The organism is Streptococcus sp. 2020WUSS084 (genome assembly GCF_044427445.1).
Lineage (GTDB): Bacteria > Bacillota > Bacilli > Lactobacillales > Streptococcaceae > Streptococcus > Streptococcus suis.
In genome coordinates, this window is the sequence record NZ_JAOTGC010000009.1 from 1 (window position 1) to 57,671 (window position 57,671).

Annotated in this window: 49 protein-coding genes and 1 pseudogene; 45 read left to right on the plus strand and 5 right to left on the minus strand. The window is 40.5% G+C overall.

The window, feature by feature from the left end; all coding sequences use genetic code 11:
- Positions 1 to 164 precede the first annotated feature (164 nt).
- The 33 genes and pseudogenes from ODU50_RS06295 (at position 165) to ODU50_RS06455 (ending at position 32,897) form a co-directional block, all read left to right on the plus strand.
- A complete protein-coding gene (locus ODU50_RS06295; protein WP_398581364.1) occupies positions 165 to 2,405 on the plus strand; it encodes an ATP/GTP-binding protein in 2,241 nt (746 codons plus the stop codon).
- Between the two features lie 75 nt (positions 2,406 to 2,480).
- The gene (locus ODU50_RS06300; protein ID WP_153052535.1) at positions 2,481 to 3,650 is read left to right on the plus strand and encodes a hypothetical protein; all 1,170 of its coding nucleotides are present in this window, start codon (positions 2,481 to 2,483) and stop codon (positions 3,648 to 3,650) included.
- A 4-nt stretch (positions 3,651 to 3,654) separates the two neighbouring features.
- Positions 3,655 to 3,765 (plus strand): annotated as a pseudogene (locus ODU50_RS06305) (hypothetical protein); the annotation flags it as partial.
- Positions 3,766 to 3,828: 63 nt separating this feature from the next.
- Complete coding sequence (locus ODU50_RS06310; RefSeq protein ID WP_105153179.1) at positions 3,829 to 4,770, plus strand: competence protein CoiA; 942 nt, start codon at positions 3,829 to 3,831, stop codon at positions 4,768 to 4,770.
- A 229-nt stretch (positions 4,771 to 4,999) separates the two neighbouring features.
- On the plus strand, positions 5,000 to 6,802 hold the full coding sequence (gene pepF, locus ODU50_RS06315) for an oligoendopeptidase F (RefSeq protein ID WP_044671287.1): 1,803 nt from the start codon (positions 5,000 to 5,002) through the stop codon (positions 6,800 to 6,802).
- A gap of 1 nt (position 6,803) precedes the next feature.
- Complete coding sequence (locus tag ODU50_RS06320; RefSeq protein ID WP_105153178.1) at positions 6,804 to 7,244, plus strand: hypothetical protein; 441 nt, start codon at positions 6,804 to 6,806, stop codon at positions 7,242 to 7,244.
- A gap of 15 nt (positions 7,245 to 7,259) precedes the next feature.
- Positions 7,260 to 7,808, plus strand: coding sequence for a DUF6630 family protein (locus ODU50_RS06325; RefSeq protein ID WP_029751865.1), 549 nt, complete (start codon positions 7,260 to 7,262; stop codon positions 7,806 to 7,808).
- A gap of 74 nt (positions 7,809 to 7,882) precedes the next feature.
- Complete coding sequence (locus tag ODU50_RS06330; protein WP_105153199.1) at positions 7,883 to 8,602, plus strand: O-methyltransferase; 720 nt, start codon at positions 7,883 to 7,885, stop codon at positions 8,600 to 8,602.
- 60 nt (positions 8,603 to 8,662) lie between these two features.
- Positions 8,663 to 9,661 (plus strand): peptidylprolyl isomerase PrsA, encoded by a 999-nt coding sequence (prsA, locus tag ODU50_RS06335; protein WP_105153177.1) that lies wholly within the window; start codon positions 8,663 to 8,665, stop codon positions 9,659 to 9,661.
- Between the two features lie 264 nt (positions 9,662 to 9,925).
- On the plus strand, positions 9,926 to 10,411 hold the full coding sequence (locus tag ODU50_RS06340; RefSeq protein ID WP_105153176.1) for an LURP-one-related/scramblase family protein: 486 nt from the start codon (positions 9,926 to 9,928) through the stop codon (positions 10,409 to 10,411).
- A gap of 208 nt (positions 10,412 to 10,619) precedes the next feature.
- On the plus strand, positions 10,620 to 13,238 hold the full coding sequence (alaS, locus tag ODU50_RS06345; protein ID WP_203181138.1) for an alanine--tRNA ligase: 2,619 nt from the start codon (positions 10,620 to 10,622) through the stop codon (positions 13,236 to 13,238).
- 209 nt (positions 13,239 to 13,447) lie between these two features.
- Complete coding sequence (locus ODU50_RS06350) at positions 13,448 to 13,651, plus strand: hypothetical protein (protein ID WP_044754557.1); 204 nt, start codon at positions 13,448 to 13,450, stop codon at positions 13,649 to 13,651.
- 244 nt (positions 13,652 to 13,895) lie between these two features.
- Complete coding sequence (locus tag ODU50_RS06355; RefSeq protein WP_203181139.1) at positions 13,896 to 14,108, plus strand: hypothetical protein; 213 nt, start codon at positions 13,896 to 13,898, stop codon at positions 14,106 to 14,108.
- Positions 14,109 to 14,250: 142 nt separating this feature from the next.
- Positions 14,251 to 14,817, plus strand: a complete 567-nt coding sequence (locus tag ODU50_RS06360) for a DUF3267 domain-containing protein (RefSeq protein WP_105178641.1) — start codon at positions 14,251 to 14,253, stop codon at positions 14,815 to 14,817.
- Positions 14,818 to 14,829: 12 nt separating this feature from the next.
- Positions 14,830 to 15,045 carry a helix-turn-helix transcriptional regulator gene (locus ODU50_RS06365; RefSeq protein WP_024418001.1) on the plus strand — a complete coding sequence of 72 codons (216 nt, stop codon included), beginning with the start codon at positions 14,830 to 14,832 and terminating at the stop codon, positions 15,043 to 15,045.
- Complete coding sequence (locus tag ODU50_RS06370; protein ID WP_024418002.1) at positions 15,042 to 15,800, plus strand: DUF3169 family protein; 759 nt, start codon at positions 15,042 to 15,044, stop codon at positions 15,798 to 15,800. The genes ODU50_RS06365 and ODU50_RS06370 overlap by 4 nt, the downstream gene beginning before the upstream one ends.
- Positions 15,801 to 15,821: 21 nt before the next feature.
- Positions 15,822 to 16,028 (plus strand): hypothetical protein, encoded by a 207-nt coding sequence (locus ODU50_RS06375; RefSeq protein WP_203181140.1) that lies wholly within the window; start codon positions 15,822 to 15,824, stop codon positions 16,026 to 16,028.
- 25 nt (positions 16,029 to 16,053) lie between these two features.
- Positions 16,054 to 16,743, plus strand: coding sequence for a CPBP family intramembrane glutamic endopeptidase (locus tag ODU50_RS06380; RefSeq protein WP_203181141.1), 690 nt, complete (start codon positions 16,054 to 16,056; stop codon positions 16,741 to 16,743).
- A 135-nt stretch (positions 16,744 to 16,878) separates the two neighbouring features.
- The gene (locus ODU50_RS06385; protein ID WP_398581365.1) at positions 16,879 to 17,070 is read left to right on the plus strand and encodes a hypothetical protein; all 192 of its coding nucleotides are present in this window, start codon (positions 16,879 to 16,881) and stop codon (positions 17,068 to 17,070) included.
- Positions 17,071 to 17,079: 9 nt separating this feature from the next.
- The gene (locus ODU50_RS06390) at positions 17,080 to 17,754 is read left to right on the plus strand and encodes a CPBP family intramembrane glutamic endopeptidase (protein ID WP_203181143.1); all 675 of its coding nucleotides are present in this window, start codon (positions 17,080 to 17,082) and stop codon (positions 17,752 to 17,754) included.
- A gap of 700 nt (positions 17,755 to 18,454) precedes the next feature.
- The gene (locus ODU50_RS06395) at positions 18,455 to 19,270 is read left to right on the plus strand and encodes a gluconate 5-dehydrogenase (RefSeq protein ID WP_105135053.1); all 816 of its coding nucleotides are present in this window, start codon (positions 18,455 to 18,457) and stop codon (positions 19,268 to 19,270) included.
- 41 nt (positions 19,271 to 19,311) lie between these two features.
- Positions 19,312 to 19,953 carry an RpiB/LacA/LacB family sugar-phosphate isomerase gene (locus ODU50_RS06400; protein ID WP_002936092.1) on the plus strand — a complete coding sequence of 214 codons (642 nt, stop codon included), beginning with the start codon at positions 19,312 to 19,314 and terminating at the stop codon, positions 19,951 to 19,953.
- Positions 19,954 to 19,969: 16 nt separating this feature from the next.
- Positions 19,970 to 20,971, plus strand: a complete 1,002-nt coding sequence (locus ODU50_RS06405; protein ID WP_203181144.1) for a sugar kinase — start codon at positions 19,970 to 19,972, stop codon at positions 20,969 to 20,971.
- A gap of 10 nt (positions 20,972 to 20,981) precedes the next feature.
- Positions 20,982 to 21,638: a bifunctional 4-hydroxy-2-oxoglutarate aldolase/2-dehydro-3-deoxy-phosphogluconate aldolase gene (locus ODU50_RS06410; protein WP_318820536.1), complete on the plus strand. Its 657-nt coding sequence runs from the start codon at positions 20,982 to 20,984 to the stop codon at positions 21,636 to 21,638.
- Positions 21,639 to 21,907: 269 nt separating this feature from the next.
- A complete protein-coding gene (locus tag ODU50_RS06415; RefSeq protein WP_248030865.1) occupies positions 21,908 to 22,342 on the plus strand; it encodes a PTS N-acetylgalactosamine transporter subunit IIA in 435 nt (144 codons plus the stop codon).
- A gap of 11 nt (positions 22,343 to 22,353) precedes the next feature.
- The gene (locus ODU50_RS06420; RefSeq protein ID WP_024413068.1) at positions 22,354 to 23,544 is read left to right on the plus strand and encodes a glycoside hydrolase family 88 protein; all 1,191 of its coding nucleotides are present in this window, start codon (positions 22,354 to 22,356) and stop codon (positions 23,542 to 23,544) included.
- Between the two features lie 9 nt (positions 23,545 to 23,553).
- Complete coding sequence (locus ODU50_RS06425) at positions 23,554 to 24,045, plus strand: PTS system mannose/fructose/N-acetylgalactosamine-transporter subunit IIB (RefSeq protein ID WP_024412368.1); 492 nt, start codon at positions 23,554 to 23,556, stop codon at positions 24,043 to 24,045.
- An 18-nt stretch (positions 24,046 to 24,063) separates the two neighbouring features.
- Entirely contained in the window at positions 24,064 to 24,840 is a 777-nt protein-coding gene (locus tag ODU50_RS06430; protein ID WP_002936077.1) for a PTS mannose/fructose/sorbose/N-acetylgalactosamine transporter subunit IIC, read from the plus strand.
- Complete coding sequence (locus ODU50_RS06435) at positions 24,827 to 25,642, plus strand: PTS system mannose/fructose/sorbose family transporter subunit IID (protein ID WP_002936073.1); 816 nt, start codon at positions 24,827 to 24,829, stop codon at positions 25,640 to 25,642. The genes ODU50_RS06430 and ODU50_RS06435 overlap by 14 nt, the downstream gene beginning before the upstream one ends.
- A 6-nt stretch (positions 25,643 to 25,648) precedes the next feature.
- Positions 25,649 to 25,957, plus strand: coding sequence for a preprotein translocase subunit YajC (gene yajC, locus ODU50_RS06440; RefSeq protein WP_024399466.1), 309 nt, complete (start codon positions 25,649 to 25,651; stop codon positions 25,955 to 25,957).
- Positions 25,958 to 26,049: 92 nt separating this feature from the next.
- Positions 26,050 to 29,565 carry a hyaluronate lyase gene (gene hylA / locus ODU50_RS06445; protein WP_398581366.1) on the plus strand — a complete coding sequence of 1,172 codons (3,516 nt, stop codon included), beginning with the start codon at positions 26,050 to 26,052 and terminating at the stop codon, positions 29,563 to 29,565.
- A gap of 259 nt (positions 29,566 to 29,824) precedes the next feature.
- Entirely contained in the window at positions 29,825 to 31,801 is a 1,977-nt protein-coding gene (locus ODU50_RS06450) for a heparinase II/III family protein (RefSeq protein ID WP_398581367.1), read from the plus strand.
- Positions 31,802 to 31,895: 94 nt separating this feature from the next.
- Positions 31,896 to 32,897: a LacI family DNA-binding transcriptional regulator gene (locus ODU50_RS06455; RefSeq protein WP_029188556.1), complete on the plus strand. Its 1,002-nt coding sequence runs from the start codon at positions 31,896 to 31,898 to the stop codon at positions 32,895 to 32,897.
- A gap of 437 nt (positions 32,898 to 33,334) precedes the next feature.
- Here the strand turns inward: ODU50_RS06455 and nrdF are convergent, their stop codons facing one another.
- The 3 genes from nrdF to nrdH all read right to left on the minus strand — a co-directional run bounded on the left by nrdF (position 33,335) and on the right by nrdH (position 37,432).
- Positions 33,335 to 34,294: a class 1b ribonucleoside-diphosphate reductase subunit beta gene (gene nrdF / locus ODU50_RS06460; RefSeq protein ID WP_105106101.1), complete on the minus strand. Its 960-nt coding sequence runs from the start codon at positions 34,292 to 34,294 to the stop codon at positions 33,335 to 33,337.
- A gap of 727 nt (positions 34,295 to 35,021) precedes the next feature.
- The gene (nrdE, locus tag ODU50_RS06465) at positions 35,022 to 37,181 is read right to left on the minus strand and encodes a class 1b ribonucleoside-diphosphate reductase subunit alpha (RefSeq protein ID WP_044673789.1); all 2,160 of its coding nucleotides are present in this window, start codon (positions 37,179 to 37,181) and stop codon (positions 35,022 to 35,024) included.
- 32 nt (positions 37,182 to 37,213) lie between these two features.
- Positions 37,214 to 37,432, minus strand: coding sequence for a glutaredoxin-like protein NrdH (gene nrdH / locus ODU50_RS06470; protein ID WP_004299071.1), 219 nt, complete (start codon positions 37,430 to 37,432; stop codon positions 37,214 to 37,216).
- Positions 37,433 to 37,818: 386 nt separating this feature from the next.
- Between nrdH and acnA the strand changes: the two genes are divergently transcribed.
- From acnA to ptsP, 5 genes are all read left to right on the plus strand, one after another.
- Positions 37,819 to 40,488: an aconitate hydratase AcnA gene (acnA, locus tag ODU50_RS06475; RefSeq protein ID WP_105153167.1), complete on the plus strand. Its 2,670-nt coding sequence runs from the start codon at positions 37,819 to 37,821 to the stop codon at positions 40,486 to 40,488.
- Positions 40,485 to 41,603: a citrate synthase gene (locus tag ODU50_RS06480; protein ID WP_105153166.1), complete on the plus strand. Its 1,119-nt coding sequence runs from the start codon at positions 40,485 to 40,487 to the stop codon at positions 41,601 to 41,603. Before acnA ends, ODU50_RS06480 begins: the two co-directional genes overlap by 4 nt.
- Before the next feature lie 2 nt (positions 41,604 to 41,605).
- Positions 41,606 to 42,787 (plus strand): NADP-dependent isocitrate dehydrogenase, encoded by a 1,182-nt coding sequence (gene icd / locus ODU50_RS06485; RefSeq protein ID WP_105153165.1) that lies wholly within the window; start codon positions 41,606 to 41,608, stop codon positions 42,785 to 42,787.
- A 155-nt stretch (positions 42,788 to 42,942) separates the two neighbouring features.
- On the plus strand, positions 42,943 to 43,206 hold the full coding sequence (locus tag ODU50_RS06490; RefSeq protein WP_002936050.1) for a phosphocarrier protein HPr: 264 nt from the start codon (positions 42,943 to 42,945) through the stop codon (positions 43,204 to 43,206).
- A 4-nt stretch (positions 43,207 to 43,210) separates the two neighbouring features.
- Positions 43,211 to 44,944, plus strand: a complete 1,734-nt coding sequence (ptsP, locus tag ODU50_RS06495; RefSeq protein ID WP_044668726.1) for a phosphoenolpyruvate--protein phosphotransferase — start codon at positions 43,211 to 43,213, stop codon at positions 44,942 to 44,944.
- A gap of 81 nt (positions 44,945 to 45,025) precedes the next feature.
- Here the strand turns inward: ptsP and ODU50_RS06500 are convergent, their stop codons facing one another.
- Positions 45,026 to 46,513, minus strand: a complete 1,488-nt coding sequence (locus ODU50_RS06500) for a DUF1846 domain-containing protein (protein WP_105153164.1) — start codon at positions 46,511 to 46,513, stop codon at positions 45,026 to 45,028.
- Between the two features lie 271 nt (positions 46,514 to 46,784).
- Here ODU50_RS06500 and ODU50_RS06505 point away from each other — a divergent pair, with 271 nt between their 5' ends.
- Entirely contained in the window at positions 46,785 to 48,056 is a 1,272-nt protein-coding gene (locus ODU50_RS06505) for an MFS transporter (RefSeq protein WP_105153163.1), read from the plus strand.
- Positions 48,057 to 48,067: 11 nt separating this feature from the next.
- Positions 48,068 to 49,108 carry a helix-turn-helix transcriptional regulator gene (locus ODU50_RS06510; RefSeq protein WP_105153162.1) on the plus strand — a complete coding sequence of 347 codons (1,041 nt, stop codon included), beginning with the start codon at positions 48,068 to 48,070 and terminating at the stop codon, positions 49,106 to 49,108.
- Positions 49,109 to 49,352: 244 nt separating this feature from the next.
- On the opposite strand, the gene ODU50_RS06515 is transcribed toward ODU50_RS06510, so the two are convergent.
- Positions 49,353 to 50,342, minus strand: coding sequence for an acyltransferase family protein (locus ODU50_RS06515; protein ID WP_105153161.1), 990 nt, complete (start codon positions 50,340 to 50,342; stop codon positions 49,353 to 49,355).
- Positions 50,343 to 50,530: 188 nt separating this feature from the next.
- Here ODU50_RS06515 and rnc point away from each other — a divergent pair, with 188 nt between their 5' ends.
- From rnc to ftsY, 5 genes are read left to right on the plus strand one after another with little or no spacing between them, the layout of a single operon-like run.
- Positions 50,531 to 51,217 (plus strand): ribonuclease III, encoded by a 687-nt coding sequence (gene rnc / locus ODU50_RS06520; protein ID WP_012028264.1) that lies wholly within the window; start codon positions 50,531 to 50,533, stop codon positions 51,215 to 51,217.
- Between the two features lie 2 nt (positions 51,218 to 51,219).
- Positions 51,220 to 54,753: a chromosome segregation protein SMC gene (gene smc, locus ODU50_RS06525; protein WP_203181148.1), complete on the plus strand. Its 3,534-nt coding sequence runs from the start codon at positions 51,220 to 51,222 to the stop codon at positions 54,751 to 54,753.
- Positions 54,750 to 55,559 (plus strand): Cof-type HAD-IIB family hydrolase, encoded by an 810-nt coding sequence (locus tag ODU50_RS06530; protein WP_105120963.1) that lies wholly within the window; start codon positions 54,750 to 54,752, stop codon positions 55,557 to 55,559. Before smc ends, ODU50_RS06530 begins: the two co-directional genes overlap by 4 nt.
- Positions 55,549 to 56,361: a Cof-type HAD-IIB family hydrolase gene (locus tag ODU50_RS06535; RefSeq protein ID WP_105120964.1), complete on the plus strand. Its 813-nt coding sequence runs from the start codon at positions 55,549 to 55,551 to the stop codon at positions 56,359 to 56,361. Before ODU50_RS06530 ends, ODU50_RS06535 begins: the two co-directional genes overlap by 11 nt.
- Before the next feature lies 1 nt (position 56,362).
- Positions 56,363 to 57,637 carry a signal recognition particle-docking protein FtsY gene (gene ftsY, locus ODU50_RS06540; protein WP_105153159.1) on the plus strand — a complete coding sequence of 425 codons (1,275 nt, stop codon included), beginning with the start codon at positions 56,363 to 56,365 and terminating at the stop codon, positions 57,635 to 57,637.
- Positions 57,638 to 57,671 lie beyond the last annotated feature (34 nt).

Below are 57,671 nucleotides of genomic sequence, written 5' to 3' on the forward strand. Positions count from 1 at the left end.
ACATCTATTTTTATAATCATCAACGATTTCAAGAACGCAACAACGGCCTTGCCCCTCTTGAAATGAGGAACAAGGCCGTCGCCTAATCTTTTATTATTTCATTGTCCACTTGACAGGGAGCAGTTCAAACGGTTTGGGTGTTTTTTGTTAGAAAGAAGGCATTTATGGAATCAATACATGAAGTAATTCTAAATATTAATAAGGAATTTCCAGAAATTGGCTGGGGAGTTGCTGGAAGTATATCAGGAAAAAGTGTAGAGGTAGGTCGTGAAATAACTTTACAGAGATGGAGGAAAGGGGATGCAAAATACTTTTGGATAACCTATTTTTCTGATAGCTCTGAAGTTGTAGAAAAATGTAAGAAAGCAAAGAATTATTTAGTGATCATTGATGTTGATATAAAAGAAATAGAAGAGTCTCCAGCACAAACTTTGAGTATTGCGGTTGGAAAAAAAGGGAAACTTTCTGAAATTATTACTCGAATAGATAATGGAGAGCTGGCGTTTTCTATAAAACAAGATTTCTTTACTTGTTACTTTATAAAGTTTGATGAAAAGGATTATCTGGAAAAGGTCAATAATATTCTTAGGTTTAAAAATTTAAAGGAATTTAGAGATAGTCTTTCCATTACATTTAGTGACTGGAATGACTATGGCTACTATACTGTATTGTATGTTAATATTTGTAAGGAGAAATTCTGGCTACGAGTAAATCCGAGAAGCCAAGAGATGATAGATTATTTGAAAGGCACCGGAAAAAAAACTATGCTGGATGATGGAACCGATTTGTGTTCGCTTGGAGGTGTAGAATACTACGAATTTTTAAAAAAATATCTTCCATATAGTGTACGCCAGCAATGGTTTTCGATTACTAAAGACCTAGCATTTAATAGGAAAAATCTGGACAAAGCTTCTCGAAAGTATGAAGATTTTGCAGATCCGCATGCCGCGGATTTTAAGATGGAACCACCTTATAGTAAATCTCATAATTTTTTCAATAATTCATTTATGAGAACTACGTCAGTAAAGGAAATCAAAGATATTTTTCGTCCTTTGGCAGTTGCTGGGTATGGTGAAGAAAGTGTTGCTGAGGATAAAGAGATGCAAGAAGGACCCAAAAAATCAGTTGATGAAAATATTGTATCAATCGATTATGATTTTGGAGATGAGAAAGTGGGCTTGTCGTTTGTAAAAAACAGGAGTTCAGATCTCTCTACAGAGGTTTATGCTATTATAGGTGGCAACGGAAGTGGTAAGTCCTTTAGGATAAATGAAATAATAAAAAGGCATATGGAAGGGGATAATAATTTTTCAAGTATAATCCACTTTTCTTTAAGTCCGTTTGATAGTGTTATAGAATATCAAAAAAATGATAAAAAATATGAAGTGAGATCAATAGAAGAAGATGATGAAGGTGTACTTTATGAAAAAATAGGATTTGTATCGGTTGAAACACCTAGAATTAATCAGGTTATAAATAAATTACAAGGTCAACAATTGAAAAATATTATAGATTGGCTAAAAGATAAGTATAGCATAGACGATTCTACGGAAAAGCCGGTTAAAAAATTAACAATGAAGGACAGTTTTACGTTCTACATTCAAGATGTTTTATTGGATTTTATTGCTACCTCAGATAAGAAGTTTGAACTATGGCTTAATTGTTTAGAATTGTTTGCATTTGAACAGTGGGCAAGAGATATTATAGACGCTTTCAGAGATAAAGAGTTTCAATTAAATGATTTTAAAAAACTTAGTGAGCTTAGTTCAGGACAGGCAACTATACTTTTGTACTTAACAAAGTTGGTGAGTAGTATAAATAGAGGATGTTTAGTAATTTTTGATGAACCCGAAACATTTATGCACCCACCGATGATAAAGGCATTCATCAGGGCGGTAGCAAAAATCTGCAAAGAAGAGAAGGCGTTTTGTTTAACTGCTACACATTCTCCAATTGTTCTCCAAGAAATCCCTCATAAGTGTATATATACATTGAATGCTGAACATGAACTACGGAATGTATCTTATAAGACGTTTGGTGAAAACCTTGATTCTTTATATAAAAATGTATATGGAGTTGAGTTGCAAATGACGGGATATAATAATATTTTAACAGAACGTCGAAATTTTCTAATTGATTCAATTAATAAAGTTGCTGATAAAGAAGTTGAAGAGAATAAGCTGAGCCAAGAAAGTGATTCTTTATTAAATACCCAAGCCTCTTCAATAAGCGATAGAGAGAAGAACGAAGAACTTAGTATTGAACGTTTTCCTATCTTTTCAAATGCTTCAGACAAAAATTTACTGGGAGATGAGGCGTATTTAAAATATCTAATCATAGAGGAAGAGATAAAAACATACATAAACTCAAAGAATAATGATATACATCCTAAACAAGGAGAGTGATGACTTATCAAATTTGTAGATAAAGATGGATTGCCTAGTGTTCGAGAGATACTAGATACAATAGTTACTGAAAATGTGACAAAAGACTGGAAAAAGCAAATACGAGATGGACGAGAAAGTTGGATTAGCTACTTAGAGAAGTTGGATGAGGAGTACAGACAAAAGTCAACTCAATTACACTTGATTCAGACATACAATGAGCGATTACCTGTATGTGCTAATGAATCCAATTTAGAAGTGCTATATGGAACACTGCGAGAAAAATGCTTTGCAAAATTTCCAACTACTAATAATGTACATAGTAATTCAATATGTCCTATATGTGAAGGAACTTTTACAACTAAAGTAACATTAGAACATATTATCCCTAAAGGAAGTAAAGGGAAGTATCAGTTTGCAATACTGCCGATAAATTTAGTAAAATGCTGTGCAGAGTGTAATACAAATAAGCATAACAAAGCTTCAAAATCAGCAAGAGACAGAGAGGTCAATCCATATTTTGAAGAGGAGTTTAAGGGAAAGGTCGATATAGAGAATTACTTATTATTACGTTTTATGTATAATTCTGAGATGGAAACTTGGGAAATGAAATTAGTCCCACCTAGTGAGGATGAGAATGACTCTGATGATGTGGCGATGGTAAAAAATTTTATTAATATTTATAATATTATTCAGACTTATCAAAACAGAGTAAATATAGAATATAATAGAATGATTTCAGTTCTTTCTAAACAACTTATTTTGCCCTTGTCAAGAAATGTATTGGTTCAATATATCGAAAAGATGCGAAATGATTATTCTGAAAAATATAGTCTTGAAGAAGGGTGGACTGATCAAAATTATTTTGGAAAGCTAATTTGTGAAACATTAACTGATGCTTTTGAAAAGGATCGGATGTATATTGATCGATTTTATGATGTAATTAAACAAAGGCAGCTTAATATCAATTCTTTAGTTTTTGAGAAAAATAATTTTCTTGATCAATTGAAGCTTGGTCAAAATCAGTCAAGTCTTGAGGATTATCTTGAATGGATAGAAAAATTAATGCATGAATATTATGATGATTTTATACTGTATTTTAATCATTTGAAGAGAAATTTTGTAAATTATAAACTTCAAAAGCCAAATAATGAAGTAGTGTCAGATAAAATGTATGAAACTATTTTATCAATTTTTGATTTGTACTTTAGTGAAGCTCGGAGTTTTGATGGATTCAAGGAAAAGTGCCTAAGTATTTTAGTGTAAAAATAAGATGATGGGCTTGCTCAGCCAGGGCATGATCCTCTCAGCCGAACACGACGGCAATTTAACACTCTTAACAGTCGATCCATCAGTACCAAACGGCAGTCAGATTGGGTAAGAAAGTTCAAACACTCAGCACAGCTGGGTGTTTTTTTGCGAACTAATATAGAAAGGAGGTTTTATGTTAGTTGCACTTGATGAAGATGGACAAGTTTTTAATGTCTTGGAAAATCCTGCGCCGCAAGGTCGCTTTTGCTGTCCAGGTTGTGGAGGACTGGTCCGATACAAATCCGGAAAAGTTCTGCGTTCGCACTTTGCCCACGTAACCCTGCGGGATTGCACATACTTTTCCGAGAATGAGTCGGCCCAGCACCTGTCCCTTAAGTCTTGTCTGTACAGTTGGTTAATCAATGCCGAACAAGTTGAACTTGAAAAATGCCTGCCTAGTATAGGGCAGGTCGCTGATTTATTTGTCAATGATCGTTTAGCCTTGGAAGTCCAATGTTCCAGTCTGCCAATTTCTCGTTTGCAGGTGAGGACGCAAGCCTATTATGAAGCTGGTCTTCAGGTTCTCTGGCTGTTGGGAAAAGACCTATGGTTAAAAGAAAGATTAAGTAAATTACACAAGCAATTTCTCTCTTTTAGTATGAACATGGGGTTTCACCTCTGGGAATTGGATGACGAGAAAAAAGAATTGCGTCTTCGTTACCTTATTCATGAAGACTTACGAGGTAAGGTCCACTGTCTTACTAAAGTCTTTCCGTTTGGCGAGGGAAATTTATTGGAAATCTTGCGTCTGCCATTTGCCAAGCAAGCTTTATCGCATCTTACTTGCCCGTTAGATAGGGATTTGCCTCGCTACATTGCTCAACAGCTTTATTACAAATCCCCCAATTGGTTAGCCCTGCAGGCAGAGTCTTATAGCCGAGGGGAGAATTTGCTGACAAAGACGGCAGAAGAATGGTATCCCCACCTCCGTCTGCCCCGCTCTGCCATTGGCTTTGCCCAAATACAAACAGATTTAACCCTAGTTTATCAGGATTTTGACCAGTATTACGACAGTATTGAAGACAAGCAGAAACAGGTTCTATATCCACCAATAATTTATAGAAAACCAATGTAAATAGAGATAGCTGATGGAGGTGTATATATTGCTTTTGAAAATATGCTCAACATTTTATGTTAGGCATGCTACTGTTGGTGAAGGTTGTAGACTTTGTTATCCTAGTGGCGACTTGCGATAGCGAATACCAAAAACTATTTTCCAGTTGAAATAGTAACCTATAAGCCCTCACTTTCCGTTGGAAAGAGGGGATTTTTTATGTTAGAATAAAGAATACGGAGGATTAATTATGTCTAAACAACGTTACGAAATTGAAGAAAAATACCAGTGGGATTTGACCACTATTTTCCCAACCGATGATGCCTGGGAGGCAGAACTTGCAGATTTACAAGCTGAAACTGAAAAAACAAAAGAATTTGCAGGTCACTTGCTCGACTCAGCGAAGAGCCTTTTGACAATCAGTGAAACGCAACTCGGTCTCATGCGTCGCATTGAAAAACTCTATGTCTATGCGTCTATGAAGAATGACCAAGATACTCGCGAAGGAAAATATCAGGAATTTCAAGCTAAAGCCATGGGCTTGTATGCTGCCTTTTCACAGGCTTTTGCCTTCTATGAGCCTGAATTTATGGCCATTACTGAAGAGCAGCTGGAGGCCTTTAAGGCAGAAGAGCCTACTCTTGTTCAGTACAGCCACCAATTTGAAAAACTTCTGGCAGCCAAGGACCATGTCCTGTCACAAGAGGTGGAAGAAGTCCTTGCGGCAACCAGCGAGATTTTTGAATCACCTGCTGAAACCTTCTCAGTCTTGGACAATGCTAGCCTGCGTTTCCCAGAAATCGTAGATGAAGACGGTCACTTGGTGCCACTTTCACACGGGAACTACATCCACTTTATGGAGTCTAAAAACCGTGATGTCCGCCAAGAAGCCTATGAAGCTATGTACGGTACCTATGAGCAGTTCCAGCATACCTACGCTAAGACTCTGCAATCTAATGTCAAAGTCAATAATCTGAAAGCTCGTTTACGGAAGTACGACTCAGCTCGCCACGCATCACTTGCAGCTAATTTCATTCCAGAATCTGTTTACGATACATTAGTGGCGGCAGTCAACAAGCACCTTCCGCTCTTGCACCGTTATATCAATTTGCGTAAGAAGCTCCTGGGGATTGATGACTTGAAGATGTACGATATGTACACACCATTGTCAGATTTCAGCACCAAGATTTCTTATGAAGATGCTCTTAAAAAATGTCAAGAAACCTTGGAAATCTTCGGCGAGGATTATTCGGCTATTGTGAAGGAAGCCTTCGAAAACCGCTGGATTGATGTCCATGTTAATGAAGGAAAACGCTCAGGAGCATACTCAGGAGGTGCCTACGACACCAACGCCTTCATGCTTCTCAACTGGCAGGATAACTTGGATAACATGTACACCCTTATCCATGAAACAGGACATTCTCTTCATTCCATGTTGACTCGTAAGACTCAACCCTATGTCTATGGCCATTATTCACTTTTCTTGGCTGAAATTGCTTCAACTACCAACGAAAACCTTCTGACTGAAAAACTCTTGGCAGAAGTAGAAGATGACAAGGAACGCTTTGCTATTCTAAATCATTACCTAGATGGTTTCCGTGGTACAGTCTTCCGCCAGACCCAATTTGCCGAGTTTGAACAAGCTATCTATAAGGCAGACCAGGAAGGTCAGGTCTTGACAGCTGATTTCCTCAATGAATTGTACGGTCAGACAAACGAGAAATACTACGGACTTTCTGCCGAAGAAAATCCAGAAATTCAGTTTGAGTGGGCTCGTATTCCACACTTCTATTACAATTTCTATGTCTATCAATATGCGACAGGTTTTGCAGCAGCATCAGCTCTAGCAAACAAGATTGTCAATGGTAGTCCAGAAGACAAAGAAAACTATCTCAACTACTTGAAGGCTGGTAGCTCAGATTATTCCCTCAATGTCATCGCTAAGGCTGGCGTAGACATGACCAAGGAAGATTACCTCAATGATGCCTTCAAGGTATTTGAAGCTCGTTTGGAAGAATTAGAAGCTCTCGTTGAGAAAGGTGTGCACCTCTAATATGATTTCCTATAAACGTTCGATTGTGATTCCCAGTGTGATTAGTCTTGTTTTCATCTTGCTCGGTCTTGGTGGTTTGACTAGACCTGAGCCATCTATGGGAAGTGTTGTCTATTTGATATTTTTACAAGCTTTGCTAGTTTATTTATATATATTGAGAAAGCAAAAGGCAGTTTTTATCTTGACAAAACAGTACCTAGAATTTCAAGAACACTTTTGGAGTGAACGTCAACGCCATTCGTTAGAAGAGATTGCAGAGATTCGATACATCGTTTCTCCTGTCTATCGTGGCTATCAGTCGAAACGTTTGCGAATTGTAGGAAATAAGGGGGTACTACTTGCAGTCGTCAGCTTGAATAGGCTTGATGGTGCAGATTTTAATGATATTTACCATTTTGTAGAGCAAGTAGCACCGCATATAAGATGGGATTTTTCAAATTAATAAAGAGAGGGGACTATGTTAACAGAAGAACAACTACAAGATATTTTTGAATTAGCAGATTTAATGTCAAATGGTGATAGGGAACTATTTCTCCAACTTAGAGAAGTAGTCTTCGCTAGTGATCCACACCAGATTCTCAATTTTATGGAACGTATTTTAGATTCAGAGTCATTCGATGATTTCTTGGATCGTGTTGGAGAGTCTGAAAAGGAAAATCTTTGGTTAATCTTGATAAAATTACTAGAGCATTTGAACTATATTTGTGTGCGTGATTATAAGGACAATCTTGAAGATTTTATCTACTTTTTTGATTGCCTTCAGCAGGTCCGCAATGCGGGAATTTCTCTTAAATTGGATTCAGGTGGATTAAGTCCAATTGCATCTATTTCAGAATGGGCAAGAGTTATTGATAACAAATATCTTGATGAAAACTTTTGTCTAGGGGCAGTAGATATGGACACGGATAGTTACTATCTCTTTTTCAGTAAGCAGGCGACTTTTATTCGACTTCAAGAACTAGCTGGAAATTTAGGGTATCGAATTGATTACGCCAAAAATATGTAAAGAAAAGGTGGGGAAACCTACCTTTTAGTGTATTGAGGAAGAAAATCTTGTCGGCTTATGATATAATGGATTCTATGGTCGAATCATATAGTAAAAACGCAAATCACAATATGCGCCGTCCGGTTGTCAAGGAAGAAATTGTGGATTTTATGCGAACACGTCAGGCGCAAAATACAGGGTTTTTGAAAGAACTGGAAGAGTTTGCTCATCAAGAAAACATTCCAGTTATCCCTCATGAAACGGTAGCTTATTTCCGCTTGCTGATGCAGACACTCCAACCTAAACGTATTTTAGAAATTGGAACTGCTATTGGCTTCTCTGCGTTACTGATGGCTGACAATAGTCCGCATTCGAAGATTACAACGATTGATCGAAATGAAGAAATGATTGGCTTTGCAAAGGAAAACTTTGCCAAATATGATCAGCGCCAGCAGATTGAATTGCTGGAAGGGGAAGCCATGGATATTCTTCCGACTTTACCAGATAACACATATGATTTTGTTTTCATGGATTCTGCTAAATCAAAATATATTGTATTTTTACCAGAAGTCTTGAAAAAGGTCAAAGTAGGTGGTTTAATCATTTTGGATGACATCTTCCAAGGAGGAGATGTTGCCAAAGACATCAAGGATGTCAGAAGAGGGCAGCGAACGATTTATAAGGGATTGCAACGTTTATTCGATGCGACATTGGATAATCCAGATGTGACTGCTAGTCTTGTGTCCATGAGTGACGGTCTTCTTATGTTGAGGAAAAATGTAGAGAATGTTGACTTAAAACATATAGAAATTTAAGAAGTTTTTAAGCTTTTGTGTTATAATAAAGGGGTTAATGAAAAAAGGAGAGAGTCTTTAATGAAACAAACTAAAAAAATTCTCGCAGGTGCAGTAACACTCTTTGCTGCAGTAACACTCGCTGCTTGTTCCAATGCAGCTGATAAAGATATCATTACGATGAAAGGTAACACGATTACTGTGTCTGAGTTTTATGAGAAAGTGAAAACAAACTCACAAGCTCAACAAGTTTTGCTGTCAATGGTTATCAGTAATGTATTTGAAAATCAGTATGGTGACAAAGTCTCTGCAGAAGAAGTAAATAAGGAATATGATAAGAAGGCAGAACAACTTGGTGCTTCTTTTAATGCGGCACTTTCTTCGGCAGGATTGACAGAAGAATCCTATAAGGAACAAATTCGTACCAATAAATTGGTTGAGTATGCTGTAAAACAAGCTGCTGAGAAAGAATTGACAGATGAAAACTACAAGGCAGCTTATGACGCCTATACACCTGAAGTAACAGCACGTGTCATTAAGTTGGCAGACGAAGCTAAAGCAAAAGAAGTTTTAGCTGCTGCACAAGCTGAAGGTGCAGATTTTGCTCAATTGGCGAAAGACAATTCCACGGATACTACTACAAAAGACAATGGAGGCGAAGTTAAATTCGATTCAACTTCAACAACTGTTCCAGCAGAGGTACAGAAAGCAGTATTTGCCTTGGATGCAGGTCAAGTCGGAGCGTCGGTGATTTCTTCGGTAGATATGAAGACGTATACAACGAGCTATTATGTTGTAAAATTGGATGCTAAATCAGAAAAATCTGCTAAATGGGAAGATTATAAAGATAAGCTGAAAGAAATTATTTTGGCACAAAAGCAAAGTGATTCATCATTTGTTGCTACTGTGCTGAAAGAAGCACTCCAAAAAGCAAACGTTAAGGTTAAAGACAGTGCTTTCCAAAATCTTCTTTCACAATATGTGACAACAGAAGAAAGCAGTTCTTCTTCAACGAAGAGCAGCTCTTCATCGACTGAAAGTTCTTCTACAACAGAATCTTCTAGTTCATCAGGTCAGTAATTGACGATTTACTTATTAAGAATCGGTACTTGACACCTTAGTTCAGAAAATTGGCGGTTGCTGCGAGCCATCTAAGCCAAGTATCTTGCTACTTAATATTACAATTGAATAGTAGAGCCTGTATTCACAGTTTTCGGCTTATATATAAAAGTTTTTTGCTTGTGGATACAGTTTCTTAAATGAGAATGACAAGTCATTGAATGAAGGTGGTACCGCGGTTTTTCGCCCTTCGTTTGATTTCTTGTTATTTTTTTGGAGGTCATGATGAGGCAATTTCAAGTCAAACAGCGCTTTACCTTTGGTGGTGAAAAATTTGATATTTGTGATAGTTTTGGGAATCTTGCTTATCAAGTGGAGGGCTCTTTCCTCGAAATTCCAAAACGATTTATCGTGACCAATTCCAGAGGTGGGGAAGTTTGTCAGATTACTAAGAAGTTTTTGACCTTCCTGCCCCAGTTTACCATTGATATGGCAGATGGTTATTCTTTCTACTTGCAAAAGGAATTTACTTTTTTCAAGGATCGCTATACTGTGGAAAATCTAGGTTTAATCCTAGATGGAAATATCTGGGATTTGGATTTTCGCTTGAAAAGGCCAGATGGTATGCTCGTAGCCGAAATCTGCAAAGAACTCTTTCATTTAACTTCTCATTACTCCGTTACTGTAATGGAGGACTCCTATGCAGATTTGGTCATTTCCTTGGTGGTCGCAATTGACTACGTCGAAATGATGGAAGATGCATCGAATTAATCGTGAAATAATCATTCAGTTTAACTGTTTCGTTAAATTGAACCCGCCTAACTATCACTTATGAAAGGAAAGGTTCAATTTAGATAATTTTCTGAATTGAACCCGAGCTAAAAGCGTCGAGAAAAAGATAGACCGCCTAGTGCGCTGGCGCACGGCGTTGGTCTCCTATTTTCTTCTCGCTTTCTTAATGCTCTTGGTATCTTAGTTTATGAAAAATTTATCTTCTGCTCAAATTCGTCAAATGTGGTTGGATTTCTGGAAATCAAAGGGTCACTCTGTTGAACCTTCAGCAAATCTTGTCCCAGTAAACGATCCAACTCTTTTGTGGATAAACTCTGGTGTGGCAACACTTAAAAAATATTTCGATGGCTCTGTCATTCCTGACAACCCACGGATTACAAATGCCCAAAAATCCATCCGTACCAACGACATCGAGAACGTTGGTAAGACAGCTCGTCACCACACCATGTTTGAAATGCTTGGTAACTTCTCTATTGGTGATTATTTCCGTGATGAAGCGATTGAGTGGGGTTTTGAGCTCTTGACAAGCCCTGAATGGTTTGCTTTTCCAAAAGACAAGCTCTACATGACTTACTATCCAGATGATGTGGATTCTTACAACCGCTGGATTGCTCTTGGTGTTGAGCCAAGCCACTTGATTCCGCTTGAAGATAACTTCTGGGAAATTGGTGCAGGTCCTTCTGGTCCAGATACGGAGATTTTCTTCGACCGTGGTACTGACTTTGACCCTGAAAACATCGGTATCCGTCTCTTGGAAGAAGATATTGAAAATGACCGTTACATCGAGATTTGGAATATCGTATTGTCCCAGTTCAACGCAGACCCAGCTGTTCCGCGCTCTGAGTACAAGGAATTGCCAAACAAAAACATCGATACGGGCGCAGGTTTGGAGCGTTTGGCAGCTATTTTCCAAGGGGCTAAGACCAACTTTGAAACGGACCTCTTCTTGCCAATCATTCGTGAAGTAGAAAAAATTTCTGGTAAGACCTATGACCAAGATGGCGACAACATGAGCTTCAAGGTTATTGCAGACCATATCCGTGCCCTTTCTTTTGCTATTGGTGACGGTGCCCTTCCTGGAAATGAAGGTCGTGGTTATGTCCTTCGTCGTCTTCTCCGTCGTGCTTCTATGCATGGCCAACGTTTAGGCATTACAGAGCCATTCTTGTACAAATTGGTGGAGACAGTTGGAAATATCATGGAAAGTTACTATCCAGAAGTACTTGAAAAACGTGCCTTCATTGAGAAGATTGTTAAGAGTGAAGAAGAGTCATTTGCTCGTACTATCCATACAGGTTCACAATTTGCTGAGCAATTGATGGACAAATTGGCAGCAGAAGGTAAGTCTGAGATTGATGGTCGTGACATTTTCAAACTCTATGATACCTATGGTTTCCAAGTAGAATTGACAGAAGAATTGGCTGAGCACCGTGGTATGACCCTTGACATTGCTGGCTTTGAAGCGGCTATGAAAGAGCAACAAGACCGTGCACGTGCCTCAGTTGTCAAAGGTGGTTCAATGGGTATGCAAAATGAAACCCTGGCTGCTATCACAGAAGAGTCGACCTTTGTTTACGGCCAAACAGCTCTTGAAGCAAGCTTATCTGTCATTGTGGCTGATAATGCGCGTACAGAAGCAGTCTCAGAAGGTCAAGCTCTCCTAGTATTTGACCAAACACCATTCTATGCAGAAATGGGTGGTCAGGTTGCAGACCATGGTTTTGTGAAAAATGCTGCTGGAGACATTGTTGCGACTGTCATCGATGTGCAGAAAGCGCCGAATGGTCAACCATTGCACACAGTTGAACTGTCCGCAAGTATTTCAGTTGGTCAAACCTACACACTTGAAATCGAAACAAAACGCCGTAAGGGTGTTGAGAAGAACCACACAGCAACTCACTTGCTTCATGCAGCTCTTCACAATATTATCGGCGAGCATGCGACACAGGCTGGTTCCTTGAACGAGCAAGACTTCCTCCGCTTTGACTTTACGCACTTTGAGGCAGTTACTGCGGAAGAACTTCGTCGTATTGAAGAAGAAGTCAATGAGCAAATTTGGAATGCCATTCCAGTTGTGACGGTTGAAACCGATATTGACACAGCTAAGGAAATGGGTGCCATGGCCCTCTTCGGTGAAAAATATGGTAAAAATGTCCGTGTGGTAACCATCGGTGACTATTCTGTGGAACTCTGTGGTGGTACCCACGTTGGCAACACCGCTGAAATCGGTATCTTTAAGATTTTGAAAGAAGAAGGTATCGGTTCAGGTACTCGCCGTATCATTGCGGTAACAGGCCGTGAAGCCTTCCTTGCCTATCGTGACCAAGAAGATGCCCTCAAAGAAGTAGCGGCAACCATCAAGTCACCACAGATCAAGGAAGTACCAAACAAGGTTGAAAGTCTTGCTCAGCAAGTTCGTGACCTGCAAAAAGAAAATGCGGCTCTGAAAGAAAAAGCAGCGGCAGCCGCTGCTGGTGATGTCTTCAAAGATGTCAAAGATGCTAACGGCATTCGCTACATTGCCAGCCAAGTCCAAGTATCAGATGCAGGTGCCCTCCGTACCTTCGCTGACAACTGGAAACAAAAAGACTACTCAGATGTTTTGGTGCTAGTTGCTGCAATCGGTGACAAGGTCAATGTCCTTGTAGCCAGCAAATCAAGCGATGTTCATGCAGGGAACCTCATCAAAGTCCTTGCTCCAATCGTAGCAGGTCGTGGTGGTGGTAAGCCAGATATGGCTATGGCAGGTGGTAGCGATGCCTCTGCTATCCAAACCCTCTTGAACAGCGTAGCTGATAACTTGTAATTTGTCGTTGAAAACTCTTTTATCCTCTGGATGAAGGAGTTTTTTTGTACGCTACTCTAGTCATTTTGACAAATTTCATAAACTTTTTGACAAAAATTATTATTTTTTTGACAAAGATAGTTGTCAAAAAGAAAAAGAAGTGTTACAATGATATTGAGATAGAGATGAAAACGAATTCATCAATCAAAAAAATAAAGAAGGAAAATATTATGAAAAAGATCAATACAATTCCCATGGCTCAATTTGTACATGTATCAGCAGTTGCCTTTTTAGTTTTTGTCCTACTATCAGATATTTTTAAGTGGCAACAGTTGGACGATACTCAAGTGACTCTTGCCATTTGTCTTATTGTAATGACAACTGATATTTTTGAAAAAAAGCAAAAGAAAAAGAAGTGTAGCAGAAAAGAGTAAAAGGAAAAATTAGTCGAAAGTAAGTGGTGGAAAGTTATGAAAAACAATAGCAATAAAAAAGGAATTTTAATTACAGGAACAAGCGTTTTGCGAGGAGTGCAGGTTCTAGTTGCACTATACTTGATTTATAGTTTCGTTCAACTCTTTGTATTTGGTCAGGAGATAGATACAATGCCACTCTTGATGATGTCGAGTTCTCTCCTTATTTTAGATTCCACTCTCAGCAGATAAAAGGAGAAGAAAAATGAACAAGACAGTTAAAAATGGAATGAAAGTAGTCCTACTGTTTTTCGCACTCTTCTTGATAACTATTTTGGTATTTAAAGTTCTAGCCTTGCTAGGATTTGACCTTAGTTTGAATGAAGAGAGTTATTTAATTCCACCATTGATGGCGACACTGGTGTTAGTTCTGCAATTTAACAAAAAGAAAAATAGTGAAAAAGCTAAGGAAAGATAGGAGAAACCTTATGAAACGACACATTTCAGCAGATATGGCAGCAATTATTATTGCAGGCGCAAGTATTATTGGTTTACTGATTGGAGTTGCTCTAGGACTATATAGTTTAGTCTAGCTTGTAGGAAAATGAAGGAGAAGAAAGATGGAAGCGAAGAAGAAATTATTCGAAGTTAATATCATGGAAAATAAGAAATTTGTCTGGGGATTGAACATTCTTGCTGTGGCACTCATCTTTCCATTTGCCTTGGTATTTGGAATGATAGGCAGTTGGTTGATAGCTAACGGTTCGCAATACTTGGAACTGAACGTGTCGGAGGTATGGTTGCTTTTCCCTCTCTATATTCTTTTAATAGTTGTGCACGAGGCTATCCACGGCATCTTCTTCAAGGTTTTTTGTCCTGAAAATCCTGTCAAATACGGGTTTAAATGGAAATCGGGGATGGCCTATGCGACCAGTCCAGGTTCACTCTACAATCGGATGCAAATGCTAGTAATCAGCTTGGCTCCCTTTGTTGTGATTAGTTTGGGCTTGACCATGTTAGCAGGTTTGGGGATGATGAATACCACTCTTTACTTCATGGTAGCAACCATGCATGCGGCCTCTTGTGCAGGCGATTTCTACTATACTTATCTTTTATTGGTCAAGTTTGCCAAGGAAAATATAGCTGTCGAAGACACAGAAACAGGCCTGATTATCTACCAAGCCTAGAAAGGAAAACTCATGGAATATGTCTTAAAAAATCGGCTCAAGGAATTGCGAGCCAGAGATGGTCTCAATCAGACAGAGCTAGCAAAATTAGCAGAGGTATCACGGCAGACTATTAGCTTGATTGAACGGGGCGAATACACGCCCTCGGTGGTCATTGCTATGCGGATTGCACAAATTTTTAATGAAAATGTGGAGAATGTCTTTCAATTAGTGGAGGTAGAAAAATGAAACAGGGAAAACAAATTTCAACGAAACAAAGATGGATGAGATATTCAGCCTATATGCTGATTTCAGCAATTTTGGGTGGCTTTATCGGTTTCTTTGGAGTATTAATCTTTAAATTCAACCTGCCTTCTTATCTCAATTTAGATAACTTTCTAATTTGTTTGAGGATTATTACATTTGTAATTTTCGCTGGAACCGTATATTTTGGTGTTAAAGCTAATCAAAATTATAAACTTTATCATTCCATTTCAGATGAGGATGAAGAACGCGTTGATGAACTATATAAGAAAATGTATCGTAACCTAGAATATGCGACCATTTCATTCAATGTTGCTGTATCATTGACATTGTTAAATTTGGTTTTAGGATTCGGGGTTACTTTCTTAGAAGAGAGTGCAGTTATGTATGGTTCCATTCTTGACGTAGTTTTCTATGTTATCCTTCTCATCTCTCAGGTTTTTATTGTGAAACTAACTCAGAAAATTCGTGACTATAAGTTGTCCGCTTTTGCTACGGTGAAAGAAATGAAGGACTTTGCTGAGGCGATGGATGAAGGTGAGAAGCAAGCCAACTACGAAATGAGTTTCCAGATTGTTTTTACTCTTAATCAAATTGTGTTACCAGGTTTGTATCTATTCCTGTTTGTACTTAGTATGTTACTGCAGGAGCGACAAATTACAGCCTTTCTAGTTGTGGCGTTTTTGCACATTTATATCAATGTGATGCAGGTTCGCATGATCCGTCGTTATTTTAAATAATGAAAGGTTTTGGTAGTGATTATGAAAGAGAATAAAAAGTTTACATCGATTCTAAAAATTGTTTATTTCGTGGGGTTAATCGGCCTTGGTATGTACGCAGTTGGCTATATTTTCGGAGAGTGGCTGGCTACTGGGCAGATTGATTTGTCAAATCTGAATATTCTATTACCGGTGCTTTTAGGCTTGCCAGCTCTGCTATTGATCGAAAAAGAAAGTAATGAAAACTGACTTAGTGTATGTGAAGGAGATTGCTATGAATAGACTTGGAAATGTCAAAGATTGGAATGTGGTTAAAAATTGGAAGTTTCTCTTAGTGGGACTAGCTGTCGTTGCCCTTAATGTATTGACCCAGATGGCTATGTTTACTCTACCAAATTTTGATGGGAAAAACCTTCTGATTGCTGCTGCCTTCTTGTTGGTTGCTGTAGTGCTTGGTCTTATCTTGACTGGTAAATTAGGTCTGTGGAAAGGTGAGCAGAAGTGGGGGATGGGTGCGAATGTTGGTTTTGTAGCCCTTGCCTTTATCGTTATGTTTGGTTTGAAAATAATTGGTGGGCAATTGATTATGTTGGAAGAGGGATACGGTCAGACGACTGCCAATCAGGAAATTATCAACAATTCAGGCTTGCCAACCTTAATTTTGTTTCTCTTTGCAGTTTTCTTTGCTCCAGTTTTGGAGGAACTGCTTTTCAGAGGGATTCTTATGGGGAAAGTCTTTGGTAAGGATTCGATTGTGGGATTATTGCTATCGAGTTTTCTGTTTGGACTTATTCACAATCCGACCAATATCGGATCTTGGGTTGTCTACGGAGGTATGGGCCTAGTCCTAGGACTCGCCTATCGTATTTCTGGCAAATATACCAATGCACTTATTCTACACAGTCTGAATAATCTTCTTGGATTTTTGTTGATGCTTCTGATGCAAAGTCTGGGCTTGATATAGGAGGATAGGATGGAACTATTTTTATGGATTCTAGTAGGATTTCTATTTTTCAATTCTCTATCAGATAGGAAAAAAGTGAAGCAGTTGCAAGCTAGGGTAAAAAAGTTGCAGAAAACTACAAAAGGAGAAAATCAGATGTCAGTTTTATTGAAAGAATTGGTCGGAAGTAAGGCTAAAATCCGCTTTGATGAGGAATTTATGACCATTTACGAATACAGCATTTTAGCTGTGGATGAGGAATGGGTTAAAATTTCTCGTGAATTAGCGGAAGGAGAGATTGAAACCAAGTTGATACGAATTGATAATATTGTTGATTTGAGTTTTTAGGGAGGGAGTATGTTAAAATTTATCAAACACATTGCATTATTGTTTTTATTTTTTGTTGCTTATCAAATTATTTCTGGGTTTTTGATGGTAGGACCGTCATTACAAGCTATTCCAGAATTTCCAGCTCAATTGATTGTGAATATGATTTTGATTTGTGCGATTATTGGCATTGTTCTCGGAATTGCATTTACAATTGTATTATGGAAATTTGTGTATTCTCGGCATACCATTGACTATAGTGTATCTTCATCATGGTTCCATAAGTTTCAATGGCCTATTTTGCTCTATATTGCATTTTTCATCTTCCAACTTTTGGTACCTATATCTGAAAGTCAAAATCAAACCTTGGTCATCCAATTTGTGTCTGCCTACCCCTTGGTTTCATTTTTATCAGTCGTAATCTTTGCTCCGATTTTAGAGGAGTTGATTTTTAGAGGTTTGTTGGCGACCTATTTCTTCCCTAAAATGGCAGATATGAAGGCTGTTGGAATCTATCTTGCTGTAACGGGTTCTTTGTTTAGTTTGGTCCATATACCAACAACCATTCCGCAGTTTCTAATTTATTTCACTATGGGTCTCAATCTTGGTTGGCTCTATTTAATTAGACGAGATATTCGCTATCCGATTGCGCTACATATGTTAAATAATGGAATTTCCTATTTGATGATTCTATTTTTGGTATAGTCATTTAGTTTGCTTTTAGTACTCGCTTCAAAGGTTCGGGGAACCTTTGAAGGCTGGAGATAGGGCGAAGCAAGTTCGCCTCAATAGCTACAGGTTGCTAGAACAGCCTAAAAGCTGTTCTAGGTTGGAAATAAGGAAACGACGTTTCCTCGCTCGTCGAAGTAATCAAAGATAAACTGATATGACTATATAAAATGAATTACAGAATATATGATTGAGATAGATGGTACCTTGTTGCACGTTGCAATAGGGTATTTTTTATTTAGAGTAGTAAACACAGGGTAAAAATGTTAGTGTTTGAGTTCCTGTTAACATCTCGGTGGAGTGGTTGAGTTTCGAATATTCTGGAGATTGTTTGAGGTGGGAAATTGGTAGTGAGGGAGTTTGTCGTATCACTTCCCGCTCCCATTTTGTATGGTTTACTTTCGTGAATGTAGTATAGCCCATTTTGGATAGTATATGAATAATGACATGTAAAATGTTTACTAATGATTGATAAAATCGAAGAAGAAAATCATATTTGTGCGAAGTATATTTTATTGCTTGGGGAATGAAGATACTCGAATTTTATAAGATTATATCAAGATTCGTTTTGAAAGTATTTAAAATAAATGATAAAAATCGTTGACAAAACCGGTTTACTATATTACAATACAATTTGTAAACGCTTTACAAAATAAAATACAAGGGAGTTACGAATATGAATCAGCAATTTTCATTGGATCAATTTTCTCTGAGAGGAAAAATTGCATTGGTAACAGGAGCATCGTATGGGATTGGCTTTGCGATTGCATCGGCCTATGCAAAAGCAGGGGCGACAATTGTTTTTAATGATATTAATCAAGAGTTGGTTGATAGGGGAATGGCAGCCTATAGGGCAGCAGGTATTAATGCGCATGGCTATGTTTGCGATGTAACTGATGAGGATGGAATACAGGCTATGGTTGCTCAAATTGAATCAGAAGTTGGAGTTATTGATATTCTAGTGAATAATGCTGGTATTATTCGTAGGGTTCCAATGATTGAAATGACAGCAGCTCAATTTCGTCAAGTTATTGATATTGACCTAAATGCTCCGTTTATTGTTTCTAAAGCGGTTATTCCATCTATGATTAAAAAGGGGCATGGGAAAATTATCAATATTTGTTCCATGATGAGTGAGTTAGGACGAGAAACAGTGTCTGCTTATGCAGCGGCTAAAGGTGGGCTTAAGATGTTGACGAAGAATATTGCTTCGGAATACGGTGAAGCCAATATACAATGTAACGGCATTGGTCCTGGGTATATTGCAACTCCACAAACAGCTCCGTTACGTGAACTCCAGAAGGATGGTTCTCGTCATCCATTTGATCAATTTATTATCGCGAAGACCCCTGCAGCTCGTTGGGGTGAAGCTGAGGATTTGATGGGTCCAGCAGTCTTTTTAGCAAGTGATGCTAGTAATTTTGTGAATGGGCACATTCTTTATGTTGATGGAGGAATTCTAGCTTACATTGGTAAACAGCCGGAAGCGTAATAAACGAATTAACAAATTTTGATATAAGAAGGGAAAAAACGATGAAAATTGCACTTATTAATGAAAATAGTCAGGCGGCTAAAAATAGTCTTATTTTTGAAACATTGAAGTCAGTAACAGATGCTAAAGGGTATCATGTTTTTAACTATGGAATGTATGGTAAAGAGGGAGAAAGTCAGTTGACTTATGTACAAAATGGTCTGCTGGCTTCAATCCTTCTAGTTAGTAAGGCAGCGGATTTTGTTATTACAGGTTGTGGCACGGGGGTAGGTGCCATGTTGGCGGCTAATAGTTTTCCAGGGGTAGTTTGTGGCTTCGCGGTAGATCCGACGGATGCATACCTCTTTTCACAGATAAATGGAGGAAATGCTTTGTCTCTGCCATTTGCAAAGGGATTCGGTTGGGGAGCTGAATTAAATCTCAAATTACTTTTTGAGCGACTGTTTGCAGAGGAAATGGGGGGCGGTTATCCCCGTGAACGCGTTATTCCAGAACAACGAAATGCCCGTATTTTGAATGAAATGAAAGCAGTCACCTATAAAGACTTACTGACAGTACTTCAAGAAATTGATCAAGATTTTTTGAAAGAAACTATTTCAGGTGAACATTTCCAAGAATATTTCTTTGCCAACTGTCAGGACGAGTCAATTGCAGCATATTTAAAAACAGTATTAGAAAGTTAAAGAGTGAGGGGCGGGTATGAAGAAGGTATTACTGATTGGTGAACCTTTAATTCGCATTACACCAACAAACTATCAAGAATTGACAGATGGTGTAGAAAGTCGTGTGTTTTTTGGAGGTTCAGAAATCAATGTCGCTTGTAATCTTCAAGGATTTGGATGTGAAACCAAGCTTTTGACCGCACTACCACAAGGCTCTCTAGGTGATAGATTTTTAGATTTCTTAGATGGGAAAGGGATTGATACTTCCAGTGTTCAACGTAAGGGGGAACGTGTGGGAGTATACTACATGGAAGCAGGATTTGGTTGCCGTTCTAGTCAAGTCTACTATGATCGGGGTCAGTCTAGTTTGGAAGCTATTCAAGTCGATCATTTTGATATGGATCAATTGTTTTTAGAGGTTGGGTTGGTTCACTTTAGTGGTATCACCGTGGCCATTGGTTCAGCTGTTAGGGCATGGCTTGTTCAAGTATTAAAAGAAGCAAAGCGTCGTAAAATTCCGATTTCGATGGATCTTAATTGGCGTTCTAAGATGATTGGATTAAGAGATGCAAAAAAAGTGTTCTCGCAATTTGCGACCTATGCAGACTATTGTTTTGGTCTGGAACCTATTATGGCTAATGAAAAAGATTGGGAATTATTTGAAAGAGATACGGCTACTGTCCATACAATAAGAGAACGGATGCAAACTTTAAAGGAAGCCTATAAGTTTCAAGCAATCTTCCATACGATTAGGCAGACAGATGAACTAGGCAGAAATTTGTATAAGGCTTACGGATTGGCTGATGAATTTTGTTGCTCTCAAGAATTGAAAACTCAGGTGTTACAACGTGTTGGCAGTGGTGATGCGTTTGTTGCTGGGGCATTATATAAATTGTTAGAGGGGACGTCGTTAAAGGTTATTTTAGATTTTGCAGTTGCTAGCGGAACTTATAAATGCAGCATAGAAGGGGATCACATGCGGCAATCTCTTAGAAAAGTTGAGTCTTTATTAGAGGGGAAAAATGACATTATACGATAAAGGAGAAAAAATGAGTCCATCACAAATTATTTCAAAATTGAAGGAGCAAGGGCTTGTTGTAGTCGTTAGAGGAGATGACAAAGAAGTCGGATTTAAGACGGCACAGGCCTGTATTGCAGGAGGCATTACAGCTATAGAGGTTGCTTATACAAATCCTGACGCGAATATGATTATTACAGAACTTAGTCGATGCCATAAAGATGATGTTTCTGTTTTAATTGGGGCTGGAACGGTTCTAGATTCTGTAACGGCACGGCAAGCCATTATGGCAGGAGCAAGTTATATTGTTTCACCATCTTTTAATATAGAAGTTGCAAAAATCTGTCATCTTTATGCAGTGCCATATCTTCCGGGCTGTATGACTTTAACGGAGATTACAAATGCTTTGGAAGCAGGCTGTGAAATGGTTAAACTGTTTCCTGGTAGTGTTTTGGGGACAAACTATATTACTGCAATCAAAGGACCATTACCGCATGTTTCAATCATGGTAACCGGTGGAGTAAAGCTTAATAATGTTTCAGAATGGTTTAACGCTGGTGCAACTGTTCTTGGTATTGGTGGGGAATTTAATCAATTAGCTACTAAAGGAGAGTTCGGTACAATTCAAGAATTAGCGTCCTCTTATACAAGTGTTAGAGATAAGATGAAGTGGTTTATTTCAAAATAAGGACTGAATTTTAACGTTTTCACTTTCTCCTGCCTCCAACGGGGTTGAATGTGGGAGAAAGTGAGATGTTACAGGGGAAATTTTGAACGGAAACATGGAGAGATTTGGTGCTCCTGTTTATGAAAAGAGGGAGCTGGAGAATATTTTTTAAATAAAAGTCCAACAAATATAAAACGCTTACATTTTTTTATCAAATCTATTGACAAGTGGTTGTCAATAGTCTACAATACAAAGTGTAGGTAAACCGGTAAAGTTAAAAGGAGAGAATTATGATTAAAGTGATTGTCGTTGCTCATGGACAGTTTGCTAGTGGGATTCTTACTTCATTAAAGTTAATTGCAGGAGAGGTGGAGAATATTGAGGCAATTGATTTTAGTGAAGGAATGTCGGCGCAAGAACTAAAAGCACGCATCAAAGCAGCTATATTAGACGAAAGAGAAGTTTTGATTTTAACTGATTTACTAGGAGGTACGCCTTTTAAAGTTAGTGTAGAATTAGCAGCAGAACAGAAAGAGCAGAATGTTATCGTTCTTTCAGGTTTAAATCTTGCGATGATTTTGGAAGCGAATTTTTCACGGTTAACAGATGATTTAGAACAATTGGTTGGTAAATTGATTACCACTTCTAAAGATGGAATCGTTGATTCTGTCAGTCTGTTAGCAGAGGATAACCATGATGAAGAGTTATTTGAAGATGGTATATGAGGGAGAGATGTATGATTAAGGACGTTTTGATTGAGTCGATTGCTAAAAAAAGAGAGTTTGAAAATTCCACTCTATTGAGTAAGAAAGAAGTTGAGGCTGCAATAGAATTGGCGATTCAACAACTTGTTATCAATTGTGAATATTTTGGTGAGTCGTTCCCAACTCCGGCCACATTTGATAACCATTATCCAAAGATGGATAATACAGAGTGGACAAATGGTTTTTGGACGGGTGCGCTTTGGTTAGGACATGAGTATTCTTTGAACAACAAAATGAAAGCGCTAGCAAAAAAGAATACGACATCTTTCTTGGAACGTGTCAAACAAAGAATTGAATTGGATCATCATGATTTGGGATTCCTGTATTCACCATCAACGGTAGCTGATTATAAATTGACAGGTAGTAAAGAGGCTTTAGAAGCTTCGCTCTTGGCTGCTGATAAATTAATGGAGCGCTATCAAGAAAAGGGAGGTTTTATTCAGGCCTGGGGGCAACTTGGTAAAGCAGAAGATTATCGACTGATTATTGATTGTTTGCTGAATTTACAATTACTTTTCTTTGCTTATGAGGAGACAGGTGAGCAGAAATATTATGATGTAGCTCTTAGTCATTTCTACGCTTCTGTTAATACAGTTATTCGAGATGATGCTTCAACATTCCATACCTATTACTTTGACCCTGAAACAGGAAAACCGCTCAAAGGGGTTACTCGACAAGGATTTAGTGACGACTCTTCCTGGGCGCGTGGTCAATCTTGGGGTATTTACGGTATTCCGTTAGCTTACCGTAAAATTAAAGATCCCGCATGTTTAAATTTGTTTAAAGGAGTAACCAACTACTTTCTTAATCGTTTGCCAGAGGATAACGTTTCCTATTGGGACTTAATTTTTAATGATGGTAGTGGGCACGCTCGTGATTCTTCTGCGACAGCAATAGCGGTTTGTGGTATTCACGAGATGCTTAAATATTTGCCAGAAGTTGATGAGGACAAGGAAACTTATAAATACGCTATGCACACGATGCTACGGTCCTTGATTGATAACTATGCTAACCGTGAGTTAGCTCCAGGTCGCCCATTGCTTCTACATGGGGTCTACTCTTGGCATTCAGGAAAAGGTGTCAATGAAGGAAATACTTGGGGCGATTATTATTACTTAGAAGCTTTGCTTCGTTTTTATAAAGATTGGGAATTATATTGGTAGGAGGTTAAAATGGCAACACCAAATATTGTAATGGCTCGTATTGATGAGCGACTAATTCATGGACAGGGACAACTATGGGTTAAATCCTTAGGTTGTAATACTGTCATCGTGGCAAATGATAAGGTTAGTGAGGATAAGATTCAGCAGACATTAATGAAAACGGTTATTCCAGATTCAGTAGCTATGCGTTTCTTCCCTTTGCAGAAAGTGATTGATGTGATTCATAAGGCTAATCCTGCTCAAACTATTTTCTTAGTTATTAAAGATTTGCAAGATGCACTAACTTTGGTTAAAGGTGGAGTGCCAATCACAGAATTAAATATTGGAAATATTCATAATGCGCCTGGAAAAACGCAAGTAACACGGTCTATCTTTTTTGGTTCAGAAGATAAGGCTATAGTGAGAGAGTTGAACGATGTTTATAAGATTCGCTTCAACACAAAGACAACGCCTTCTGGTAATGATGGGGCAGTTGAAGTTAATATATTGGATTATATTTAAAAAATAAGGAGAATTATCATGACGATCAGTCTAATTCAAGCAGCTCTTATTGGTCTGTGGACAGCTTTCTGTTTTAGCGGTCTATTATTGGGGCTTTACACAAACCGATGTATCGTGCTTTCTTTTGGGGTCGGAATCATTTTAGGAGATCTACCAACGGCTTTAGCTATGGGTGCTATCAGTGAGCTGGCATACATGGGATTTGGTGTTGGTGCTGGGGGGACCGTTCCTCCAAATCCAATCGGACCTGGTATTTTTGGTACTTTGATGGCTATTACAAGTGCTGGAAAAGTAACACCAGAAGCAGCTTTAGCACTTTCAACACCTATTGCGGTAGGTATTCAATTCTTACAAACTTCAGCATATACTCTACATGCGGGTGCTCCAGAATCAGCTATCAAACATCTTCGTGCAGGAAACCTTTCTAAATTTAAACGTGTTGCAAATGGTACAGTGATTACTTTCGCCTTTTTAGGATTTGCTCTCGGTTTCTTGGGTGCCTATTCAATGGATACTCTTTTGAAATTGGTTGAAATGATTCCACCAGTATTATTAACTGGATTGAGTGTGGCAGGTAAGATGCTTCCAGCTATCGGTTTTGCAATGATTTTGTCTGTAATGGCTAAGAAAGAATTGATCCCATTTGTGTTGCTTGGCTATGTTTGTGCAGCCTATCTACAACTGCCTGTAATTGGTATCGCAATTGTCGGTAGTATCTTTGCACTTAAGGAATTCTTTAATAAACCAGAACAAGTGGCAGTGAAACAGGAGGAAGCACACGATGACTGGATCTAAACTAACTAAAAAAGATTATCTCAACACATCTCTACGGGCCTTCTTCTTGCAGAATGGTTTCAATTACAGTAATTATCAAGGGATTGGCTATGCAAATGTCATGTATCCAGCTTTTAAGAAGCATTTTGGTGACGACAAAGAAGGATTAACTAAAGCTTTAGAAGAAAACTGTGAGTTTTACAATACTAATCCACATTTTCTTCCATTCATTACTAGTCTTCATTTGGTCATGTTAGAAAATGATCTCCCCGAAGAAGAGACTCGTGGGATTAAGATGGCTCTGATGGGGCCGTTGGCAGGAATTGGTGACTCACTTTCACAATTTGTATTAGCTCCCCTTTTGTCTACGATTGCTGCCTCTCTAGCAGGTCAAGGACTGGTTATGGGACCGATTCTTTTTTTCCTTGGAATGAACATTATCTTGACCTCTATCAAGTTGTTGACTGGTTTGTATGGCTATAAATTTGGTACCAGCGTGATTGATAAGTTGAGTGACCAAATGGCAACAATTTCTAAGGTAGCCAATATCATCGGTGTGACAGTTATCTCTGGTTTAGCAGTAACCTTTGTAAAAATTTCGGTGCCAATTACCTTTGCGGCGGGTGAATTAACAGAAGGAGCAGATCAGAAAATTGTAACCATCCAGGGAATGTTAGACAAGATTGCCCCTGCGTTGCTTCCAGCCTTGTTTACGATTTTGGTTTATTATCTCATCAAGAACAAGAAATGGACTACCTATAAATTGGTTATCTTGACAGTTATCATCGGTATTTTGGGTAGCTGGTTGGGCATCCTTGCATAAGCAATTATGGATCAACAAACACTCTACTATGCACTAATTATTTTAGTAGCTCTATCGACCATACTTCCTGTACTTACGTCTTATGTCAATCGTAAGCGACAACAAAAAGCACTTGAGGAGCAACTGGAAAAACGCCAACGCTACTTATCAACCTTACAGGCTGGAGATGAGGTTATCCTCTTCTCTGGACTGCATGGTAAAATTATCAAACTAACAGATAGCTTGGTAGAACTACAGATTGCAAAAGGCATTATTGTTTACGTTGAAAAAGAGTCGATTATGGGAAAAGCCAAAGAACTACTTTTTACGAAGTAGTTCTTCTTTCTTTAAGAGAGAAAAGCGATTGCGAAATAAAAAATGTTGTAGTAACATTGTTTTACACTATATAAAAAGGAAAGGAAATACCAATGGGGATTTTTACCAGTCAAACGAAGCGATATTATAGCATTCGTAAATATAAAATTGGAGTTTGTTCAGCTCTTATTGCGCTGTCTATATTGGGAACAAGGGTTGCAGCCAATCAGTTGCCAAGTACAGAAACAGCTAGTCCACAAACTAGTCAGTTAGTGGAAACAACTTCAGAAGCGACAGAAGTAGCTAATCATACGACAGAACCAGTAACGACAAGTGAGGTCAGCTCTGAAGCTAGTCCTGTTACGTCAACAGAAAGCCAGCCTTCAAGCACCGCTGCAGAAACTGTTGCCAGTCCGCAAGCTGTTCAGGCGACAAAAGAAGAGAAGAACCTAGTAGCCAATGGGGAGTTCATCAGTACAACGGCACCATCAGGAAACTGGAAAAAATCGGCTGCCACAGACTGGGAAACGTGGATTCCGAATGATATTAAAAAAGAAAATGGAGCTGTTTCTATTGATGATGGGAAACTTCATATTTCTTCAACAAATACTTACCGAGTGGCAGTGCACCAAACAGTGGATGTAGATCCTAGCAAGCGCTACCTCTTTAGCTATGATGTCGAAACCAAGGATCTGAAGGGAAGCGGTGTTCGTGTTCGCTTGCGCAGTTTGACTGCAGAAGGCAAGGATTTGAGCCCGCAAGAATTTACTTTCACAAATTTTGTGGCTGGTACACAACAAAGAAAGGTGGAGAAGGAGTTAACAGTTTCTCCCGAAACTCGTAAATTGAAGGTAGAGCTGTTTTTTGAGAATGGTATAGGTCAAGCCTGGCTGGATAACATCTCGCTGGTAGAATATGCTGAAAAAACACCAGAAACACCAGAGTCAAGCCCAGAACTTGTCCAACCTGAAACAGGGGAAATTACCCTTGCCAGCAATAAGGTTTACCTGCCTGTTCGCCCAGACCTGACCTATCGTATTGCAGATGCGACTGTGGCCACTGTGGAGAAAAATATGATTCGTCCGCTTGTGGCTGGAAAAACTCAGGTAGATATTTATGATAAAGACACTAAACTATCTAGTTTCGAGCTGACAGTTACGAAGCATCAAGCAACAGTCTTTGATACCTTAAGGAACAACTGGGAAGATATTTCTTTAGCCAATAAACGCTACCAATCTAATGATACTCAGATGAAAGCCTTTCTAGGGCGTTTAGATGCCGGCGTAGCTTCTTCTCTTAAAAAATGGGTTGAACCAACAGAGCAGGGCAAAACGATTTTCAACGATATTGACTTTAGTAAATCCAGCCACCTGACAACGGTCTATCGCCGCTTGGAGCAGATGGCTCAAGTAGTTGAGAATCCAGACTCAACCTATTACCGCGACCGATCACTTATCGATTTGGTCAGAAAAGGAATGAACTGGCTTTACACCAATGTTTATAATGAAAATAAGTCAATTGATGGGAATTGGTGGGATTATGAAATTGGGACTCCGCGTGCAGTTGTCAATACATTAATCTACATGTATCCCTACTTTAGTCAGGAGGAGATTCTAACCTATACCAAACCGATTTCAAAATTTGTGCCAGATCCAACCACTATTCGTAAAACCTTGTCCAATCCTGTTCCAGCAGTGGGTGGTAATCAGACGGATTTGAGCAAGGTGGCCATCTTGGAAGGAGCTCTTCGTGAAGATGCTGACCGTGTGAGGGCTGGTGCGCAAGGTTTGACAACGATTATGAAATTTGTAGATAAGGGAGAGGGCTTCTACAAGGACGGCTCCTTTATCGACCACACCAATGTTGCCTACACAGGAGCGTACGGAAATGTCCTCATTGAAGGTTTTTCACAGTTACTACCAGTTATTCAGCCAACGGAGTTTGCCCTCAAGGAAGAACAGACCAACATTCTTTATGAATGGATTGAAAAAGCCTTTATGCCAATATTGGTTCGCGGTGAATTGATGGATATGACCCGCGGTCGTTCCATCAGTCGGGCAACTGGTGAATCACATGTTCAGGCCATGGAGATTTTAAGGTCTTTGGTCCGTATTGCAGAATCGGCTCAGCCTGAGCAAAAAACCAAACTTCTCTCCTTTGTTAAGGCGCAGCTGACCTCTGATACCTTCTATGACAGCTACCGCAGCCTCAAATCCTATAAGGATATTGATTTGGTCAACAAGCTTTTAACTGATAATCAAATCCCTGCTGAAGTGGATAAAGATTATATTGCAGCCTTCAACAATATGGATAAGTTTGTTTATCGAAGTGCTCAAGAAGGCTTTACCTTTGCTTTGTCCATGTACTCTTCTAGAACTCAAAACTATGAAGATATGAACAATGAAAACCGCAAGGGTTGGTATACAGCAGATGGTATGTTTTACCTCTACAATGATGATTTGAGTCATTACAGTAACCACTACTGGGCAACAGTTGACCCGTATCGCTTACCGGGAACGACAATGACCAAGGACAAACGAGAAGACGGCAGTGGCGAGGTAACTCTTGCAAGTGACTTTGTTGGAGCAAGCCAGTTAGGCAACCGCTTGGCGACGATTGCAATGGATTTCAATAACTGGAACAATAGTCTGACTGCTCGTAAGGCTTGGATTGTTCTGGGAAATAAGATTGTTTTCCTAGGTACTGATATACAGCATCAATCTGCTCAAGGCGCCGTGACAACGATTGAAAATCGTAAACTCTTGACCGGAGAAAAATATAGCTATTACATAAATGGCCAGCCAGTTGATTTGTCCAAAGAAGTAGTGACAGATAAGACTCAATCCTTTTACATGACCAATGGCAAGGACAATCAGTCCATCGGCTATGTCTTCTTGAACCAATTGCCGACTCATGCCAAGTTAGATCAGCGAACCGGCAAATGGAGCGACATCAACCACAATCAGTCCAAAGAAGAAGTGAGCAATTCCTTTGTTAGCCTATGGCATGAACATGCACAGACTTCAAGTAACTATGCTTACGTCCTTGTTCCAAACCAATCTATGGAAAAAGTGAATCAGGCAGCTGCTAGTGTGAAATTGCTTCATCAAGACAGGGATTTGCAAGTGGTATACGACCAAGAACAGAATGTCTGGGGCGTTGTGAAATACACGGATACAGCCTACAAGCTGACAGATGATATTACCTTAACAGATTCCGGTTTGTATACCATTCAGAAAGTCGAAGGTGGCTATCGCATAGCCTTTTACAATCCGTCTACCCGAACTGTAAAGAATGGCATTGAGTTGACAAAGGCAGGTTCCAGTCTGACTGTTGAGATGGAGCCAACCGCGGCTTGTCCATCCACTGTCTGGAAGGTTACTATGCCAGAAGGTTCTGATAAACAAACTGGAAGTATCGAAAAAACAGAAAAAGAAGAAAAACAACTCAAGGAAAACCAACCAAGTCCAGAGGTGAAACAAGTGGTTCATCATGCTGCCGAAAAAACAAAGCCGAGTAAACCCCGTCTGCCCCAGACAGGAGAAGAAGCAAGTTTAGGTCTTGGTTTCTTAGGTTTGCTAACCTTGGGGGCAGTGGTGGATTTCAAGTGTCGCAGATCGCACTCCTAAATGAAATTCGTGGGTGAAGGGTGAGCGTGAAAGAACTCGACTAGTCAAAAAAGAGTTCGTCAACAAGTCTTTATTTCTAGTTGTTGAGCTGAAACAGTCTATCCCCAGACTGTTTCACTCCCACCCCCGCATAGTTGATTAGATCAGATTCGGAGTATGAAATACGAATTGCTGAAATTTGTTTTGGAACTCCTATCTCCAATCTTTCACAGTCCACTGAACTGTTAAAGCCGATCAATCACTACGCTGAGATGTTGATATGAACTTTGAGGAGTGGATCTGGGCTTTGCCCAGCCTCTCTTCTTTTGGAGAAGCGATAGAGAAAGGACTTGTTATGCAAACAATATTCGGAAAAATAGTAGCCAATCAGTCAGCAGAGTCGGTCAAAACCTATATTCTCAATCAACAAGATGCAGCTTATAAACAGCTTCTCCTTTCCTGTCAAAATTTATTAAATGATATTTTTATCTTTGAAGACAATTGGGATATGGAACCTTGTTCAGTCGGGTATCATCTTGCTCCTCTTGACTGGACAGCCGACTGCCATGGGGATGAGGAATGGACCTTTATGCTCAATCGGCAGGAATACTTGTGGAAATTAGTTTTGGCCTATCTGGTTGAAAAAGATTCGCGCTACATGGAGCAGGTTAAACGGTTTATCTTTAGTTGGATAGAACAAGTGACAGATTGGCATCCTAAAAGAACGAGCAGTCGCACCTTAGATACGGCTATCCGCTGTCTAAGCTGGCTCAATATTCTCCCATTTTTAATTGATTGGGGCGGACTAAGTGAAGCTGAGCGTAGCCAACTGTTAGTATCCATTCAAAAACAATTATCTTATCTTCACAGTCATTACCGTGCCAAAGATACGTTGAGCAATTGGGGAATTTTCCAGACTGGCGCAATGCTCTTGGCCCATGCTTATATCGGTGATCAGGTGGATTTAGTAGAGCTTCACCATTTTGCTCGTCAGGAAATCCAAGAGCAAATTCAAACTCAGATATTGGAAGATGGAACTCAGTTTGAGCAGTCTTTTCTCTACCATGTGGAAGTTTATAAACTCTTGCTAGGACTAGCTTTCAGCTTGCCAGATTATCGAAAACAGTGGACACCTATTTTGAAAAAAATGGCAGACTATGTCTTACAGATGACGGGGCCAGATGGCAAAAGTGTGGCTCTTGGCGATAGCGATGTTCATTGTACTTCTGACATCTTACAGATGACTGCGATTTTCTTTGAAGATGGCACCTACCTAGTAGATAATTCCAAGCTAGATTTAGGCGTTCTCTTCTTGGTCGGAGAAAATGGCTTGCGCATATTTGAACACTTGACCGCTCAACCCAGCTCGTCAGGGGGACAGCATTTTTCTGAATCAGGTCACAGTATTGTCAAAGAAGTGGACAGCTATTTATGTTTCAAGGCCGGTCCCGTGGGAAGTGCCCACAGCCACTCTGACCAAAATAGCTTGTGCTTTTACCATAAAGGACAACCAATCGTAATTGACAGCGGTCGTTTCAGCTACCGTGAATGCGAGGAGCGCTACTTGCTTAAAAGTGCTTGGGCTCACAGCACTTGTATCCTTGATGACAATGCTCCAGAGCAGATAAAAGGTTCATGGGAATATGACACGTATCCTCAGTTTATTAGTCACAGTTATAAGGGTTTTGGACGCTGTCACTGGATGCAGGGCATTTATCAGGCTCAGACCAGCCAAGGCTTGCCTTACTGGCATAAACGACAGCTCCTTATGGTTGGAGGCGATTTATTGCTGATAGTGGATAGCGTTGATTGCTCAGGCCAGCATGAGTTGACCAGTCAATTGATTTTAGATGAAAGGGTCAAGATTGGAGAAGAGCAGTTAAATGATCTTCGGCTATATAGTCAAAAGGATTTTGAAATCCAGAAAACCGTGCGTTCTCCCCGATACAACCAACTAGTAGAGACCAATAAACTGGTCAAAAAAGAGAGTTTTCGAGATCGATTAGTTACATTTACTTTGTTAGCAGATGAAGCGATTCGTGTCAAGCAATTGCCAGTTTACCAAACAGACTATCATTTGATAGAAAGTGGTTTGGCTTTTAGCTGTCAAGGAAAGGGAATGAATATTCTGTTAGTGGTTTCTGATAATGATATATATAAGGGAGAGAAATTACTTCAAGTGGCTGGTTATAAGTTGAGAGGTAAGTGCTTAGTAGTGGATAGGGATAAGAGACAAGTTGTCCGACTCAAAAATTAGAAGGGACAGAAAAACACAGTCATTTCTGTGCAAAATAACTGATAAAGTACGGATAGTATGATAGAATAAAGTAATAAAAGGAGGTATCGGTAAGGTGTCAGAGAAGTTTACCATCAAAGATATTGCAGAACTGGCTCAGACTTCAAAAACAACAGTTTCCTTTTACTTAAATGGTAAATATGAAAAGATGTCCAAAGAGACACGCGAAAGAATTGAGAGAGTCATTCGCGAAACAGACTATAAACCCAGCGTTGTTGCGCGGAGCCTAAATTCAAAAAATACTAAGTTGATTGGAGTATTGATTGGAGATATTACAAATACATTTTCCAATCAAATTGTCAAAGGTATAGAAGAAGAAGCGCATAAGAGTGGCTATCAAGTTATCATCGGAAACAGCAATTACAATCAAGAAAGCGAAGATAAGTATATTGAGAGCATGCTGATGTTGGGTGTAGATGGTTTTATTATTCAGCCGACATCGCATTTTAGAAAATATTCGCGCATTATTGAGGATAAGAAAAAGCATATGGTTTTCTTTGACAGTCAACTTTACGAACATCGTACCAGTTGGATTAAGACAAATAATTACGATGCTGTCTATGATGCAACTCAACTATGTGTAGAAAATGGCTATCAAAAATTTATTCTTATTACAGCTGACATTAGTCGCTTAAGTACACGGATTGAACGAGCTACAGGGTTTATGGATGCTTTGTTAGATTGTAAACAAAGTTATCAAGATTTAACAATTGCAGATGAAAATACGGACATAGAGGAAATTAAACGTTTTCTTCAAGGGGTGGTAAATCCTCAGGAAAAGACCCTAGTGTTCGTTCCGAATTGCTGGGCGTTACCTTTAGTTTTTAATGCTATGAAAGAACTTAAATATGACTTTCCTCAGGTTGGTCTTTTGGGGTTTGACAATACTGAATGGACAAATTTTTCATCCCCTACTATCTCTACCATTGTTCAACCCGCTTTTGAAGAAGGGTGTCAAGCAACAAGGATGCTGATCAATCAGATTGAGGGTGGAAACCAAGTGGAACGACAGCAGGTTTTAGATTGTACAGTTCATTGGAAAGAATCTACATTCTAAGTTAAGTCAAATTTTACTTCTTAGGAAGTGAGTCAGAACGAAGTAGAATATTCTGATTGAGAGCTCACTGAAATCCTCCTTGACTCGCCTAATATATACAAAAAAATAGGAATTTTCCCTTAACTGGTGGGAGAATTCCTATTTTTATGCCAATCTTATCAAGATTGCATATTAATATTATATATATGATTTTAAACTCAACAGATTTCTATAGTCTTTTAGTACTAGGCAACGAGCTGCAGACAGCTTGTACAGTCGAGTGACTGTGCAAGGTTGGAGATAGCACTTGCGGAGCAAGTCACCCCTGCAGAGTACGGCAAAGCGAGTTCAAACCCTCCGGTGGAGTGTTTGAAGTTGGAAATCCACGCTCGTCGAAGTAATTAAAGAGAAACAAAATGACTATAAAACGGAAAAATAGAAATGATATTTTTCCAGATCTACAAACCATATAAATAATCATCATCTGTCATAGCTTCCACTTCACCAAGAAGATAGCCGTTACCAACTTGGGAGAAGAAGTCGTGGTTAGATGTACCGGTTGAGATACCGTTCATGATGATTGGGTTGACATCATCTGCTGAATCTGGGAAGAGTGGATCCTGACCCAAGTTCATGAGGGCCTTGTTGGCATTGTAACGAAGGAAGGTCAAGACTTCCTCAGTCCATCCAACTGCATCATAGAGGGAGCGTGTGTAGCCTTCTTCATTTTCATAAAGTTGGTAGAGCAGGTCGTACATCCAGTCACGGAGTTTGTCCTGTTCTTCCTCGGACAATTCATTGAAACCAAGTTGGAACTTGTAGCCGATGTAGGTACCGTGCACAGACTCGTCACGGATGATTAGCTTGATGATTTCCGCAACGTTGGCCAGCTTGTTGTTACCAAGGTAGTAGAGTGGCGTGAAGAAACCAGAGTAGAAGAGGAAGGTTTCTAGGAAAACGCTGGCTACTTTCTTTTCAAGCGGTGTACCTGTTTCGTAGATTTCGTTGATAATCTTTGCCTTGCGTTGCAAGTATTCGTTGCTGTTGGTCCATTCAAAGATGTCTTCAATCTCAGACTTGGTGTTCAAGGTTGAGAAGATAGAAGAGTAAGACTTGGCATGGACTGACTCCATGAATTGGATGTTGTTGTAAACAGCTTCTTCATGAGGAGTACGAATGTCATTGCGGAGTGCTTGGACCCCTGTTTCAGATTGAAGGGTATCCAAGAGGGTCAATCCACCGAAGACCTTACCAACCAAGTCTTTTTCTTGGGCAGTCAGTTTACGCCAGTCATCCAAGTCGTTTGACAAGGGAATCCGCGTATCGAGCCAGAATTGCTCGGTCAACTTTTCCCAAGTTGACTTGTCAATAACATCCTCAATGGCGTTCCAGTTTATGGCTTTGTAGTAGGTTTCCATCATATTCTCTTTCTTTTTCTTATACTTCAAATATTATATCACAAATAGATAGTAGCCTGTAAAAAAATCCCCTAAAAGGGATTTTTAATCGAGCGCTCATTAGTTGCTTCACATCATGAACGACAGTGTCGTAAGGTAGTCAGTACCGTTCATTCATTAGATGCTTTGGTATTAGTGTATTGCGACACGTAGAAACTGAAGACGATATTTCTTCAGTTTCGGAGTTATACTCAATAAAAATCAAAAATAGCAAGTCTAAGCTACTTATAACATGTGAAATTTTAATTTATAAGTTTGAGTTGAGGATTGTGGATTTCAAGTAGCTGTTTTCTTCTAAAAAAATAACAAAATCGAAACGCTCCATATCCACTTTGAGTGGTAGGTGGCTATTTTTGATTTTAAATGAGTATTAGTAAGGTAGCTAGCTAATCCGCCGATAGCGGTTAGCGTAGATTAGGTAGTTGGCTTGCCAACAGCTAATCCCTTGCAAGTTACGACCTGAGAAAAGTCGTTCGAACTTAACGACTTTTCGAGGTAGTAAGCCACTTAGGTACTGACCAAATAGTCAGTACCGTTCATTCATTAGATGCTTTAGCATCAATGAATGTTAGTGTCTTGAAATCGAGTTCGGGCTCAGGACTTGGCAAAAAAGATAAATCCCTACGAGATGTAAGACATCTCTGTGGAATTTCCTATTTTTGCTGTGTCCTTTTGATGCCCTCACATCTTAGATCACACAACTTTCACATTGGTTTGCGCCGACTTCTTCTCCGTCATCGGTAAAGGTACGGATGTAGTAGATAGACTTGATACCTTTGTTGAAGGCGTAGTTACGAAGGATAGAGAGGTCACGTGTAGTTTGTTTGTTCTCTTTTTTCCATTCATAGAGTTCTTTTGGAAGCTCGCTGCGAAGGAAAAGAGTGAGTGACAAACCTTGGTCGACGTGTTCTGTTGCAGCAGCGTAGACATCAATGACCTTACGCATATCCATATCGTAGGCAGACTTGTAGAATGGAATAGTTTCTGTTGCCAAGCCAGCTGCTGGATAGTAGATTTTACCGATTTTCTTCTCTTGGCGTTCTTCAATCCGTTGTGTGATTGGGTGAATAGAAGCAGAGACATCATTGATATAGGAAATAGATCCATTTGGTGCAACAGCTAGTCGGTTTTGGTGGTAAAGACCATCTGCCATGACTTTCTCACGTAGGTCAGCCCAATCTTGTCCGCTTGGAATGAAAATCCCTTCAAAGAGTTCTTTGACACGGTCAGATTGTGGTTGGTAGTCACCAGTCACGTATTTATCGAAATAAGTGCCGTCTGCGTATTTTGATTTGTCAAAATTATGGAAGGTTGCCTTGCGTTCGCGGGCAATGTTATTTGATTCTACCAAAGTCCAGTAGTTGAGGAGCATGAAGTAGATGTTGGTAAATTCTACGGCAGTTTTTGAACCGTAATCAATCAAGTTCTGAGCCAAGTAAGAATGAAGTCCCATGGCACCAAGACCGATAGAATGCGCCTGACTGTTTCCTGCTTCAATAGATGGTACAGCTGAAATGTGTGAATGATCTGTGACATAGGTCAAAGCGCGTGTCATTGTACGAACAGAGCGACCAAAATCAGGTGACTTCATTAGGTTGACGATATTGGTTGAACCGAGGTTACATGAAACGTCAGTACCCATGGTCAAGTATTCTTGAGAATCGTTTAGAATGCTTGGTGTTTGAACTTGAAGGATTTCTGAACAGAGGTTTGACATGATAATCTTGCCGTCAACAGGGTTGCTACGGTTAGCTGTATCGATGTTGATAACGTATGGATAGCCAGACTCTTGTTGGAGTTTGGAAATTTCTGTTTCCAAGTCACGTGCCTTGATTTTTGTCTTACGAATGCGAGGGTTTGCCACCAATTCATCGTATTTTTCTGTGATGTCAAGGTAGCTATAAGGGACACCGTATTCCAATTCAACTGAGTATGGGCTGAAGAGGTACATATCTTCGTTTTTACGTGCCAATTCGTAGAATTTATCAGGAACGGTGATACCGAGTGATAAGGTCTTCACACGAACTTTCTCATCGGCATTTTCTTTCTTAGTCGAAAGGAAGGAAATAATATCTGGGTGGAAAACATCCAGATACACTACCCCAGCCCCTTGGCGTTGCCCAAGCTGGTTAGAATAGGAGAAGCTGTCTTCGAAGAGTTTCATAACAGGAACAACCCCAGAAGCCGCCCCCTCATAGCCCTTGATTGGAGCACCTGCCTCACGCAAGTTGCTGAGGGAAATACCAACACCACCACCGATACGGGACAATTGCAGAGCAGAGTTGATAGAACGTCCAATCGAGTTCATATCGTCAGTGACTTGAATCAAGAAACAAGATACTAACTCACCACGGCGGGCACGACCTGCATTGAGGAAAGAAGGTGTTGCTGGCTGGTAACGAAGATGAATCATTTCATTGGCAAGGTTTAATGCCAATTCTTCGTTGCCCTCAGCAAAATACAAGGCGTTGAAGAGAACGCGATCTTCCATGCTTTCCAAGTAATAAGCACCATCGTTTGTTTTGAGGGCATACTGGTTGTAGAACTTGTAGGCAGCCATGAAAGACTTGAAGCGGAAATTTTGGTCTTTCAAGAATTGATCAATTTTGATGATAAATTCTGGACTGTATTGGTCCAAAAACTCTTTTTCAAGGTAATTTTCTTCTAATAGATAAGCAATCTTGTCTAAAATACTATCAAATTGCTTGGTATTTGGGAGGACGTTTTCTTTAAAGAAGGCCTTAACCGCTTCTTGGTCCTTGTGGAGTGGGATTTGCCCATTAACAGGACGGTTGATTTCGTTATTTAAACGGAAGTAGGACACATCGCCTAGCTCTTTTAAACTCATAGTCGCAATCTCTTTCTATAAACAGTAGGGAATTAAACCAAGGCTTTTAGTTTTCCTGGTTGAAAACCTGAGAAAACATCATTTTCAGTTTCGATAACAGGTGCAGCTGAGAAACCGAGACCTTTTACGTGATCGATAAATTCAGGCTGTTCATCTAGATTGATTTCTTTATAATCTACACTATGTTGGTCCAAGAATTTCTTGGTCATTTTACACTGTACACAATCATTTTTTGAATAGATCGTTACCATTCAATTTCTCCTTTGTCCATGAGGGATTAATAAAAAATCCCAATTTTGTTACCAATCTAGGATACAAGATTTTAAGGTTAAAGTCAAGAAGGAAGTTTATTTAAAATCACAAAATATAGTGCATAATATTTTTATAAAACACCATATATTGTACCTCTGCTCATTGCCGCTAAGTCGAAAAATAGCGTTTACATAGCTGTTTCTATTTAGTTTGATAACCCTAACAATCTCTCGGTAAAATATAGATTAGCTTTTCTGCAAATGTCATAATATTTTGAGGGAAACACACGATGTCACAAAATATAACATTTATGGTTATACATATATTGAATATATATTACCTTTTGTACTATACTATTCAATAATGCCGAAAGAGGTTATAAAATATGGAAAAATCACATAGAAAAAGCTTGTTTCATAAAGGGAAAGAATATTCATATTATGCATTGGATTCGATTTTAACGGAAGAAAAAGTGGATATTCATTCACTTCCCTATACTATTCGTATTTTATTAGAAAGTCTTTTAAGAAAAGAAGATGGCGTAGACGTTACAAAAAATCACATAATGGAGTTGCTTCATTATCAGGCGGCATCTCCTAAAGGAGAAATCCCCTTTAAACCTAGTCGTGTTATTTTGCAAGATTTTACAGGTGTTCCTGTTGTGGTAGATTTAGCCTCCATGCGTGATGCGGTGGTGAAAGCAGGTGGAAACCCTGAATTGATTAACCCAGAAATTCCAGTGGATTTAGTCATCGACCACTCTGTTCAAGTTGATTTTTTTGGGACTGAAGATGCTCTGGAGAAAAATATTGACTTAGAGTTCGAAAGAAATAATGAACGCTATGAATTTCTGAAATGGGCAGAGAATTCCTTTGAAAATTATCGTGCAGTGCCTCCAGCGACAGGGATTATCCATCAGGTAAACATTGAATTTCTAAGCGATGTTATTATCAACAAGGATGGCTTGCTTTATCCAGATTCTATGTTTGGTACAGACAGTCATACGACCATGATTAATGGTATTGGTGTACTTGGTTGGGGTGTGGGTGGTATTGAGGCGGAAGCTGCAATGTTGGGTGAAGCATCTTATTTTCCTATCCCTGAGGTGATTGGTGTTCGCCTAGCAGGGCAATTGCCTAAGGTTGCTACTGCAACGGATTTGGCTCTTAAGGTCACTCAACTTCTACGTCAGGAAAATGTAGTTGGGAAGTTTGTCGAATTCTTTGGACCAGGTTTATCTTCTCTCACATTAGCGGATCGAGCAACTGTTTCCAATATGGCTCCAGAATACGGTGCGACTTGTGGCTATTTCCCGATTGATGGAGAAACTTTACATTATATGAGATTGACCAACCGTTCGGAGGAGCACGTGGAGTTGACAGAAGCCTATGCTAAGGCTAATTATTTATTCTATGATGCTGAACGTTTTCCGTCTTATAGCAAGGTTTTAGAATTGGATTTATCGACAGTAGTTCCATCTATTTCTGGTCCTAAAAGACCACAAGATTTGATAGAACTAACAGATGCAAAAGCAGAGTTTCAGGCTAGTTTAATACGTGAAGTAGGTGTGCGTGGATTTGGTTTGGAGGAAGCAGAGTTAGATAAAACAGCCATAGTTAAGTATGTCGAAGGAGAGGAGCAAATTCAAACAGGTCATGTTGCTATTGCGGCGATTACCTCATGTACAAATACATCCAATCCGTATGTCCTTTTGGCGGCAGGATTACTGGCAAAAAACGCGGTAGAAAAAGGTTTGGCAGTTTCTAAGACGGTCAAGACGTCATTGGCACCAGGCTCAAAAGTAGTGACTGGCTATTTGAAAAAATCAGGTTTGCAGACCTACCTAGATGCCTTAGGTTTCAATTTGGTTGGTTATGGTTGTACAACTTGTATCGGTAACTCAGGTGATCTGCGTCCTGAAGTAGCGGAGGCGATTAAGGAAGAAGATTTATTGGTCTCTGCGGTATTATCTGGAAATCGTAACTTTGAAGGACGGATTAATCCATTGGTAAAAGCTAATTTCTTAGCGAGCCCACCGCTTGTTGTTGCCTATGCTATTGCGGGAAATATGAATGTAGATTTAACAAGGGAACCGCTGGGGTATGATGAGAAGCAACAAGCTGTCTACCTTGCGGACATTATGCCAAGTCGTGAGGAGGTAGATGACTACATTGAGCGTTATGTGACTCGTGACCTTTATAAGGAAGAATACCAACAGGTATTTACAGATAGTCAGGCTTGGAATGCGATTGAAACAAAGACAGATAAGAATTACAATTGGAATTCCTCTTCTACCTATATTCAAAATCCGCCCTATTTTGACAATATGCAGGCAGATTTATCCATAAAACCACTGGAAAATTTATCTGTCTTGGCTAAATTTGGCGATTCTGTAACGACAGATCATATTTCCCCGGCAGGGAATATTGCACGATTGAGTCCAGCCGCTCGTTATCTCGAAGAGAATGGCATTGTTTATAAGGATTTTAATTCTTATGGAAGTCGTCGTGGAAATCACGAAGTCATGATGCGTGGGACTTTTGCAAATATTCGTATAAAGAATGAGCTGGCAGATGGAAAAATTGGTGGTTGGACAAGAGTTGGTGATGAGATTCTTCCTATCTATGATGCGGCTATGAGTTATAAGGAAGCTGGTATCGGTAGTATTGTTATTGCTGGTAAAGACTATGGGATGGGGTCAAGCCGTGATTGGGCAGCCAAAGGTTCAAGTTTGCTTGGTGTGAAGGCTGTTCTTGCTGAGTCATTTGAGCGGATTCACCGTTCAAACTTAGTGATGATGGGTGTTCTTCCTTTACAATTTTTAGAAGGTCAGTCGTCAGAAAGTCTTGGCTTGACTGGACATGAAAGCTATACAATCGACTTGCCAGAAGATGTCGGTGTTGGTCAAATTGTGACAGTCCATGCGCAAACAGGCGATGTTACAAAGGAGTTTCAAGCTCTGGTGCGGTTTGATGCGGAGGCGGATATTCGTTATTATCGCCACGGAGGTATTTTACCTATGGTAGTAAGAAAGAAACTAGGAGGAAAGGTATGACAGAAACGAATGGGTTAAAAGATGCGATTGCCTGTGATACGCGAATCAGTGCAATTGAAAATGACCGCTTGTCCTATGCAGGATATGACATTGCTGAATTGATGGAGAATAACGCTTCTTTTGAGGAAGTCATCTATCTTCTGTGGAACCTGCATTTGCCAACTCAGATTGAATTAAATTATTTTGAGAAAAGTCTGCGAAAAGAATATGCGATTTCAGATGCGGTAGAGCAATGTATTCTGATTCAATCACGGCGACATTTGCATCCTATGAGCGTGTTGCGTTCGACAGTATCTCTCCTTGGAGTATATAATGTACACGCTGAGGAGAATTCGTTAGAAGCTTTGTATGAACAATCTATTCAGATTATGGCCAAGGTTCCGACGATTATTGCAACATTTGCTCGTTTGAGACGCGGAGTGGTTCCAATCGAACCGCGGTCTGATCTGGGTTTTGCGGCGAATTTTCTTTATATGCTGAATGGTGAGGAGCCGAGTGATTTGCAAATCAAAGCGTTTAATAAAGCTTTGGTGCTTCATGCTGATCATGAGTTGAATGCGTCTACTTTTGCTGCGCGTGTCACGGCATCAACGTTAACGGATTTATATTCTTGTGTCACCACGGCAATTGGGACTCTGAAAGGCTCATTGCATGGTGGTGCAAATGAACGAGTGTTTGACATGTTGCTGGCTATTCGTGAGAGTGGTGATACCGAGAGATATTTGCAGAAGAAGCTGGATTCGAAGGAAAAAATTATGGGATTTGGCCATCGAGTCTATAAAACGGTTGATCCCCGTCAAGAGTATTTGAAGGAGATGGCGCGTGATTTGACATTCGGAACAGACGATGAAGCGTTTTATAGATTGTCAGAGGAAGTAGAGAGCTTTATTAAAAACAAAAAAGGTTTAATTCCAAACGTAGATTTTTATTCGGCGACAGTTTACCATGTGCTAGGTATTGATAGTGATATTTTTACATTGATTTTTGCAATGAGCCGTATGGCGGGGTGGATTGCACATGTCCAGGAACAACGGAAAAATAATAAATTGATTCGTCCGCGCTCTTCCTACTTAGGTGGTAGGAATTTGGTTTACATCCCGATTGGAAAGAGGTAAATATGGCAGAAAAAATCCTGATGAGAGAGGGACGGTTAATTGTCCCAGATCGTCCCGTTATTCCTTATATTGAAGGAGATGGTATTGGCAGGGATATTTGGTCAGTCAGTCAAAAAGTTATTGATGCTGCGGTGAAAAAAGCCTATGCAGGTCAACGTTCTATTCAGTGGAGGGAGGTTTTGGCGGGAGAAAAGGCATATGAATTAACGGGAACTTCTTTGCCGAATGAGACACTGTCAATAATCCGTGAGTATCTAGTTGCAATCAAAGGTCCCTTGGGGACGCCGATTGGGAAAGGTCATCGTTCTCTTAATGTTGCGCTTCGTCAAGAATTAGATTTGTATGCCTGTGTGCGCCCGATTCGCTATTTTAAGGGGGTGCCAAGTCCGCTGAAAGAGCCTGAAAAGACAGATATTACTATTTTTCGTGAAAATACAGAAGATATTTATGCAGGTATTGAATGGGAGGCTGGTTCGGATGAAGTTGCCAAAGTCATTTCCTTTCTGCAAGAAGAAATGGGAGTGGTGAATATTCGTTTTCCAGAATCTTCAAGTATTGGTATCAAACCGATTTCGGAAGAAGGGAGTAAACGCCTCATTCGCTCTGCAATAGAATATGCCTTAGAACATCAACTGAAGATAGTGACCTTAGTTCATAAGGGAAATATTCAAAAGTTTACAGAAGGCGGTTTCCGCAAGTGGGGTTATGAATTGGCGAAAGAAGAATTTGCTACAGAACTTGCAGAGGGGACTTTGGTAATGAATGACATTATTGCGGATAACTTTCTGCAGCAGATTTTATTGGCGCCGGAAAACTTCCAAGTGGTTGCTCTTACAAATCTAAATGGAGATTATGCATCAGATGCTCTTGCGGCACAGGTCGGAGGAATAGGCATCTCACCGGGTGCTAACATTAATTATCAGACAGGTCATGCTATCTTTGAAGCGACACATGGAACTGCTCCTGATATTGCAGGGAAGGATCTGGCTAATCCATGTTCCCTCTTGCTTTCGGCTTGTATGATGTTGGAATATATAGGCTGGAAAGAAGCGGCTGTTTTAATTATTCAGGCCTTGGAGGACGCTTTTATAAATAAAAATGTTACGCTTGATTTTGCTAAAATTTTGGACGTTGCTCATCAATCTACTAGTCAATTTTCAGAAGTTCTAATAGATTTTATTTAATGAAGAAAAAGTAAAATGAACCTCTCTTTTTATGACGGAAACATGAAAGAAAGGTAAAAAAATCTTGAAAATGATTTCAAAAAGTGGTATAATGTCCTTTGTAAGGGTTATCACAAATAACTCGCAATTTTGTAAAAATAAAGGAGAATCCAAATATGGCTTCAAAAGACTTCCACATTGTGGCAGAAACAGGTATCCACGCACGTCCAGCAACTTTGCTTGTGCAAACAGCTAGTAAATTTGCTTCAGACATCACTTTGAACTACAAAGAAAAGTCTGTTAACCTTAAATCTATCATGGGTGTTATGAGTCTTGGTGTTGGTCAAGGCGCTGACGTAACAATCTCTGCTGAAGGTGCTGATGCTGACGACGCAATCGCAGCTATCACTGAAACAATGGAAAAAGAAGGATTGGCATAAGAATATGACAGAAATGCTTAAAGGAATCGCAGCATCAGATGGTGTTGCTGTTGCTAAGGCATATCTACTCGTTCAGCCAGATTTGTCCTTCGAAACTGTTACAGTTGAAGATACAAATGCAGAGGAAGCTCGTTTGGATGCTGCTCTAGAAGCATCTCAAAACGAGCTTTCTGTTATTCGTGAGAACGCAGTAGCTAGCCTAGGTGAAGAGGCCGCAGCCGTATTTGATGCACACTTGATGGTTCTTGCTGACCCAGAAATGATTGGTCAGATTAAGGAAACAATTCGTGCGAAGAAAACAAACGCTGAGACAGGTTTGAAAGAAGTTACGGATATGTTTATCGCTATCTTTGAAGGTATGGAAGATAACCCATACATGCAAGAGCGTGCCGCGGATATTCGTGACGTAGCAAAACGTGTATTGGCACACTTGCTTGGTGTTCGCTTGCCAAACCCAGCAACTATCGACGAAGAGTCAATCGTTATCGCACATGACTTGACACCTTCAGATACAGCGCAATTAAACAAACAGTTTGTAAAAGCTTTCGTAACGAACATTGGTGGTCGTACAAGTCACTCAGCTATCATGGCTCGTACACTTGAAATTGCTGCTGTTTTGGGGACAAATAACATTACTGAAATCGTTAAAGACGGCGATGTATTGGCTGTTAACGGTATCACAGGTGATGTAGTGATTAACCCTTCTGAAGAAGTGATTGCAGAATTTAAAGCAGCTGGTGAAGCTTATGCTAAACAAAAAGCTGAATGGGCTCTTTTGAAAGATGCTCAAACTGTTACAGCTGACGGCAAACACTTTGAATTGGCAGCAAATATCGGTACACCAAAAGACGTTGAAGGTGTAAATGATAACGGTGCAGAAGCAGTTGGTCTTTACCGTACAGAATTCTTGTACATGGACTCACAAGACTTCCCAACAGAAGACGAGCAATACGAAGCTTACAAGGCTGTTCTTGAAGGTATGAACGGCAAGCCTGTTGTGGTTCGTACAATGGATATTGGTGGTGATAAGGAACTTCCTTACTTCGATCTTCCACACGAAATGAACCCATTCCTTGGTTTCCGTGCTCTTCGTATCTCAATCTCTGAGACTGGTAACCAAATGTTCCGTACTCAGTTGCGTGCCCTTCTTCGTTCATCAGTACATGGTAAACTTCGTATCATGTTCCCGATGGTTGCTTTGTTAACAGAATTCCGTGCAGCAAAAGCAATTCTTGAAGAAGAAAAAGCAAACTTGTTGGCAGAAGGTGTAGCAGTTGCAGATGATATCCAAGTGGGTATCATGATTGAAATCCCTGCTGCTGCAATGCTTGCAGATCAATTTGCTAAAGAAGTTGATTTCTTCTCAATTGGTACAAATGACTTGATCCAATACACTATGGCTGCAGACCGTATGAACGAGCAAGTTTCATACCTCTATCAACCATATAACCCTTCAATCCTTCGTTTGATTAATAATGTTATCAAAGCTGCTCATGCAGAAGGTAAATGGGCTGGTATGTGTGGTGAGATGGCTGGTGACCAACAAGCTGTTCCGCTTCTTGTAGGTATGGGCTTGGATGAGTTCTCTATGAGCGCAACTTCTGTACTTCGTACACGTAGCCTTATGAAGAAGCTTGACACAGCTAAGATGGAAGAATATGCTCACCGTGCCTTGACAGAATGTGCAACGGCAGAAGAAGTTCTTGAACTTCAAAAAGAGTATGTTGATTTCGATTAATCGTTGAAAAAAGCAGGGAATTGAATCCTTGCTTTTTTACTGTTCACAAAAAGACTTGTCGGAGCAAGTCTTTTTGTGTGCTTAGTTTTTCTGATAAAATTTATTGTGTTGGTAGATAGGGTCAAAGGTAAGATTGATGCCTAATTTACGAAGGACACTCTTGTCTTCATCAGATAGGATAACAGTCGAGTGGGCTTCGCTACCATTTAATTGGCCTAATTCTTTCATGGCACGTGCAGCAAGAGGGCTATCTTGTGCAGTGATGGCCAGGGCGTTAAGGATTTCGCTGGCGTCCAAACGTGTATTGGTCTTATCCAGATAATCTGCCTTCAATTCTTGGATTGGGCGGATGTAGTTTGGTTCGATGAGAAGTGTTTCATCATCGATTTTAGCAATTTGCTTGATGGCATTGAGAAGGACAGTTGCAGTTGGCTTGAGGAGGTCGGATGTCTTACCTGTTACAATCTCTCCGGTTGGCAACTGAATAGCAAGGGCAGGGCTAGTTGTCAGCTCTGCTTTTTCGCGCGCAGCGACAACAACTTTACGATCTGCTGGTGTCACACCGACTTCATTCATGAGGAGTTCAATCTTTTTAACTGCTTGCTCGCTCACCCGCTCTGCCTTGAAATCAACCAAGGTCTGGTAGTAGCGACGGATGATTTCTTGCTTGGATGCTTCGATCGCAGCCTCTTCGTCCACGATGGAGTAGCCCACCATGTTAACGCCCATGTCTGTCGGTGAGGCGTATGGTGATTTGTTCAAAATACGTTCAAAGGTACGGTTGAGGACAGGGAAGACCTCGATGTCACGGTTGTAGTTGACCGCAGTTTTGCCGTAAGTTTGTAGGTGAAAAGGGTCAATCATGTTGAGGTCGTCCAGGTCGGCAGTTGCTGCTTCATAAGCCAAGTTGACTGGGTGGTGGAGTGGCAAGTTCCAAACTGGGAAGGTTTCAAACTTGGCATAGCCTGATGTTACGCCATGCAGTTGGTCGTGGTAAAGTTGGGAGATACAGGTCGCCAATTTACCTGAACCAGGTCCAGGTGCGGTGACAACGACGAGGTTGCGACTGGTTTCGATGTAGTCGTTTTTACCCATTCCTTCTGGTGAAATGATATGGTCAATATCAGAAGGATACCCCTTGATTGGGTAGTGGAGATAGGATTTGATGCCATGTTTTTCCAACTGCTTGCGGAAGGCATCTGCTGCTGGTTGGTTGCGGTATTGGGTAATGACGACAGAACCAACATAGATATCAATATCATTAAATGTGTCAATCAAGCGGAAGACTTCTTGGTCGTAAGAAATCCCTAGGTCGCCACGTGTCTTAGAATGTTCGATATTGCTGGCATTGATGGCGATGACGATTTCTACTTGGTCTTTCAACTCTTGGAGGAGTTTAATTTTATTATCTGGTTCATAGCCAGGCAAAACACGGGCTGCGTGGAAGTCTTCCAGCATTTTTCCACCAAATTCCATGTAGAGTTTGCCTTCGAACTGGGCAATACGCTCTAAAATGTGATCACGTTGCAAATTCAAGTATTTAGTTGAATCAAATGCGATTTTCTTCATCAAATAAGTCCTCCAAATGTGTAATTTTCTCTGGGAAAAACAAAAATAGCTCCCTAAAACTAGGGAGCCTTTTCTCCGACCTCTCAAAAGAGGTGCCCGAACAATACTATAACAAACCGTGCTAATCTTGTCAAGAAAAAGTCAGATAGAAGAAAAATTAAATAAGTGTTTAAAAAATATTTAATTTTTATAAAATTAAGTATTGACTTTATCAAAATAAAGTGTAAAATAATGTTAAACAAATATTTAATTGATGTTTAAGGAGATGCTTATGAAAAAGTTGATTCACAATAAATTATTTCTATCTAGCTTTGTGGCAGACTTGATTTCTAACTTTGGAGATACGCTTTACTATCTGGCTTTGATGAACTATGTTTTACTCTTACCAGATACCAAGTTTGCCCTGGCTATGATTACCGCATCTGAAACCTTGCCGATTTTGGCAGGCCTCTTCATTGGAATCTGGGCGGATAAGACAAAAAATAAATTGGATACCATTCTGGCTACCTTGGTCGTACGTGTCGGTCTCTATGCCTTTGTTGGCTTCTTGATGGGATTTGCACCAGCCCTCTGGGTTGTGGCGGTGGTCTGCGTCATCAACTTCCTGTCTGACCTTGCTGGTCAATACGAAAATGGTCTCTATATGCCAGTCAGCTTGCGGGTTGTGGCTGCTGAAGACCGTGAAACAGCTATGGCTTTTAAGATGACGGTGAAAAGTCTTTTGCAAATTGCCTTCCAAGCTAGCGGTGCTATCCTCATCGGATTCATGTCTTACCAGAATCTCGCCTTCTTCAATGCAGGGACCTTCTTGGTCAGTCTTGCCATCATGGCAACCCTCCGTCCAGCTCTTGCCAAGCTACTGAAGGAAAATCCTATCCAAGAAGCTGAGCAAACAGAAACAGAAGCAGGACTTATCAAGGGCATGCGTAACAGTCTCAAAGAATCCTACCAAGCTGTTCAGAATATTCCTGTTCTCAAAGCGTCAATTGTGACCATTGCCAGCCTGAATGCCATTTTTACTGCACTTTCACCATTAGTTATTCTAAATATGAAGGAGTTCTCAGACTTTGTGATTGTCAATGCAGGAACAACCGTTGCTTTGATTTCCATTTTCTTCTCAGTTGGTAGTATCTTGGGGTCAAGTATCGGTATGGCTTTGTTCAAAAATGTTAGCTTGATCAATCTCCTCAAATTCTCTACATTGATGCCAGTCTTGATTTTCTCAGGTTTCTTTCTCCACAATATTTATGTGGTACTGGCAGTGATCTTCGTAACGGCAGTGACACTGGGAATTTTCAATCCAAAAATGAGTGCTCTGGTTATGAATGAATTGCCTGAAGATAAATTGGCGACAGTCGGTGGAGGGATTGATTCTTTCTGCCAGATTGGTATGGTAGCAGGTCAAGCCTTGGTCGCCCTTATGGTGACGGTGCTTTCTGCGACAAGTATTTCTCTCATCTTCCTCTTGCTTTCTGTGGGACTAGTAAGCTATACTATTCTTGTGGGGCGTAGGCCTAAAAATGAAGTAGTTGTTAAAGCTTAGAAAGTATGCGTATGAAATTAGATTATCGAGATTATAGAAGCGAGATTGTTGAAAAGTTCTTTATTCCCTTGATTGTCAAGGAGCGTGAGGAGCCGTTTGAGGCGGATTTGTCACAGAAGGAAAAAGACATTCTCAAAGATGCCTTGGACATTCGCAATGAAGTAGAAAGCAAGCTGGCGGATTTTCGTCAGGAAGTCAATGAGGTCTTTGTTTGGGGCCATATCTTTACAATCCTGCACACCTTGTATTTCTACCTCTTGGATCAAGGACAGGATCCAAAGACAGTCGAGGAGGCTTGTCAGCTGATTTTGGCCTTATCGCAAGAAGAGGTAGAAGATGCTATGCGGACCATGCTAGCGTCTGAAAATGACGGTCATCGTGAAAAGGACCTCAGCCTCATGGAACTCATGGAAAAGACAGATAAAAAGCCAGCAGAAAAGTGGTATTGGTCACTGGCCCTTCGCAATCCCCTGGAAACAGTTCAGCGGTCTGTCCATCTCTTGGATAAGATGCTGCCAATCTATCAGCCCTATTTTGAGCAAGCAAGAGTTGAGCGGGAAGCCTTTGCTAGGGATTTTGACATTGAACAACTCTACAGAGAATCCAAGCAGTTAGCCATGACCAGCTTGGATAGCTTGAGTGTAGAAACTGCCCAATTTTTCGTTCTCAGTCCGTGGAATTATTGGTTTGCTTATTATGGCAATGAACAATTTGACTATATGAAAGTCGCTCTTTTAGCATCCTGTCGGATTGATCAGATGATGCTCTCAAATGACGAGCTGGATCTGGATGACTTGACAAATGCCCTCAAGGTTATCAGCGATAGTACGCGCTATCAGGTCTTGGTGGAGCTGACCAAGCCCCATGCTAAGAGCAAGGATATCGCAGAGCGACTGAATATTACAGGGGCTGCCGTATCCTTCCACACCCAAAAGCTGATTAACGGTGACCTGCTTCTTTTCAATACAAAAAATAGTGATGTCAAATACAGTGTCAATCGTGACCTGCTCCTACAGATGATTGATAAGTTGAAAGAGGATTTTGATTTGTAAAAAAGCCTTGTAAGTTAGATCTTACAAGGTTCTTTTGTGCTTATACTCTTCGAAAATCAAAATCAGACGTTGTTGACTTGATTTGATGAGTGAAAAGGTCCAGTGGATCTTTTCAGCCTGTTCCCTTGAAATATAATAAGGAACAGTGCTCTATCTGCATCTTACGGTCACGAACCAAGTTCGTCTAATTTCCGACCTCCAACAGTCTATTCCCAGACTGTTGGAGCTAGTCTGTTTTTGATTTTCATTGAGTATTAATGATTAACCAGCTGAGCAGTTGGCAAGTGATGATGGTGATAAGGAAGACTAACCACCCTTGCTGTATTTTGGTCAGGGAACTAGTTTCTAGGAAGAAAAAGCTGATTTCGACTGGGATAACATGGATAAAATAATAATAGCTGGCGTATTCTTTTAGAAATTGGAATTTTTTCTCGCGGAAGAGGTCTGTGGTTAGGGTCCAGGCGACTAGATAGGCTGTGAATGGAATCAGGCTAAATAGAAAGTTCTTGTCGTAGCCCTGATTGAGATAGATGACAGTGGCTTCAAAAGCTAAAAGGGCTGAGCAGACAAGTAGTTTGTTTTTTTGTCGGTATTGGAAAATGGGGTGATTGAGTTTGTCGGCTAGATAAAAGCCTGTCAGGACAAAAATCGGTGCGTAGAAGAGGCCATTGCGGCTGGTGAAAAAGAAGGTTTTGTAGCTGTCAAATGCGGTCAGGAAAATCGATTCTGCCAGGTAGGAGGAGTAGGTTTCGATTGAGCCTAGAAGATAGAGAAGGCAGGCTAGACAAGCTGTGATGCGCCAGCCCCATTTCTCCAAGGAAAAATGGACGAGGATAAGACCTAGAAAGAAAGCGGGCATGTACCAGAGTTGGTAGCTGGTGCCGGTGTAGGTCAGTCCGACTAGGAGTGCGAGGGGATAGTAGGGGAAGGGGATTTCTTGGAGTGTTAGGTAGATGAGGTAGAAGGGCAGGTAGAGGGCGGACCAGGTCAAGTATTGTTTGCTGTAGCGGATCAGGTATTGTTTGGAGAGGCTGGGGTAGTTGCGTCGGAGGAAGAAGCTGGCTGTGACCATGAAGTAGGGAACGACCATGCGACTAAAGATTGATTTTTGGATGAAGTGGAGCTGGTCTGCTTCAAATAACCTGCGGCAATGGAGGGCGATAACGAGGATGGATCCGATGAACTGGATGAGGGAGAGCAGTGATGTATTGAGTTGTTTTGTCTTATTTTGCATGCTAACGTTCTTCTTTTTTCTTCTATTTTATCGAAATCTGATGAATATGTAAATGTTTGCAAAAAGATGTGGAGAGGTGCTGGCTGAAACTTAGTTGACAAGAGAAGTCCAGTGGAAAATATGGTATAATGTTAGGACGGAGTAAATGTAAACCATCTATTTCGTTTAAGTTAGAAAGGAGCATATAGATGAAAGATTTACATGCAAAATTATTGGCTGATTTTGGGATTGATTTTTCGGATTTGAATTTATTAGAAACGGCTTTTACCCATACTTCTTATGCCAATGAGCATCGCCTTCTAAAAATTTCACATAATGAGCGCTTGGAATTTTTAGGAGACGCTGTTCTCCAGTTGATGATTTCCAAATATCTCTATCAAAAATATCCTGATAGACCCGAAGGTGAGATGTCCAAGTTGCGTTCGACCTTTGTACGTGAGGAGTCTTTGGCTGGTTTTTCACGTGCTTGTGGTTTTGATCGGTTTCTTCGTCTTGGTAAGGGGGAAGAGAAGTCTGGAGGGCGAAATCGCGATACTATTTTAGGAGATGCTTTCGAGGCGTTCTTAGGAGCTCTGCTATTGGACAAGGGGGAAAAGACCGTGGAGGAATTTATCCATAAGGTCATGATTCCTCGTTTAGAAAAAGGGAATTTTGAGCGCGTGACCGACTATAAGACTGCTTTGCAGGAAATTTTGCAGGTCAATGGTGAGATTGCTATTTCGTATCAAGTAATAGCTGAGTCTGGACCTGCCCATGATAAGACCTTTGAAGTGGAGGTATCTGCTGATCAGCGTGTGATTGGTCGTGGTCGGGGTCGCTCTAAGAAATTAGCTGAACAAGCCGCCGCCAAAAATGCTGTGGAGGCTAGAGGATAGGTATGTATCTAAAATCAATTGAAATGCAGGGCTTTAAGTCCTTTGCGGATAAGACTAAGGTAGTCTTTGATCGTGGAGTGACTGTTGTTGTAGGGCCGAATGGTTCTGGCAAGTCCAATATTACAGAAAGTCTACGTTGGGCCTTGGGAGAGTCGTCTGCTAAAAGCCTACGTGGAGGCAAGATGCCAGACGTCATCTTTTCGGGAACAGAAAGCCGCAAGGCTCTTAACTATGCCTCGGTTGTCGTAACCTTGGATAATAGCACAGGTTTTATCGCCAATAAACAGAAAGAAATCAAGGTAGAACGCCACATTTATCGATCTGGTGATAGTGAGTACTTGATTGATGGGCAAAAGGTTCGTCTACGGGATATTCATGATCTTTTCATGGATACGGGCTTGGGACGTGATTCTTTCTCTATCATTTCACAAGGGCGGGTTGAAGCAATTTTCAATTCCAAGCCTGAGGAACGCCGTGCTATTTTTGAAGAGGCGGCAGGGGTCTTAAAATACAAGACGCGTAAAAAAGAAACAGAAAGTAAGTTGGCACAGGCCCAGGGCAACTTGGACCGCTTGGATGATATTATCTATGAATTGGATAATCAGGTCAAACCATTAGAGAAACAGGCACAAACTGCTAAGAAATTTCTAGAATTAGATGGTCAACGTAAGGAATTATACTTAGATGTTTTGGTGGCTCAGTTGTCGCTTGGTAAGGAAAAGTTATCGGAAAAAGAAGCCGAACTAGAGTCTGTCAAAACTGAATTGACTAGCTACTACAAACAGCGTTCTGAGCTGGAGCAAGAAAATCAGAACTTGAAAGAGAAGCGCCACAGCCTTTCAGAACAACTGGAGCGTGAACAGGCAGTTCTGTTAGATTTGACCAAGTTAATCAGTGATTTGGAGCGAAAAATTGAGGTCCATAAACTGGAATCTAGTCAAAACGAATCAAGTCGTCAAGAAGCGCAGGCGCGCTTGGAGAACTTGTTGACTAGACGAGAGCAGTTGGCAGAACAGATTGAGCAAAAGCAAGAAACGCTTGCGCAATTAGATAGTTCCTTGTCTAGCTTGAAAGACGATATTGCTGCGGTAGACAAAGAAATTTCCTACTTTTCAGAAGATCCTGATCAGGTTTTAGATCATTTGCGTGAACAGTATGTTGCTCTGATGCAGGAAGAGGCAGAAGCTTCAAACCGTCTGACCAAGATTCAGCAGGATATTGCCAATCAAATCAGTCTTTCTGAGAGTAAATCGGAAGACTTGGCACGCTTACAGACGGAAAAACAAACAGCTCAAGAAGTACTTGATAAGAGTCGGAAAAGTTTGGAAGAAGCTGATCACGTGTTACGCCAGTTGCTTGAGAGCTATCAGACCAAAAAAACAGAATTGGATCAAGTCCAGACTGCTTATCAGGCTGAGCAAGGTCGCTTGTTTGATTTGCTGGATCAGTTGAAAGGCAAGCAGGCTCGCCAGTCTAGTTTAGAAGCTATTTTAAAAAATCATTCCAATTTCTACGCGGGGGTTAAGGCTGTCTTACAGGCGGCACCAAGCTTAGGAGGAATTATTGGAGCAGTCAGTGAACAATTGACCTTTGATACTCGTTACCAAACGGCTTTGGAAATTGCTCTTGGAGGTGCTAGTCAAAACGTCATCGTTGAAGACGAAGCGACTGCTAAACGAGCTATCGCATTTTTGAAAGAAAAACGGCAAGGACGGGCAACCTTCTTACCTCTAACAACTATCAGGCCACGTCAGCTTTCTGGACAGCAAGTCTCTTTACTAGAATCTTCAGAAGGATTCTTGGGGCTTGCAAGTGATTTGGTGACTTATCAGCCAAATTTAGATGCGATTTTCCAAAATTTGCTAGGCACTATCGCGATTTTTGATACCATTGACCATGCCAATCAGGCGGCGCTGGCAACCAAGTTTCAAGTGCGTATGGTGACCATGGATGGAGCGGAAATCCGTCCTGGTGGAGCCTTTGCTGGTGGTAGCAATCGAAATAACAGCACGACCTTTATCAAACCAGAACTGGATGCTCTTTTAGGAGAAATAGCAGAGCTGTCTAGCCAGTTGCAGGAGCAAGAAAGCTTGGTTGCAGCTAAGAAAACTAGCTTAGACCAAACCAGAGAAGCCTTGGAAACGATTAAGGCGGAGGGGGAAGAAGCTAGATTGAACCAGCAGAGCGCAAGGATCCATCAGGAACAGGCAGAAAATAGACTGGCTCAGCTATCAGCCCAGTATGACCTGCAAATGAGTCAGGTTAGTCCGACCATTTTGACTGAGCTAGAAGAGGCTGCTGCTAAGGAAGAAGTAAATGTCCAAGCCTTGAATGAGAAAAAACTAGCCTTGGATCAACAAATCAATCAAGTCCGTGATAATCGCGACAGTATTCAAGAAAGCTTGCAGAAACTACAGACTCAGAAGGGTAAACTAACTTTGGAACAGGCTGAACTGACTAGCCAACTTCGTTTTGAACAGACAGATCTGAGACGTTTGCAAGAAGAAAAAGTGGTTGCAGATAAGGAAATTTCTCTTTTAGAGGATATGATTGACCAGAAGCTAGAAGCTCTTGAAGATACTAGTATTGAGATTCTTGAAGAACAATTGCAGGCCGCATCTGATAAGCAAAACCAGACAAATCAGATTCTAATTCGCTTAAAGTTTGAATTGGAAGATATTGATGGGCAGTTTGAAGACTTGGAAGAAAGATTGCAACAAGCTCGGACTAAGAATGATGATTTGATTCGTAAGCAGGCTAAGTTAGAGGCGGATTGTGAGCAAGCGGGCGATAAATTACGGACTCTACTTGGTAATTTGACCGAGCATTTTAAATTGAGTTTTGAAGCTGCCCAGTCTCAGGCCAAGGAAGTTGAGAATCTTGCAGTTGCTGAACAAAGCCTCAAAGACCTAGAAAGAGCTATTCGTGCTTTGGGTCCAGTCAATTTGGATGCTATTGAGCAGTATGACGAAGTCAATAATCGTCTAACCTTCCTCAATGAGCAACGGACTGATATTTTGTCAGCGCGTGATCTTCTCCTTGGTACGATTCATGAGATGGATGATGAGGTGAAAGAACGCTTTAAAGTCACATTTGAAGCTATTCGTAAAAGTTTCAAGCAAACTTTCAAACAAATGTTTGGCGGTGGTTCAGCGGATTTGATTTTGACAGAAGGTGACCTATTGACTGCGGGTGTGGAGATTTCAGTTCAACCTCCGGGTAAGAAAATTCAATCTCTCAATCTTATGTCAGGTGGCGAAAAAGCCCTTTCGGCCCTCGCTCTGCTATTTTCCATTATCCGTGTTAAGACCATTCCTTTTGTAATTCTCGATGAGGTGGAGGCAGCCTTGGATGAGGCCAATGTCAAACGTTTTGGTGACTACCTCAACCGTTTTGATAAGGAGAGTCAGTTTATTGTCGTAACCCACCGTAAAGGGACCATGGCGGCAGCGGATGCCATGTATGGGGTGACCATGCAGGAATCTGGCGTGTCCAAGATTGTTTCCGTTAAGCTGAAAGATGTGGAGAAATTATGATTAACAAAATTTACGCCAGTGATATGGATGGTACCTTTTTACGAGAAGACCATAGTTTTGATAAGGAACGGTTTCGTCGTATACTGAATCAGTTCAAAGAAAAAGGTTATTTATTTGTGGCAGCAAGTGGGCGATCTATGCAAAGCCTGAAACTTGTTTTTGAAGATTTTGTAGATGAAATCGGTTTTGTGGCAGAAAATGGTTCAATCGTTGAATATCAGGGACAGACTATCTTTATGGATGATCCAATTAGTCCTGAAATCTATCTGCCGATTATCGCGGGTATTGATGCAGGTCCCTTTGGTAGCAGTCAGTCCATGGTGCTGTCTGGCCTCGAAAACTTTTATTTATTAAAAAATGCTGAGCCTCAGTTTTTAGAAGCGATGGCGAATTATTACGCGCATTTTCGATTGGTAGACACATTTGAAGAAGTTCGAGAAGAGATTATAAAAATCAATGCCAAATTTTCTCCTGAGGAAATGGACGATGCCAGACGATGGTTAAATGATACATTTGAAGGTGTAACGGCCATGACAACTGGTTTTGACAATATTGATATAATTCCAAATGGTTCAAATAAATCAGTTGGATTGAGTCATCTCTGTGCTCATTTTGGAATTGCCCGTCAGGATGTAGTGGCATTTGGTGATAATCAAAATGATTTGGATATGTTTGACTTTGCAGGTCTGGCTCTTGCGACAGAAAATGCAAGAGAGGAAGTGAAAGCTCGGGCAGATTTGATGATTGGTCATTGCAATGATGGAGCAGTATTAGCCTATTTAGAGGAGGAAGTAAATGACAATTAAGTTGATTGCATTGGATTTAGATGGAACACTTCTGACATCGGACAAACGGATTTCAGAAGCTAATAAAAAGGCCTTGCAGGCAGCGCGTGATCGTGGAGTTTATGTAGTTCTGACAACAGGGCGTCCTTTACAAGCTATCGGTACTTTTCTAGAAGAACTAGATCTGCTAGGGGAGAATCAATATTCGATTACATTTAACGGTGGTCTAGTCCAGGAAAATACAGGTCGGGTTTTGGATAAGGTTGGATTCACCATTGAAGATGTCCGTGCCATCCGTCGTGTGACAAATGATTTGGACCTGCCTCTGGATGTTCTCTATGGTGGTGATGTCTATTCTCTACCATCAGCCCATGAATCGCTTTATCTAACTTGTAATCCATTGCTTAATAAAATTGTGGCAAGCGATGAGGAAATGCCAGAAGATTTTGTTTACAATAAGGCAGTTTCAGCTGTGGCAGCAGACTTTTTGGATGGACAAATTCCAAAAATTCCTGCGGAACTTCACGAGCGCTTCGAGATTTTCAAATCGCGTGATATTCTGCTCGAATGGAGTCCAAAAGGTGTCCACAAGGCAAATGGTTTGGCTAAGTTGATTGGACATCTGGGGATTGATCAATCAGAAGTTATGGCCTGTGGCGATGAAGGAAATGATCTTTCCATGATTGAATGGGCTGGTTTGGGTGTTGCCATGGCGAATGCGACTGATGAAATCAAGTCTGCGGCCAACCTTGTCCTGCCAAAAACCAATGATGAAGATGGCATTGCTTGGGCCATCGAGCACTATGTATTGAATGAGGACTAGTATGGGATTATTTGATCGATTATTTGGACAAGAAAAACAAGAGGAGCAAGTCGCTCTTGTTGAAGAAGTAGAAACGGAGCAGTCGGCTTCTAGCGAAGATACTGTAACTGCTGAGGTTGAGTCAGCTGGTCAAGAAAAGGAAGAGTTCCAGTCTGAAGTAGTAGAGTCTGAATTGACTGCTGAGCAAGAAGCTCAGAAACAACGGACCTTAGACATGATGGCTCAGTATTATGCAGCCAAAGAAGCTGCTGCGGCTCGAGTGAAGGAAGCGCAGGAACAAGGCTTTGACCCTGCTATTCAAACCAAGGTCAAGGAAGAGCCTGTTGAGGAAGTTGCTTCAGTAGAGCAAGAAAGTGAGCAGGACAAGTATCAGCGGACCTTGAAAAAGACCCGTACAGGCTTTGGAGCACGGCTCAATGAATTCTTTGCCAATTTCCGTTCGGTTGATGAAGAATTTTTCGAAGAGTTGGAAGAAATGCTGATTTTGTCAGACGTAGGTGTGCAAGTTGCTTCTACTCTGACAGAGGAGCTCCGCTATGAAGCCAAGCTACAAAATGCCAAGAAGACAGATGAACTCCGTCGTGTTATCATCGAAAAATTGGTGGATATTTACGAAAAAGATGGTCAATTCAGCGAGCAAATCAATTTTCAAGATGATTTGACAGTCATGCTCTTTGTCGGTGTCAACGGTGTTGGGAAGACGACATCTATCGGAAAGTTGGCCTACAAGTACAAGCAGGCTGGCAAGAAGGTCATGTTGGTCGCAGCGGACACCTTCCGTGCGGGTGCGGTAGCCCAGCTGGTTGAGTGGGGTCGCCGTGTCGATGTGCCTGTGGTCACAGGACCTGAAAAGTCAGACCCAGCTAGTGTGGTCTTTGATGGGGTAAAACGTGCCGTGGCAGAAGGTGTGGATATTCTCATGATTGACACAGCAGGTCGTTTGCAGAATAAAGACAACCTCATGGCAGAGCTGGAAAAAATCGGTCGCATCATCAAACGGACTCTACCTGATGCACCGCATGAAACCCTCTTAGCATTGGATGCCTCCACAGGTCAAAATGCCCTCAGTCAAGCCAAGGAATTTGCAAAAATTACCCCATTGACAGGCTTAGTCTTGACCAAGCTAGACGGGACTGCAAAAGGTGGTGTTGTCCTTGCTATCCGTCAGGAATTAGATATTCCAGTCAAGCTGATTGGTTTCGGTGAGAAAATCGATGACATCGGAGAATTCAAATCCGAAGAGTTCATGCGTGGGCTCTTGGAGGGATTGGTGTAGAAAAAAGTCGTTAGTTCAACAAGAACTAGCGACT

Coding starts and splice junctions, on each gene's coding strand:
- ODU50_RS06295 (WP_398581364.1), top strand. CDS start 165: ATGGAATCAATACATGAAGTAATTCTAAATATTAATAAGGAATTTCCA.
- ODU50_RS06310 (WP_105153179.1), top strand. CDS start 3,829: ATGTTAGTTGCACTTGATGAAGATGGACAAGTTTTTAATGTCTTGGAA.
- pepF (WP_044671287.1), top strand. CDS start 5,000: ATGTCTAAACAACGTTACGAAATTGAAGAAAAATACCAGTGGGATTTG.
- ODU50_RS06320 (WP_105153178.1), top strand. CDS start 6,804: ATGATTTCCTATAAACGTTCGATTGTGATTCCCAGTGTGATTAGTCTT.
- ODU50_RS06325 (WP_029751865.1), top strand. CDS start 7,260: ATGTTAACAGAAGAACAACTACAAGATATTTTTGAATTAGCAGATTTA.
- ODU50_RS06330 (WP_105153199.1), top strand. CDS start 7,883: ATGGTCGAATCATATAGTAAAAACGCAAATCACAATATGCGCCGTCCG.
- prsA (WP_105153177.1), top strand. CDS start 8,663: ATGAAACAAACTAAAAAAATTCTCGCAGGTGCAGTAACACTCTTTGCT.
- ODU50_RS06340 (WP_105153176.1), top strand. CDS start 9,926: ATGAGGCAATTTCAAGTCAAACAGCGCTTTACCTTTGGTGGTGAAAAA.
- alaS (WP_203181138.1), top strand. CDS start 10,620: ATGAAAAATTTATCTTCTGCTCAAATTCGTCAAATGTGGTTGGATTTC.
- ODU50_RS06350 (WP_044754557.1), top strand. CDS start 13,448: ATGAAAAAGATCAATACAATTCCCATGGCTCAATTTGTACATGTATCA.
- ODU50_RS06355 (WP_203181139.1), top strand. CDS start 13,896: ATGAACAAGACAGTTAAAAATGGAATGAAAGTAGTCCTACTGTTTTTC.
- ODU50_RS06360 (WP_105178641.1), top strand. CDS start 14,251: ATGGAAGCGAAGAAGAAATTATTCGAAGTTAATATCATGGAAAATAAG.
- ODU50_RS06365 (WP_024418001.1), top strand. CDS start 14,830: ATGGAATATGTCTTAAAAAATCGGCTCAAGGAATTGCGAGCCAGAGAT.
- ODU50_RS06370 (WP_024418002.1), top strand. CDS start 15,042: ATGAAACAGGGAAAACAAATTTCAACGAAACAAAGATGGATGAGATAT.
- ODU50_RS06375 (WP_203181140.1), top strand. CDS start 15,822: ATGAAAGAGAATAAAAAGTTTACATCGATTCTAAAAATTGTTTATTTC.
- ODU50_RS06380 (WP_203181141.1), top strand. CDS start 16,054: ATGAATAGACTTGGAAATGTCAAAGATTGGAATGTGGTTAAAAATTGG.
- ODU50_RS06385 (WP_398581365.1), top strand. CDS start 16,879: ATGTCAGTTTTATTGAAAGAATTGGTCGGAAGTAAGGCTAAAATCCGC.
- ODU50_RS06390 (WP_203181143.1), top strand. CDS start 17,080: ATGTTAAAATTTATCAAACACATTGCATTATTGTTTTTATTTTTTGTT.
- ODU50_RS06395 (WP_105135053.1), top strand. CDS start 18,455: ATGAATCAGCAATTTTCATTGGATCAATTTTCTCTGAGAGGAAAAATT.
- ODU50_RS06400 (WP_002936092.1), top strand. CDS start 19,312: ATGAAAATTGCACTTATTAATGAAAATAGTCAGGCGGCTAAAAATAGT.
- ODU50_RS06405 (WP_203181144.1), top strand. CDS start 19,970: ATGAAGAAGGTATTACTGATTGGTGAACCTTTAATTCGCATTACACCA.
- ODU50_RS06410 (WP_318820536.1), top strand. CDS start 20,982: ATGAGTCCATCACAAATTATTTCAAAATTGAAGGAGCAAGGGCTTGTT.
- ODU50_RS06415 (WP_248030865.1), top strand. CDS start 21,908: ATGATTAAAGTGATTGTCGTTGCTCATGGACAGTTTGCTAGTGGGATT.
- ODU50_RS06420 (WP_024413068.1), top strand. CDS start 22,354: ATGATTAAGGACGTTTTGATTGAGTCGATTGCTAAAAAAAGAGAGTTT.
- ODU50_RS06425 (WP_024412368.1), top strand. CDS start 23,554: ATGGCAACACCAAATATTGTAATGGCTCGTATTGATGAGCGACTAATT.
- ODU50_RS06430 (WP_002936077.1), top strand. CDS start 24,064: ATGACGATCAGTCTAATTCAAGCAGCTCTTATTGGTCTGTGGACAGCT.
- ODU50_RS06435 (WP_002936073.1), top strand. CDS start 24,827: ATGACTGGATCTAAACTAACTAAAAAAGATTATCTCAACACATCTCTA.
- yajC (WP_024399466.1), top strand. CDS start 25,649: ATGGATCAACAAACACTCTACTATGCACTAATTATTTTAGTAGCTCTA.
- hylA (WP_398581366.1), top strand. CDS start 26,050: ATGGGGATTTTTACCAGTCAAACGAAGCGATATTATAGCATTCGTAAA.
- ODU50_RS06450 (WP_398581367.1), top strand. CDS start 29,825: ATGAACTTTGAGGAGTGGATCTGGGCTTTGCCCAGCCTCTCTTCTTTT.
- nrdF (WP_105106101.1), bottom strand. CDS start 34,294: ATGGAAACCTACTACAAAGCCATAAACTGGAACGCCATTGAGGATGTT.
- nrdE (WP_044673789.1), bottom strand. CDS start 37,181: ATGAGTTTAAAAGAGCTAGGCGATGTGTCCTACTTCCGTTTAAATAAC.
- nrdH (WP_004299071.1), bottom strand. CDS start 37,432: ATGGTAACGATCTATTCAAAAAATGATTGTGTACAGTGTAAAATGACC.
- acnA (WP_105153167.1), top strand. CDS start 37,819: ATGGAAAAATCACATAGAAAAAGCTTGTTTCATAAAGGGAAAGAATAT.
- ODU50_RS06480 (WP_105153166.1), top strand. CDS start 40,485: ATGACAGAAACGAATGGGTTAAAAGATGCGATTGCCTGTGATACGCGA.
- icd (WP_105153165.1), top strand. CDS start 41,606: ATGGCAGAAAAAATCCTGATGAGAGAGGGACGGTTAATTGTCCCAGAT.
- ODU50_RS06490 (WP_002936050.1), top strand. CDS start 42,943: ATGGCTTCAAAAGACTTCCACATTGTGGCAGAAACAGGTATCCACGCA.
- ptsP (WP_044668726.1), top strand. CDS start 43,211: ATGACAGAAATGCTTAAAGGAATCGCAGCATCAGATGGTGTTGCTGTT.
- ODU50_RS06500 (WP_105153164.1), bottom strand. CDS start 46,513: ATGAAGAAAATCGCATTTGATTCAACTAAATACTTGAATTTGCAACGT.
- ODU50_RS06505 (WP_105153163.1), top strand. CDS start 46,785: ATGAAAAAGTTGATTCACAATAAATTATTTCTATCTAGCTTTGTGGCA.
- ODU50_RS06510 (WP_105153162.1), top strand. CDS start 48,068: ATGAAATTAGATTATCGAGATTATAGAAGCGAGATTGTTGAAAAGTTC.
- ODU50_RS06515 (WP_105153161.1), bottom strand. CDS start 50,342: ATGCAAAATAAGACAAAACAACTCAATACATCACTGCTCTCCCTCATC.
- rnc (WP_012028264.1), top strand. CDS start 50,531: ATGAAAGATTTACATGCAAAATTATTGGCTGATTTTGGGATTGATTTT.
- smc (WP_203181148.1), top strand. CDS start 51,220: ATGTATCTAAAATCAATTGAAATGCAGGGCTTTAAGTCCTTTGCGGAT.
- ODU50_RS06530 (WP_105120963.1), top strand. CDS start 54,750: ATGATTAACAAAATTTACGCCAGTGATATGGATGGTACCTTTTTACGA.
- ODU50_RS06535 (WP_105120964.1), top strand. CDS start 55,549: ATGACAATTAAGTTGATTGCATTGGATTTAGATGGAACACTTCTGACA.
- ftsY (WP_105153159.1), top strand. CDS start 56,363: ATGGGATTATTTGATCGATTATTTGGACAAGAAAAACAAGAGGAGCAA.